This is a genomic window from Arenimonas terrae (genome assembly GCF_006265115.1).
In the GTDB taxonomy this organism is placed as follows: domain Bacteria; phylum Pseudomonadota; class Gammaproteobacteria; order Xanthomonadales; family Xanthomonadaceae; genus Arenimonas; species Arenimonas terrae.
Genome location: NZ_SMDR01000002.1, coordinates 228427 through 283627, shown reverse-complemented (window position 1 = coordinate 283627; position 55201 = coordinate 228427). Strand labels below are relative to the sequence as shown.

Sequence of the window (55201 nt, the reverse complement as noted above, 5' to 3'; positions counted from 1 at the left end):
GGCCCTGGGCGCCGACGAGGACGTGGTCGGCGTGGCGCGGCATCTGGTCGGACATCCGCTGCGGGCGGGGCTGGTGCGGAGCTTGGGCGACTACGCGTACTGGAATGCTGCCTGGCTGCCCGGCGACGCGGCGCCGGACTGATCCGTCGCCGCCGGACCCTGCGCTAGACTGCGCGGCATGATCCTGCCGCGTTATCACATCGCCCCCTCGCGCATTCCCGGCGCGGGCCAGGGCCTGTTCCTCGACGAGGCCGTCGCGCGCGGCCGCATCCTGGTCGCGCCCGACGCCATACCCGCGACCTATACCTGGGACCAGGTGCAGACGCAGCCCGACCCGGAGGCGGCGATGGCCGCGACGGTGCGCTGGTTCGAGGACCGCTACACGATCACGCCGGAGTGGCCGGACGAGTGTTACGTCAACCACAGCTTCGCGCCGAACGGGCTGTGGCACCTGGGTTTCATCTTCGCCGCGCGCGATCTCGCGGCGGGCGACGAACTGACCGTGGACTACCGCCACCTGCTGCCCGAAGGCGAGGAGGAGGTCTTCCGCGACGCGCAGAGCGGCCGCGCCATCGTCGGCTTTTCCTGGGCGGAGTCGCTGGCCCTGAGCACGCGCGAGCTCGCCTCGCTGCAGGTGGCCTGATGCGCCTGGTGCACCTGCCCGCGAATGAATACCGACGCGAGCGCTGGCGCAATCAACGCGGCTGGACCCGCGAGGTCTATCGCCATCCCGAAGGCGCCGCCGACTGGGCCTGGCGCGTGTCGATCGCCGAGATCGACCAGGACGCGCCGTTCTCCGCCTTCCCAGGCTGCGACCGCGAGCTGGTGCTGCTGGCGGGCGAGGGCATGGACCTGGTGTTCGACGACGGCGAGCGCGCCGAGCTGCGGCCGCCGCACGACCGCCTGCGTTTCGCCGGCGAGCGCGCCCTGCGCGCCGAACTGCTGTCGGGGCCGACCCACGACTTCAACCTGATGTGGCGCCGCGATGCGGTCGCGGCGACCCTGCTGCACCGGCCCCTGGTCGGGCCGATGGTGTTCTTCGCTGAACCGGGCGTCACCTGGCTGGTGTACCTGATGCAGGGCCAGGCGCAGTTCAAGGACCTGAGACGCCCGCTGCACCTGGCCCAGGGCGACAGCGTGATGCTGCTGCCGGATGCCGAGGGGCCGCCGCGGCTGATCCTCGACGGCGGCGGCGAGGCCCTGCTGGTGAAGATCGCGCCGCTGGCCTGAGGCCTAGCGGTCGTCGCGGGTCCAGACGGCGCCGTCTTCCACTTTCACCGGAAACTTGCGTACCGGCGCATAAGCCGGCGCGCACAGCGCCTCGCCGCTGCGCAGGTCGAAACGCGCGCCGTGCAGGGTGCATTCGACCTGGTCGCCGTCGATCGCGCCGGCGCTGAGTTCGTAGTCCTCGTGCGAGCACTTGTCCTCGAGCGCGTGGACGTCGCCGTCCAGGTTCACCACCAGGATCGGCGTGTCGCCGTCCCAGGCCACGCGCGACTCGCCCGGCAGCAGCTCGGCGGTCGAACACACGCGCACCCAGCCGCTCACAGCGCCTTCTCCAGCACCTCGAAGCGCAGGTCGTCGCGCCTGGGCAGGCCGAAGCGCGCGTCGCCGTAGGGGAAGGGCTTGAAGATGCCGGTGCGGTGGTAGCCGCGGCGCTCGTAGTAGGCGATCAGCTCGTCGCGGATGTCGATCACGGTCATGCGCATCGCGGCCTGGCCGAAGTCCTCGCGGGCGATGCGTTCGGCCTCGGCCAGCACCTGCTTGCCGATGCCGCCACCCTGCAGGCCCGGCACCACCGAGAACATGCCGAAATAGCCGGCGCCGTCCTCGACCGCGACGTGGGCGCAGGCCAGCAGTTCGCCCTCGCGGTCGGCCAGCAGCACGACGCTTTGCGGCCGCGCGATCTGCGCCAGCACATCGTCGCGGCCGGTGCGGCGGCCGTCCAGGAAGTCGGCTTCGGTGGTCCAGCCGGCGCGGCTGGCATCGCCGCGGTAGGCGGATTCGACCAGGGCGACGATCGGGTCGACGTCGGCGGGCGTGGCGGCGCGGAAGCTCAGCGGGGTCATCGGCAGGGTGGCGTGGCAGGCGGGAAGGCGCCCATCATCGCCGAAATCGCCGCGCCCGGCCTCAGCGGTCCACCACTTGGCGGACCAGCGCATAGGCCGCTTCCTGGGCCTCGGCGCGGGCGGTGCCGGTGCCGGAGTTGCTCATTACCGTGACCACGATGCCGTGTTCGGGAACGAGCATGAAAAACGCCGCCGCGCCCGGCTGGGTGCCGCCGTGGTGCAGCACACGGGTCGGGCGGGACGCGCCCAGCAGGCGGGTCGAGGTGTCGATGCGCCAGCCGACGCCGTAGTTCTCGGGATTCATGGTCCCGTCGGCCAGCGCCAGCGGCGTCCACAGCGCCTGCCTGCCCGCTTCCGACAGCAGGCGGTCGCCGAGCAGGCCCTGGCCCAGGCGCACCAGGTCGCTGGGCGTGGACACCAAGCCGCCGCCGGCGATCTTGTAGCTCGAGTCGATCGGATAGGACGGCGTGTAGCGCCCACCCTCGGCCTCGTAGAAGGCCACGCGTTCCGGCATGTCGCCGGCGCGGTCGACCGCCGTGGCGTTCATGCCGGCCGGCGCGAACACCTCGTCCTGCAGCAACTCCGGGAAGCTGCGCCCGCTGGCGGCCTCCATCTGCCGCGACAGCAGCGAATAGCCGAAGGTCGAGTAGAGGAAACCGGTGCCGGGCGCGAATTCCGGCGCGTCGTCAACGAACAGCTCCAGTCCGTCGGCGACCGTGACATAGGGCTTGCGCGAATAGCTCTCGTGCCAGCCCATCCACCAGGCCGGCAGACGGGAATAGTGGCGGATGCCGCCGCGGTGCGAGGCGAGCTGGCGCGCGGTGATCGGCTGCAGCGTGTCGGGCAGTTGCGGCAGGTAGGTCGAGAGCGGCGCATCCAGGTCGAGTTTGCCCGCCTCGACCAGCCGCATCAGCGCGACGGCGGTGATCGGCTTGGCCACGCTGCCGGTGCGGTAGCGCGACGCGACCGTGGCCGCGCGTCCTGCCTCGATGTCGGCCAGGCCGGTGGCGCCCGCCCATTGCAGTTGGCCGTCGAAGGCGATGGCCGCCGACAGCGAGGGCAGGCCGGCCCGGTCCCGGCTTTCGCGCAGCGTGGCGGCCAGGTCGGAGGCCAGCCCCGCCGGCAGGCCGGCGGCCGCGCGCTGGTCGTCCGGCGTCGCGGCGACCGCAGGAATCGGCTGCGTGGGCGCATGCCAGCGGCCGAAGAACACCAGGTTCGGTCCCAGCAGCACCGCGCTCAACAGCAGGAAACGCACCAGGTGGCGCAGCAGGCGCCGCGGCAGGCTGGGGCGGGCAACAGGAGTGGGCGAGGTCATGGGCGGCGCTCTGGGTCGTCGTTTGTCGACTATGGAGCGCGGCCGCGGCGGCCGATACCTGCCGGAAGTCAGAAAAAACGCGGCCGGAAGTCAGCCGCGACCGTCATGCCAGCAGCTTGCGGACCTTGCCGATGGCGGCGGCCAGCTGTTCGATTTCCACGTGCGTGTTGTAGAAGGCCAGCGAGGCGCGGCAGGTGGCCGGCACGCCGAAGTGCGCCATCAGCGGATGCGCGCAGTGGTGGCCCGAGCGCACGGCGATGCCCTCGAGGTCGAGCAGGGTGGCCAGGTCGTGGGCATGCGCGCCTTCGACCAGGAAGCTGATCACCGCCGCCTTGCCCGGCGCGCTGCCGAAAATTCGAAGGCCCTCGATGGCCGACAGCTCGCGGGTGGCGATCTCGAGCAGGGCCTGTTCCCGGGCCTCGATCTGGTCCATGCCGATGCCGCGAAGGTAGTCCACCGCCGCGCCCAGGCCGACGACGCCGGCGATGTTGGGCGTGCCGGCCTCGAACTTGTGCGGCGGGTCGTTGAACACGGTCTTCTCGAAGCGCACTTCCTTGATCATCTCGCCGCCGCCGATGAAGGGCGGCATCTCGCGCAGGTGCTGACGCCGCGCCCACAGCGCGCCGGTACCGGTCGGGCCCAGCATCTTGTGGCCGGTGAGGGCGTAGAAGTCGCAGCCCAGCGACGGGATGTCGACGGCGCGGTGCGGCATCGCCTGGGAACCGTCCACCAGGGTGACCACGCCGCGCCTGCGCGCCTCGCGGCAGATCTGCGCGACCGGGTTCACGGTGCCGAGCACGTTCGAGACGTGGGTGAAGGCCAGCAGCTTCACCTCGCCGGTGAGCTTGGCGCGCAGGTCGTCCAGGTCCAGTTCGCCGCTGGGCGTGATCTCGACCACGCGGATCTTCGCGCCGGTGCGTTCGGCCACCAGCTGCCAGGGCACGATGTTGGCGTGGTGCTCCATGCGCGTGAGCAGGATGACGTCGCCGGCCCTGAGCCGAGGCAGCGCCCAGCTGTAGGCGACCAGGTTGATGCCGAAGGTGGTGCCCGAGGTGAGCACCAGCTCGTCGGCCGGCACGTTGAGGAAGGCCGCCAGCTTCGAGCGTGCGCCCTCGTAGGCTTCGGTCGCCTCGCTGCCGAGCGCGTGCACCGCGCGCGAGACGTTGGCGTTGTGTTCGCGGTAGAACTCGTCCACCGCGCGGATCACCGACTGCGGCTTCTGCGAGGTGTTGGCCGAATCCAGATAGACCAGCGGCTTGCCGTGCACCTGCCGGGTCAGCACCGGGAAGTCGGCGCGGATGCGCAGCCAGTCGGGGCGGTCGCTGCGGGCGGTCATGCGGAAACATCCTTGCGGTCGAGGCGGTCGGTGATGCGGGCGCCGAGGGATTCCGCCAGCCCGGCATCGTCCAGCGCCGCCAGCGGCTCGCGCAGGAAGGCCTGGATCAGCAGTTGGCGCGCCTGCTCGCGGCCCAGGCCGCGGCTGCGCAGGTAGAACAGCGCGGTTTCGTCCAGCCGGCCGACGGTGGCGCCGTGCGCTGCCTTCACTTCGTCGGCGTGGATGACCAGCACCGGCTGGGTGTCGATCTCGGCGCTTTCCGACAGCAGCAGGTTCTTGTTCGACAGGTTCGCGTCGCTGCCGTCGGCGCCGGCCTGGATCAGGATGCCGCCGTGGAAGACCGCGCGGCCGCGCTGGTCGGCCAGGCCGCGCCAGGGCAGTTCGCAGCGGGTGTCGCGGGCCTGGTGTTCGATGCCCAGGCGGGTGTCGAGATGGCGGCGGCCGTCGGCCAGCAGCACGCCGCCGGCGATCGCCGCGGCGCCTTCACCCTGCAGGGCGATGTTGAGCTCATGGCGCGACAACGCCGCGCCGAGCTCGAGGTCGGCGCGGCGGTACTCGGCGCCGGAGCCGAGCACGGCGTCGGTGCGGGCGATCAGGCTGGCGCCGGCGTCCTCGTCCTGCACGCGGGCGTGTTTCAGCCGCGCGCCGCGGGCCAGGTGTATGTGGACCAGGTGGTTGGTCAGATGGCGGTGTGCGCCGGCGCCGAGGTGGTGTTCAACCACGGTCGCCGACGCGCCGGTGCGCAGCTCGACCAGATGGCGCAGGTGCGCCGCCTGGTCGCCGCCGCTGGGCGCGCCGAGGAAGACCAGGTGCAGCGGGGCCGCGACCGCGGTGTCGGCCGCGACGCTGAGGCGCACGCCTTCCACGGCCAGGGCCGCGTTGAGGCGAGCGAAGATCTCGTCCGCACGCTCGAAGCGGCGGCCAAACACCGCCACCGCGCGCGGGTCGTCGCCGTCCAGCGCTTCCGACATCGGCCGCAGCTCGACGCCGTCGGGCAGCTCGCTGCGGTCGGACAGGGCCGCGTCGAAACGGCCGTTGACGAAGACCAGGCGCGGCGCCGGGATGTCGGCGACCAGGGCCGTGTCCACCACGCCCGCCCGGGCCGGCGCGAAATCGCGCGCCGCCAGGGCGCGCAGCGAGGTGTATTTCCAGGCCTCCACGCGCGCGCCCGGCAGGCCGTCGGCGAGTGCGGACGCGAGCGCGGCCCGGCGCGACGCGCCCAGGCCCTGCGCCTCCACCAGCGGCGCGGGCAGGGCCTCGAAGCCGGCCTTCAGCGATTCCAGCAGACCGCCCATGGTCAGGCCTTCGCCCCGGGCGCGATGCGGTCCTTCACCCAGGCGTAGCCGTGCGCCTCGAGCTCGAGCGCCAGCTCCGGGCCGCCGCTCTCGACGATGCGGCCGTCGGCCAGCACGTGCACCAAGTCCGGCTTGATGTAGTCGAGCAGGCGCTGGTAGTGGGTGATGACGAGGAAGGCGCGCTTGGCCGAACGCATCAGGTTGACGCCGTCGGCGACGGCCTTGAGCGCGTCGATGTCCAGGCCCGAGTCGGTCTCGTCCAGGATCGCCAGCTTCGGTTCCAGCAGGGCCAGCTGGAAGATCTCGTTGCGCTTCTTCTCGCCGCCGCTGAAGCCCTCGTTGACGCCGCGGTGCAGCAGCTCGTCCTTGAGGTGCAGCACGGCCAGCTTCTCGCGCACGAGCTTGAGGAACTGCATCGAGTCGAGTTCGGCTTCGCCGCGCGCCTTGCGCTGGGCGTTGAGCGCGGCGCGCAGGAAGTAGGTGTTGTTCACGCCCGGGATCTCGACCGGGTACTGGAAGGCCAGGAAGACGCCGGCGGCGGCGCGTTCTTCCGGCTCCAGCGCCAGCAGGTCGAGGCCCTCGAGCGTGACCGAACCTTCGACCACCTCGTAGCCTTCGCGGCCGGCGAGGATGTTGCCCAGCGTCGATTTGCCGGCGCCGTTCGGACCCATGATGGCGTGCACTTCGCCCGCCTTCACCTCGAGCGAGAGGCCCTTGAGGATGTCCTTGCCGGCGACGCGGGCGTGGAGGTTTTCGATCTTCAGCATGGGGTGTCCAGGAGCGCGTGGAGCGGAGTGTTCGGGAAGGTGTTCAACGGCAGGCGCGGCGTCATGGGCAGCCCGCGTCCCAGGCCAGGTTCAGCGGTCGGCCGCCGGCATCCTGGGCGGCGTAACAGACCACCAGGGACATGTCCGGGAACGAAGGCAGGGTGTCCGGGCAGCTCATCAGCTCCGCGCGCTCCGACAGACCGGTGCTCAGCGGCGTCGCCAGCACCACCTCGCCCGCGGGCGAGGTGCGGAACGGGCCCTTGGCGCCGCCGGGACTGGCGCCGAAATACAGGTCGTCGCCCTGGATCGCCAGGATCTCGGCCGAATAGGGCTTGAGCCAGCGGCGCCGCTCGCTGCCGTCGTCGCCGAATTCGACGACGATGTCGGGTTTGAGCACGGCATCGTCGGCCGGCATGCGCGACACGCGCGCCAGCGCCACCTCGCTGCAGTCGCCGGCCACCCAGTCGATGATGCGCGGGTCGCGGCTGTCGGGATCGGCAGCGAAGAAGGCGAAGGTGTGCGCGACCGGCGCGGCGGCCGCGGCGTCGCCGGGAGCGGAGGCCGGCGAACAGGCGGCGGTGGCCGCGGCCAGCAGCAGGGGCAGGGCCAGGCGCATCATCCGACCGCACCTTCCAGCGACACTTCCAGCAGCTTCTTGGCTTCCACCGCGAACTCCATCGGCAGTTCCTTGAAGACCTGCTTGCAGAAGCCGTCGACGATCATCGACACCGCGTCCTCTTCGCCGATGCCGCGGCTGCGGCAATAGAACAGCTGGTCATCGCTGATCTTGGACGTGGTCGCCTCGTGCTCCACCGTCGCGGTCGGGTGCTTGACCTCGATGTAGGGGAAGGTGTGGGCGCCGCACTTCTTGCCGATCAGCAGGCTGTCGCACTGGGTGTAGTTTCGGGCGCCGGCGGCGGTCTTTTCCATCTTCACCAGGCCGCGGTAGGTGTTCTGGCCGCGGCCGGCGCTGATGCCCTTGCTGATGATCTTGGACTTGGTGCGTGCACCCAGGTGGATCATCTTGGTGCCGGTGTCGGCCTGCTGGCGGTGGTGGGTGAGCGCCACCGAGTAGAACTCGCCGACCGAATCGTCGCCCTTGAGCACGCAGCTCGGGTATTTCCAGGTGATGGCCGAACCGGTCTCGACCTGGGTCCAGCTGATCTTGGCGCGCGCGCCGCGGCATTCGCCGCGCTTGGTGACGAAGTTGTAGATGCCGCCGACACCGTTCTCGTCGCCGGGGTACCAGTTCTGCACGGTGCTGTACTTGATTTCGGCGTCGTCCAGCGCCACCAGCTCGACCACCGCCGCGTGCAGCTGGTTTTCGTCGCGCATCGGCGCGGTGCAGCCTTCCAGGTAGGAAACGTGGCTGCGCTCCTCGGCGATGATCAGGGTGCGCTCGAACTGGCCGGTGTCGCGGGCGTTGATGCGGAAGTAGGTGCTCAGCTCCATCGGGCAGCGCACGCCCTTGGGGATGAAGACGAAGCTGCCGTCGGAGAACACGGCCGAGTTCAGCGCCGCGAAATAGTTGTCGCCCACCGGCACCACGCTGCCCAAGTACTGGCGCACCAGGTCGGGGTAGTCGTGCACGGCTTCCGACAGCGAGCAGAAGATCACGCCCTTCTCGGCCAGTTCCTTGCGGAAGGTGGTGCCGACCGAGACCGAGTCGAACACCGCGTCCACCGCCACACCGGCCAGCTTGGCGCGTTCGTGCAGCGGCACACCCAACTTTTCGTAGGTGTCGAGCAGCTCCTTGGGCACGTCGTCGAGCGAGGCGTACTTCGGCCCCTTGGGCGCGGCGTAGTAGCTCACGGCCTGGAAATCGATCGGCGCGATGTCGAGCTTGGCCCAGTGCGGCGGCGTCATCGTCAGCCAGTGCCGGTAGGCCTTGAGCCGCCATTCGGTCAGCCACTCGGGCTCGTTCTTCTTGGCCGAGATGAAGCGGACCACGTCCTCGTTCAGGCCCGGCGGCAGCGTGTCGGACTCGATGTCGGTGACGAAGCCGGCGTCGTAGCGGCGGGCCAGGTGTTCGACGATTTCTGCATTATGGGTGGTCATGTCAGGCTCCTGCCCGCGACAGCTGCAGCGGGATGGCCTTGCGCGCCGCCGGCGGCGGCAGCATGTCGGCCAGGGTGATGCCGCCGAGCGCGTCGGCGATGACGTCGTTGATGCGGCGCCAGTGCGACTGCACGCCGCAGTGCGGCTCGTGTTCGCAGCTGGAGTGTTCGCCCGAACATTCGGTCATGCCCAGCGGGCCCTCGATCGCCTCGACGATGGCGATCAGCGCGATCTGGTCCGCGGGCCGGGCCAGCCGGTAGCCGCCGCTGGCTCCGCGGAAGCCTTCGACCAGGCCGGCGTGGGCCAGGGGCTTGAGCACCTTGGCCACGGTCGGCGGCTCCAGCCGGGCCCGTTCGGCCAGGTCGGCAGCCGACAGCACCCGGTCCGGCGCCGAGGCCAGGGCGGCCAGCACGACGGTGGCGTAGTCGGTCAGTTTGGTGACGCGGAGCATGGCGTCGGGCCGGAATCTCGGAATTCGGACCGAAATTGTACGGTTTAAGCCGGGCCGGCTCAATCCGGGAGGGAACGGCCGTTCAGGCCACGTCGACGCCGATCAGGCGGCCGATCGCGAACACCGTCGCCCCGGCCAGGGCGCCGATGCCCAGCATGCGTGCGCCGCCCGCCCAGGGATTGCGGCCGGTGAACAGGCTCATGGCCGCGCCGGTGCCGAACAGGCCCGCTGCCGCCAGGCCGGTGCCCAGGTAGGCCGCATTGGGCAGGGCGCTGCCAGCGAAGAAGGGGATCAGAGGGATCAGCGCGCCGACGGTGAAGGCGCTGAACGAAAACACCGCGGCGCCGATCGGCGAGCCCAGGTCGTCCGGGTTCAGCCCCAGCTCCTCGCGGGCCAGCACGTCCAGCGCCTGGCTGGGGTTCTTCACCAGCTTGTGGGCGAACTCGCGGGCCTGCTCCGCCGGCATGCCGCGGGCGATGTAGATCAGGGCCAACTCCTCCGCCTCGGCCTCCGGGTACTTCTTCAGCTCGTCCGACTCCAGCCCGATCTGATATTCGAACAGCTCGCGCTGCGAGCGCACCGATACGTATTCGCCGGCCGCCATCGACAGGGCGCCCGCCAGCAGGCCGGCGATGCCCGTGGCCAGCACGGTGCCGGTGGAGGCGCTGGCGCCGACCACGCCCAGGATCAGGCTGGCGTTGGACACCAGGCCGTCGTTCACCCCGAAGATGGCCGCGCGCAGATTGCCGCCGCCGACCGATCGGTGGCTGAGGCCGACCTGGGCCAGGTCGGTCGGCAGCAGGTGGCCGGTGAGCGCGGCGGTGTAGGCGGAGAGGCCGCGCACTTTCAGTGCTGCCAGCGCCGGCTTCATCCGGCGCGGTCCGAGCCGGCGCGCGAGGCCCGCCACCAGTCGGGCCCGGCGTTCGGGCACGAAGGGTTCGGGCAGGATTTCGCCGGCCTCCTGGGCGGCCGCGGCCCAGGTCTGCGCCTGCGATTCGGCCGCGTCGGCGAGGGAGCGGAACAGCGCCGCGATGCGGGCATCGGGCTCCGCGGCGGCCAGGGCGCGGTAGAGCCAGGCCGATTGTTTTTCCTCGCGCCAGCTGTTGCCAGGATCCATGTCCGAACTCCCGTGTGCCGACGCCAGCTTACGCCGGCGCGGGGCAGGGCTGCGCGGAAGGCCCGCATGCGGGACAATGGCGCCCCTTGCCGTTCCGGATCACCTGCAGATGCCCAAGAAGATCGAAGCCCGCCGCTCCGCCATCCACGGCAACGGCGTCTTCGCCACCGAGGCGATCGCCAAGGGCGAACGCGTGATCCGCTACAAGGGCCTGCTGCGCACGCACGAGGAAGTGGACCGGGTGTACGCCGACGACCTCGACACCGGCCACACCTTTCTGTTCACGCTCAACGACAAGTACGTCATCGACGCCAACGTCGACGGCAACGACGCGCGCTGGATCAACCACAGCTGCGACCCGAACTGCGAAGCCGCGCACCTGGAGTCCGACACCGGCAAGAAGCGCAAGGACCGCATCTACATCGAGGCCATGCGCGACATCGCCCCTGGCGAAGAGCTGACCTACAACTACGGCATCACCCTGGCCGAGCCGCACACCGCACGGCTCAAGAAGCTCTGGGCCTGCCGCTGCGGCTCGCCCAAATGCACCGGCACGATGCTGCAGCCCAAGCGCAAGCCGCGGGCCTGAACGGCGGGCCAGCATCATCGGATGCATGACCCGGCCGGAAGGTTGACATGACCTTTGGCCCTCGGCGCGCCGCCGGGGGATCACCAAGATGCGCGGGTCCCTGCCTCCGGCCCGCGCATGAAAATCTCCCGAATCCTTCCGGCGCTCTGCGCGCTGGCCGCCGCGCCCGTCGCCGCCGTCGAGGTCGACGGCCGCATCGATCCGCAGGAGTGGGCCGGCGCCCGCCACATCACCGACTTCGTGATGGTGCAGCCGCTCAGCGGTGAACCGGCGCGCTACCGCACCGAAGCCTGGGTGCTGGCGACCCCCGAGGGCCTGGCCGTGGCCTTCCGCAACCACCAGCCGGCCGACGTGCCGCGCACCACCCAGCGCACGCGCCGCGACGAGGGCGGCCAGCTCGACCGGGTGAACCTGATGGTCGATTTCGACGGCGACGGCCGCACCGGCTACGACTTCATGGTCACGATTGCCGATGGCATCAGCGACGAGGTGATCACCAGCGAGCGCAACTTCAATACCGACTGGGACGGCCACTGGCACCGCGCCGTCACCCAGGAGCCGGATTCGTGGTCGGTGGAGATGGTGATCCCCTGGCACGTCGCGCCCATGGCCAAGCCCGAGGGCGGCAAGCGCACGCTGGGCCTGTACCTGGACCGCGTGGTCGGCAGCACCGGCGAGCGTTTCGGCTGGCCCAACATCAGCTACCAGAAACCACGTTTCCTGTCCGAGTTCAGCAAGGTCGAAGTGCCGCTGTACGAGCAGGCGCTGCTGGCCGTGACCCCGTACGCGGTGGCCGTGCACGACCGGATCCGCGGCGAGACCGACTTCGACGCCGGTGCCGACCTGTTCTGGAAGCCCAACGGACAGTTCCAGCTCTCGGCCACGATCAATCCCGACTTCGGTCAGGTCGAGAGCGACGACCTGGTGGTGAACTTCGGCGCGGTGGAAACCTTCTTCGGCGACAAGCGGCCGTTCTTCACCGAGAACCAGGGCATGTTCGACGTGCCCTTCGGCGCCGGCAACAGTCGCCTGCTGTACACGCGCCGCATCGGCGGCACGGCCGACGACGGCAGCGGCGCCGGCGACGTGCACGCCGCGGTGAAGCTCAACGGCAGCCTGGGCCAGGTGCGCTACGGCCTGCTGGCCGCGACCGAGGGCGACGAGGTCGGCCGCGACTTCTTCGCCCTGCGTGCCACCCGCGACTTCGGCGCCCAGGACCTGGGCGGCATGCTGACCCACGTCGACCGCCCCTTCCTGGACCGCACCGCCACCGTCTACTCCGCCGATCACCTGTGGACGCCGAACGCCGCCTGGAGCATCCGCTCGCAGCTGGTCGCCTCGCACGTCGAGCAGGCCGGGCAGAGCAGCGACGACAGCGGCCTGCAGGTGCGCGCCGACTGGGAGATGGGTGCGGGCTGGCGCCAGCAGCTGTGGTTCCTGCACATCGGCGACGAGCTGCAGCTCAACGACATCGGCTACCTGGACCGCAACAACTTCAACTACCTGCGCTACGAACTGGCGCGGCGCTTTCCGGACCAGCCCGAGGATTCGGCGTATTCCTTCCACGAGTGGCGCTGGGCCGCGTCCACGCGGCGCAACGACCACGGCCTGAACATCGCCGAGGCGATCGCCACCAACCGCATCAGCGAGCGCCGCGACGGCGGCAGCGAGTTCCTCGAAGTGGCGATGTGGACCGACGGCCACGACGACCTGATCACCCGCGGCAATGGCGCGGTGCGCGTGCCGGAGAAGGTGTTCCTGTTCTGGGAACGCTCGCGCCCGCAGCGCGGACGCTGGTCCTGGTACGTGGGCGCGCGCGCGGCCGGCGAAGGCCTGGACGGCGCCGGCGGCATGGGCCTGGACCTGGACTTCGAGCCGACCCTGCACCTGAGCGACAGCCTGGCCCTGCAGGGCGTCTTCAGCCTGCAGCACAACCCGGACTGGCTGCTGTGGCGCGGCGGCGACCGGCTGGGCAGCTACCGCGCCGACATCGCCGCGGTCGGCGCCAACCTGCAGTGGCAGATCGGCACCCGCCAGGAGCTGCGCATCAAGCTTGAGACCATCGCGCTCGACGCCCGCCTGCGCCAGGCCTGGGTGGTCGGCCCCGGCGGCGAGCCGCAGCCGGTGGCCACGCCCGCCGATATCACCGACTTCAGCCTGGCGAACCTGGGTTTCCAGATCCGCTACCGCTACGAACTGGCGCCGCTGTCGGACCTGTACATCGTCTACGGCCGCGGCGGACTGGCCGACGACGACCAGAGCCGCTCGCTGGCCGACCTGCTGGGCGACACGACGTCCCTGCGCGACGCCGAGCAGATCCTGATCAAGCTCAGCTACCGCTTCGCCAACTGAGGGCGCGGGTCGACGGATGGCGCCCGGCCGCCTGGCCGGATCCGGCCGGGACCCGGCCGTCGGCCGTGAGCTTTCCCTGAACGCGCCGCGGCCGGCACTTGCCCAGGATTGAGCAAAGTCATTTAATGTTTCAGAAATTTCTGAAACTTCGGGTGACTCCATGGACCTGCCACCGCTCAGCCAGTCCTTCGTGCTGCATTTCGGCGAGATGGGCAGCCGCTGGGGCATCAACCGTACGGTTGGGCAGATCTACGCCCTGCTGTTCATTTCGGCCCAGCCGCTGACCGCCGACGACATCACCGAGCGGCTGGGGGTCAGCCGGTCCAATGTCAGCATGGGGCTGAAAGAGCTCTCCTCCTGGCGGCTGGTGCGGCTGAGCCACCAGCCCGGCGACCGCCGCGACTTCTACGCCGCGCCCGAGGACGTCTGGGCCATCTTCAAGACCCTGGCCGAAGAGCGCCAGCGGCGCGAGGTCGACCCGACCCTGTCGATGCTGCGCGACGCATTGCTGGAAGCGCCCGGCACGCCGGAGGAACAGCACGCCCAGGCGCGCATGCGCGAGATGCACGACCTGATCGAGCAGCTGACCGAGTGGTTCGCGGAAGTGCGCAAGCTGTCGCCGTCCACGCTGGAGAAGCTGATGTCGCTGGGCTCCGCCGCGACCAAGCTGCTGGACATCAAGGACCGGCTGCTGGGCGCCCCGGCGGCCCCGGCCCTGGCGGAGGAGACCAAGCCATGAGTCCCGATGGCGTGATGGATGCGGTGATGCTGGCCCGGGTGCAGTTCGCGGCCAACATCAGCTTCCACATCCTGTTCCCGACCATCACCATCGCACTGGGCTGGGTGCTGCTGTTCTTCAAGCTGCGCTATCTGAAGACCCGGGACGAAAAATGGCTGTCGGCCTACTTCTTCTGGGTGAAGGTGTTCGCGCTCAGCTTCGGCATGGGCGTGGTCAGCGGCGTGACGATGAGTTTCCAGTTCGGCACCAACTGGCCGGGCTACATGAACACCGTCGGCAACATCGCCGGGCCGCTGCTGGCCTACGAGGTGCTGACCGCGTTTTTCCTCGAGGCCAGCTTCCTCGGCATCATGCTGTTCGGGCGCAAGAAGGTCGGCGAGCGCATGCATACGCTGGCGACCGTGCTGGTCGCGGCCGGCACCACGCTGTCGGCGTTCTGGATCCTCGCGCTGAACTCGTGGATGCAGACGCCGGCGGGCTTCGAGATCATCGATGGCGTGGTGCACCCGACGGACTGGTGGGCGGTGATCTTCAACCCGTCCTTCCCGTACCGGCTCAGCCACAAGCTGCTGGCCTCGGGACTCACGGTCGCGTTCCTGATCGCCGGCCTGTCGGCCTTCCGCTGGCTGCGCGGCGACCGCGGCCCCGACGTCGCGGCGACCCTGCGCACGGGCGTGATGATGGCGGCGTTCCTGATCCCGGTGCAGATATTCGTCGGCGACCAGCATGGCCTGAACACGCTGGAGTACCAGCCGGCGAAGGTCGCCGCGATGGAAGGCATCTGGGGCGAGGGCGAAAAAGGCGCGCCGGCCCTGCTGTTCGCCTGGCCGAACGAGGCCGAGCGGCGCAACGACTACGCGATCGGCATCCCGGGCCTGGCGGCGCTGATCCTCACCCACGACCTGCAGGGCGAGCTCAAGGGCCTGGACAGCTTCGAGGACCACCCGCCGGTGCTGCCGGTGTTCTGGAGTTTCCGCGTGATGGTCGGCGTCGGCATGCTGATGCTGGGGGTGTCGTGGCTGGCGGCCTGGCAGCTGCGCCGTCGCGGCGAACCGGCGCGCTGGCTGCAGCGCGTGCTGGTGGGCATGACCTTCTCGGGCTGGGTGGCGACGCTGGCCGGCTGGTATGTCACCGAAATCGGGCGCCAGCCCTGGCTGGTCACCGGTGTGCTGCGCACCGCCGACGCGGCGTCGGCCACGCCGGCACCGATCATCGGCCTGAGCCTGAGCGCCTATCTGATCATCTACGTCGTGCTGCTGCTGGCCTACGTGTCGGTGCTGTTCCACTTGGCGCGCAAGAGCGGCGCCACCGTGGCGCCGCCGATCACCGCCGCGCGCGGCGAACCCGACGAAACCTGAGGACCTGACCATGGATGCCTGGCTGCCGCTGATCTTCATGGGCCTGATGGCCCTGGCGATGCTGATCTACGTGGTGCTCGACGGTTACGACCTCGGCGTCGGACTGCTGGTGCCGTTCGCCGACGGTCCGGGCAAGGACCGCATGGTCGCGTCGATCGGCCCGTTCTGGGATGCCAACGAAACCTGGCTGGTGCTGGGCGTCGGCCTGCTGCTGGTCGCGTTCCCGGTCGCGCACGGGGTGATCCTGGGCGCGCTGTACCTGCCGGTGGCGGTGATGCTGATCGGCCTGATCCTGCGCGGCGTCGCCTTCGACTTCCGCGCCAAGGCGCACGACGAACACCGCGGCCTGTGGAACGCGGCCTTCAGCATCGGTTCGCTGGTGGCGGCGCTGGCCCAGGGTTACATGATCGGCCGCTACATCCTGGGCTTCGAGCCGGGCGTGGTGCCGGCGCTGTTCGCGCTGTTCGTCGCGCTGTGCCTGGCCGGCGGTTACGCGCTGCTGGGCGCGACCTGGCTGCTGATGAAGATGGAAGGCGCGCTGGTGCGACAGGCCGCGGGCTGGGGCTGGTGGGCGCTGTGGGTCACCGGGCTGGGCATCGCCGCGGTGTCGATCGCCACGCCCTACGTGTCGCCGCGCATCTTCGAGAAGTGGTTCGCGCTGCCCAATCTGTTCCTGCTGATGCCGGTGCCCCTGCTCACCGCGGGCCTGTTCGCCGTCTGCGAGAACCACCTGCGCCGCATCCGTCGCGGCGATCCGGGCAAGGACTGGGTGCCGTTCGCGGCGGCGATCGGCATGTTCGTGCTGGCCTTCGCCGGGCTGGCCTACAGCCTGTATCCCTACCTGGTGATCGACCGCATCGAGTTCTGGGACGCGGCCGCGGCGCCGGGCTCGCTGAAGATCATCCTGGTCGGCGCGCTGGTGACCCTGCCGATGATCATCGGCTACACGATCTTCTCGTACAAAGTGTTCTGGGGCCGCAGCACCGAACTGAGCTACGAGTGATGGCTCAGCCCGCCGGGACGCCCGCCACCTCGACCACGAAGCGGCAGACCGTCGGCGGGTGTGCGCGCAGCACCGGAAGGTCGGAGCTGAACTCGCCGTCGCCGGTCGGGTAGCCGTCCGGCTCGGCGCCTTCGGCGAATACCGGTGCGCACAGGCCGGCCGGGGCGACCCGGTCGGCGCCGGGATCGAGCCGGCCGCCGCGCCAGTCGCTGATCGTGCCGCCGTAGTCCCAGCCGAAGCCGTAGAAGGCGAACGGCCCGCCGTTGAGCGTTTCCAGCTCCGTGCTGCTCAGGCCAAGGCGCACGCCGTCGGCGCGCACCCAGGCCGAGGTCGCGTCGGTCGCATCGTTCTCGACCACGATCGCGACCGGGTGTTCGCCGGCTTCGTCCAGAGAGGCGACGGCCTGGCGCTCCGGATCCTGCGGGTACAGCACCCAGGCTTCGTACTCTTCGCCTTCGGCGCCCGGCAGGATGCGCGTGGCCACCTGGTCGGCGCCCAGGCGCGCCTGCGCCGAGGCCAGTGTGTCGTCGGCACGCAGCAGATGTTCGATCGCAGGAAAGTCCGTCGCGGCCTCCGGTGCGGCAGCCGTCACGGCGGGCGCCGTCGCGTCCGCCGCTTCTGAGGCTGAAGCGGCTTCCGTGTTCGCGGCGGTGTCTGCCGTCGCTGCGGGCGGCGGCGCTTCGCCGCAGCCGGCGATCGAAACCAGGAGCGCGACAAGCAGGACGCGGCGGTGGGGCATGCGGGCTCTCCGGAAGCTCATGACGAGGCGAGGTGGCGCTTGCGTTCGGCGGTGTAATGCCACCACGGATGCGGCGGCGCGCCTTCCATGAAGCGCACCGCCGAAATGAAGCAGTCGATCAGGCAGGGGTCCTGGCGAACGCCGGCGATCCGGTTGCTGTGTTCGTACATCGCGTACGGGTCGCGGCCCACCAGCTGGCGCGGCTCGGTGATGCCGAGCGCGCGCAGGTCGCCGGCGATGGATGGGCCGATGTTCGGGATATCGACCAGGCGCCGGGCCTGGTCGGGGGTCTTGGCTTTCATCCGGCGAGTCTAGTCTTCCTCGTGCCTGGGTTTGAAGGCATCGACCAGCTGCTTCTGCACATTGCCCGGCACCGGTTCGTAGTGGCTGAACTCCAGGTCGTAGCGGCCGCGCCCGGCCGTGGCGCCCTTGAGCTCCGCCGCGTAGTCGGTGAGTTCGGACAGCGGCACCTGGGCCTTGACCACGATCTCGCCGCCGCGGCCCGAATCGGTCCCGTGGATGCGGGCGCGTTTGCCGGCGAGCTGGCCGGTGATGTCGCCCATGTGCGCTTCCGGCGCGGCCACGGTCAGGTCCACGATCGGTTCCAGCACCTGCGGCCGGGCCTTGAGCACGGCGTCGAGGAAGGCCTTCTTGCCCGCCGACACGAAGGCCACTTCCTTCGAGTCCACCGTGTGGTACTTGCCGTCGTACACGGTGACGCGCACGTCCTGCAGCGGATAACCGGCGATGGCGCCGCCGTGCAGCACCTGGCGCACGCCCTTTTCCACGGCCGGGATGAACTGGCCGGGGATGGTGCCGCCCTTGACCGCATCCACGAACTCGAAGCCCTTGCCGCGCTCCAGCGGCTCGATGCGCAGGAAGACCTCGCCGAACTGGCCGGCGCCGCCGGTCTGCTTCTTGTGCCGGTGGTGGCCTTCGGCGTGCGCGCCGATGGTCTCGCGGTAGGCGATGCGCGGCGGCCGCGACTTCACTTCCACGCCGTAGCGCTCGCGGATGCGCTCGAGCATCACCCGCAGGTGCAGCTCGCCCAGGCCGCGGATCACGGTTTCGTTGAGTTCAGCGTGGTGTTCGACGTGGAAACCCGGGTCCTCCTCGGCCAGCTTGTGCAGGGCGGTGGAGAGCTTTTGCTCCTGGCCACGGGTGGCGGCCTCGATCGCCAGGCCGAACATCGGCTTGGGGAACTCCAGCGGGTGAAGCCGGATGTTGTCTTCGTCGTGGCTGTCGTGCAGCACGGCGTCGAAATGGATCTCCTCGATCTTGGCCACGGCGGCGATGTCGCCGGGAATGGCCTGCTCGATCTCGATGTGGTCCTTGCCCTTGAGCTTGAACAGGTGCCCGACCTTGAAGGGCTTCTTGCCGTCGTCGATGAACAGCTGGCTGTCCTTGCGCACGGTTCCTTGGAACACGCGGAAGATGCTGAGCTTGCCGACGAAGGGATCGTTGACGATCTTGAACACGTCGGCGATGACGTGGGCCTTCGGGTCGGGCGTGGCGGTGATGGGCTCGCCGTTCTTCTCGAACGGCGGCGGGTTGCCCTCGAGCGGGTTGGGGAAGAGTTTTTCCGCGAGGTCCAGCAGCTCCTTCACGCCGGCGCCGGTCCGGGCCGAGACGAAACACACGGGCACCAGGTGGCCCTCGCGCAGGCACTGCTCGAAGGCGTCGTGCAGGGCCTGGCCGCTCAGGCCTTCCTCACCGACCTCGAGGTAGCGCTCCATCACCTGTTCGTTGATCTCCACAACCTGGTCGATGATGCGCTGGTGCGCGTCGGCGACCGGGCCCAGGTCGGAATCGCCGGCGGGGTTGAAGAAGCAGTCGACCACGCGCTTGCCGCCGTCGGCGGGCAGGTTGATGGGCAGGCATTCGGGGCCAAAGGTGTCGCGGATCTCGTCCACGAGTGCGGCGAGCTTCGTGGGTTCGGAATCAATCTTGTTGATCACAATCACCCGGCACAGGTTGCGCGCTTTGGCGTACTCCATCATGCGCCGCGTGCCGTATTCGATGCCCGCACCGGCATTGATGACGATGGCGACGGTTTCCACCGCCGAGAACGCCGTCAGGGTCGGGCCGCGGAAATCGGGGTAGCCCGGGGTGTCGATCAGGTTGACGTGCACGAGTTGTTGACCAGCCGCAGCGTGGTCGATGGACGCGATCGCGGTGTTCAGTGAGTGGCCGCGGCTTCGTTCCATGGGGTCGAAGTCGGACACCGTGGTGCCGCGTTCGAGGCTGCCTGCCGTCTGAATCGCGCCACCGGCATGCAGCAGGGCTTCGAAGAGGGTGGTTTTGCCGGCGCTGGAGTGGCCTGCCAGGGCCACGTTGCGGATGGTTTCTGTGCTGTACGACATGAGGCCGTCTCTCCCAAGTGATGGGTGGATAGGCCGTCATGGTCGGCGGCGCAGTGGCGCTGCCAGGTCGTTTTTCGCGCGACCGCGCGTCGGTCATGGCGGAACCCCGGCCGGAGCCGGGAGGGCTAGCCTTCCACCAGCGCCCCGCCGGGTCAACCCGGGGACTATCATGGCCCTCCCGGCCGCCCCCCGCGGCCCGCCACCGGAGAACCGCCATGGGATTCAAGCGCCACGCCACCGCCCACTGGGAGGGCGACCTCAAGTCCGGCCAGGGCCGCATGAGCACGCCGCAGAGCGGTCTGTTCGAGGGCACCCGCTATTCCTTCAACACCCGCTTCGGCGAGGAGAAGGGCACCAACCCCGAGGAGCTGCTTGCCGCCGCGCATGCCGGCTGCTACTCGATGGCGCTGAGCTTCATGCTGCAGAACGCCGGCTTCACTGCCAGCCGCATCGACACCAAGGCCGAAGTGCTGATGGAAACCTCGCCGGGCCCGCACGCGGTCGGCGTGCACTTGACGGTGACCGCGAGCATCCCCGGCATCGACGCCGCGGGCTTCGCCGACATCGCCACCAATGCCAAGGAGAACTGCGTGATCTCGCGCGCCCTCGGCATTCCGGTGACCATGGACGCCAAGCTTGTCTGAAGCGGCGCGCGCCGCCGTCTTCGTGCATGGCGCGGGCGGCGGCGGCTGGGAGTGGAACGTGTGGGCGCGCGTGTTCGCCGCCCACGGCTACGAGGTGCATGCGCCCGACCTGATGGCCGGGCCGCAGGGGCTGGCCGCGACCACGCTCGGCGACTACGCCGCGCAGGCCGGCGGCTGGCTGGGTGCGGCGCGCCGCGAGCAGCAAGGCGGCCGGCTGGTGCTGGTCGGCGCCAGCCTGGGCGGCCTGCTCGCCCTGATGAAGGCGGACGCCGCCGATGCCCTGGTGCTGGTCAATCCGCTGCCGCCGGACGGGCTGCCGTCGCCGCCACGGCCGGCCGTGGTGCCCTGGGGCCGCGAAGCCTCGCTGGCCGGCACCCGCCGGGCAATGCCGGACGCCGATGACGCCGCCGCACTGTATGCGTTCCGGCGCTGGCGCGACGAATCCGGCCGGGTCCTGGACCAGGCCTGCGCCGGCGTGGCCATCGCGCCGGTCCGCGCGCCCGTGCTCGTGCTGGCCTCGGACGGGGACGAGGACGTGCCGCCCGCCGCCTCCGAGGCCCTGGCGCGACAGCTGGGTGCCCGGCTGCACTGCTGGCCGGGAAGCCATGTCGGACCACTGCTCGGCCGGCGCGCCGCCGAAGCCGCGGAGCAGGCTGTCGAATGGCTGAACGGGATTGCCCTGCGGGCCTGAGTTCAGCGGCAGTTGGGCGCCCCGGCCCGAGCATGCCCTCGCGCCAATCCGGCGCCAGGAGTCGCCCATGAAAGCCCTTGCCGTCAGCTCCCTCGCCCTTGCCCTGGCCTTCGCGGCCGGCAGCGCGAACGCCAACGACTACTACGACGCCAACCGCGGTTACGACGACGATTACGGTTATGAGTCCGGCTATGCCGGCGACCAGGGTCCGGCCTATGACCTGGCGCGCGTGGTGAGCGTGGATCCGATCGTCGAGCCGGGCCAGCCCGTCAACCGCCAGGAATGCTGGCGCGAGCCGGCGCCTTCCTACGCCCGCGACTACCGCCAGGATCCGCGCTACGACCGCTACCAGCGTCGCCCGAGCGGCGGCGGTGCGGTGCTCGGCGCCATCGTCGGCGGCGTGCTCGGCAACAGTGTCGGCAATGGCGACGGCCGCCAGGCCGCGACGGTCGCCGGTGCCGTGATCGGCGGCGCCATCGGCCACAACATCGAGCGCAACGGCCAGCGCCGCGATGCCTACGGTTATCGCGACGACCGCTACTACGGCCACAACGCCGGTTACGGTCAGGCCGAAGTGCAGCGCTGCCGCGTGGTCACCGACTACCGCCGCGAAGAGCGTGTGGTCGGCTACCGCGTCGCCTACGAATACGCCGGTCGCACCTACCAGACCGTCACCGATTACCACCCGGGCAGCGAAATCCGCGTCCGCGTGGACGTCACGCCGGAAGGCTGAGCACTCTCTCCCTCAGTTGACCGCACAGAAGGGGCCCTCGGGCCCCTTCGCTTTTTCAGCGCGGCGGCACCGCGAACGTCATGGCCAGTCGAGCTGGCCGCGCACGACCGTCTGCACCATGCCGCCGGACCAGACTTCGCCCTCGGCGTCCACGCGCAGCTCCAGGCGCGCGTCGTGGCCGACTTCGCGGCCCTGGCTGACGACATAGCGGCCGTCGGGGTGGGGCAGGGCGTTGCTGGCGTGCAGATACGCGGCCAGCGTTGCGTTGGCCGCGCCGGAGGCGGCGTCCTCGACCTGCGCGGGCTGACCCACCAGGGCGCGCACCACCAGGTCATAGTCGCGCCCGATGCAGCGAGCGAACACGCACAGGCCCATCGCATCGTGGCCGCGCGCCAGCGCCGACACCGCATCCCAGCGCGGCACCAGGCTGCGCACCGAGGCTTCGTCCACGAGTTCGGCCAGCCACCAGCGGCGGCCGCCGTCCATCAGCACCGGCGGCAGGGCGCCCGGCACGTAGCCCTTGAGCGCGGCCCCGAGGCGCCGGTCGTCGGGCTGCCCGACCTCCAGCACCCGCGCCCGCGGCGCCCGCACCGACAGCCGGCGCTCGCGGCCTTCGCCGCGCACCTCGATCGGCAGCAGGCCGACCGCGCATTCCTGCACCAGCTGGCCGTCGCGCACCTGGGCCAGGCCGGCCTCGAGCACCGCATGCGCGCTGCCGATGCTCGGGTGCCCGGCGAAGGGCACTTCGCGGCGCGGGCTGAAGATGCGCAGGCGGTAGCTGGCCTCCGGCGTGCTCGGCGGCAGCACGAAGGTGGTTTCCGGCAGGCGCGTCCAGCGGGCGATCGCCTGCATGGTGGTGTCGTCCAGGCCCTTGGCGTCGAGCACCACGGCCAGCGGGTTGCCGTCGCCCGGACGGGCGGCGAAGACATCGAGTTGCACGAAGGCACGGGACATCGGGGCTTCCTGCCCGGTGGGGGAAGCGAAGGTTACCAGTCCAGCGTGCCGCGGATGACGGTCTGGGTGCAGCCGCCGATCCAGACTTCGCCATCGGCATCCACGCGCACCTCGACCCGGCCGTCGCGTCCGATCTCGCGGCCCTGGCTGGCGACGTAGGGATTGCCGACCGCGGCCAGCGCCTGGTTCTCGTGCAGCCAGGCGGCGATGGCGGCGTTGGCGCTGCCGGTCACCGGGTCTTCGGGAATGCCGTCGGCCGGGCAGTAGGCGCGCACGGCCAGCGCGTGGTCGGTGCCGGCGGCACGCCCGAACACCGCCAGACCGACCGCGCCGGAGGCCTCGGTCAGGGCGGCGATCTCGCGCAGCCGCGGCACCATGGCGCGCACCTGGTGGGCATCGGCCAGTTCGACCACCCACCAGGCCGGTCCGTTGTCGATGAGGGCCGGCGCCAGGTCGCCGCGCACCAGTCCGGCCAAGGCGGCTTCCAGCAGCGCGTCGGGCCGCGCCCGCAGCGGCCGGATCCGACCGCGGGGAGCCCGCACCGACACCCGCCGGGCCGCGCCTTCCCCCGCCACCTGCACGGGCAGCAGGCCGGCGGCGCATTCCTGCACCAGCTGGCCGGCGCGGGCGCTGACCAGGCCGGCCTCGAGCAGGGCGTGGGCGGTGCCGACGCTGGGATGGCCGGCGAAGGGCAGTTCCTGGCGCGGGGTGAAGATGCGCACGCGGTAGCTGGCCGCGGCCTCGACCGGCGGCAGCACGAAGGTGGTTTCCGAGAGGTTGGTCCAGGCGGCGAAGGCCTGCATGGCGCCGGTGTCCAGGTCGCGGGCGTCGAGCACCACGGCCAGCGGGTTGCCGGCGCCGGGGCGGTCGGCGAAGACGTCGAGCTGGAGGAAATCCCTGCGGCGCATGCGTGGCTCCCGTTCGGTGCTCATGACGGATCGTTCGCGGGCTGGCGGGTCGGGTGGCGGCGCCTTCGTTTACACTGCGGGACGCCGCGCCGCACGCGCCGGCGCCCGTCCATCATAAGCCCTGACCATGAGCCCAGCCCCGCCTGTCGCCGGTGCCGACGCACCGGATTGGATCGTCCTCAAGTTCGGAGGCACCTCGGTGTCCCGGCGCCACCGTTGGGACACGATCGGCCGGCTGATGAAACGGCGCGCGGACGAGGAACACGTCCGCGTGCTGGTGGTGGTGTCGGCGCTGTCGGGCGTCACCAACGAACTGCAGGCCATCTGCGACGGCCACGCCGATCCGGCGGGCACGCATGCGCGCATCGGCGCGCTGGTGCACCGGCACGAGGACTTCGCCGGCGAGCTCGGCGTCGACCCCGGCGCGCTCACCGAGCGCCTGGCCGCGCTGATCATGCTCGGCGACGACCCGCGCGCCGCCGCGGGCACGCTCGACTGGCAGGCCGAGGTGATGGCGCAGGGCGAACTGCTGTCGTCCACGCTCGGCGTCGCCTACCTGCGCACGCAGGGGCTGGACGTGGGCTGGACCGATTCGCGCGAGTGGATCCACGCCCGGCCGATGCCCAACCAGAACGAGTGGAGCAAGCGCCTCTCGGCCTCCTGCGACTACACCGGCGACGCCGGCCTGCGCAGGCGTTTCGACGCCGCCGGCCCGGCGCTGCGCATCGCCCAGGGTTTCATCGCGCGCGCGCCCGATGGCGGCACGGCCATCCTGGGCCGCGGCGGCTCCGACACCTCGGCGGCGTATTTCGGCGCCCTGATCGGCGCGCGCCGCGTCGAAATATGGACCGACGTGCCCGGCATGTTCAGCGCCAACCCGCGCGCCGTGCCCGACGCGCGCCTGCTCAGCCGCCTTGACTACGAGGAAGCGCAGGAAATCGCCACCACCGGCGCCAAGGTGCTGCATCCGCGCTGCATCCATCCCTGCCGCGAGGCGCGCGTGCCGATCTGGATCCGAGACACCGAACGGCCGGACATGGCGGGCACGGTGATCGATTCCTCCGCGGCCACGCTGCCGGGCGTCAAGGCGATCAGCTCGCGCCGCGGCATCGTGCTGGTGTCGATGGAGACCATCGGCATGTGGCAGCAGGTGGGCTTCCTGTCGGACGTGTTCGAACGCTTCAAGGCCCACGGTCTGTCCATCGACCTGATCGGTTCGTCCGAGGCCAATGTCACCGTGTCCCTGGACCCCAGCGACAACCTGGTGAACACCAACGTGCTGGACGCGCTGTGCGCCGACCTGGCCCAGGTCTGCCGCGTGAAGGTGATCGCGCCCTGCGCGGCGATCACCCTGGTCGGCCGCGGCATGCGTTCGCTGCTGCACAAGCTGTCGGACGTCTGGGCCGAGTTCGGCCGCGAGCGCGTGCACCTGATCTCGCAGTCGTCCAACGACCTCAACCTCACCTTCGTGGTGGACGAAGGCCTGGCCGAAGGCATGCTGCCGCGCCTGCACGCGCTGCTGGCGCACTCGGGCGCGATGCCGGTGACCGAGGCGGCGGTGTTCGGCCCGAGCTGGCGCCGCATCGACCGCCCCGACAGCCGGCGCGCGCCGCTGTGGTGGGAATCCGACCGTGCGCGCGTACTGAAGGCCGCCGCAGCGGGAACGCCGCGCTACCTCTACCACCTGCCGACGGTGCGGGCCCGCGCCCGCGAGATCGCCGGCCTGTCGGCCGTCGACCGGCGCTTCTACGCGCTCAAGGCCAATGCCCACCCCGCCGTGCTGCGCACGCTGGAGGCCGAGGGGTTCGGCTTCGAGTGTGTGTCGAAGGCCGAGCTCGAACACCTGTACACCGTGCTGCCGGCGCTGGCGCCTGACCGCGTGCTGTTCACGCCCAGCTTCGCGCCGCGCGCGGAACTGGCCGCGGCGATGGCGCGCGGCGTGCACGTCACGCTCGACAGCACCTATCCGCTGGCGCGCTGGCCGGAGCTGTTCCGCGGCCGCGAGGTCGTGCTGCGCGTGGACCCGGGCTTCGGCCAGGGCCATCACGAGAAGGTCCGCACCGGCGGCAAGACCGCCAAGTTCGGCCTGGCCGAATCGGCGGTGCCGGACTTCGTCGCCGCGGCGCGCGCGGCCGGCGCCCGCATCGCCGGGCTGCACGCGCACATCGGCAGCGGCATCCACGACGCCGGCCACTGGCGCACCGTCTACGCGCAGCTGGCCTCGCTGGCCGAAGGCATCGGCAGCATCGGTTTCATCGATGTCGGCGGCGGCCTGGGCGTGAGCTACGACCCGGACGCCGAACCCTTCGACATGGCGGCCTACGGCGCCGCGCTGGCGGAAGTGAAAGCCGCCTGGCCGCAGTACGCGCTCTGGGTCGAGCCCGGCCGCTACCTGGTCGCCGAAGCCGGCGCGCTGCTGCTCACGGTCACCCAGGCCGTGGACAAGCAGGGCCTGCGCCGCATCGGCGCCGACGGCGGCATGAACGCGCTGATGCGCCCGGCGCTGTACAACGCCTGGCACGAGATCGTGAACCTGACGCGCCTGGACGATCCGCCCGGCGAGCCCGCGGAGGTGGTTGGCCCGGTCTGCGAATCCAGCGACGTGCTCGGCCGCCAGCGCCGTCTGCCCGACGCCACCGCCGAGGGCGACGTGCTCCTGGTCGGCCACGCCGGCGCCTACGGCGCGGTGATGGCCAACCGCTACAACCTGCGCGAGCTGCCGCAGGAGGACGTGATCGATGACTGAGTTCAAACGCGAATCCATCCGCGCCTTCCGCTTCCTCGACTGCGGCTTCGACGCCGCCACCGGCGAAGCGCGCCTGGCCTATGCCTTCGACGACGGCCCGGCCCTGGTCGAGACCGTGCGTTTCCCCGGCGCGCCGTTCGCGCTCGACGGCGCGCGCGCCGGCGCCGTGCAGCGGGCGCTGCGCCTGCTGCACCTGTTCGCCGGCATCAGCTACTACAAGGCCGCCGTGCCGCCGGAGATCCGGATCGAAGGCGAGGGCATCGACGCCGCCACCGCCGCACTGCTGACCTCGCTGTACGAAAACGGGCTGGGCGAGTTCGCCTACCGCAACGGGCTGTCGCTGCGCGGCAGGATCGTCTTTCCGGCGACGGCGGCTGCGATGCCGGCCGCGACGGACGCCGGCCTGCGCCGCCACGCCGTCGTGGCGATCGGCGGCGGCAAGGACTCGCTGGTCTCGATCGAAGCCCTGCGTGCGCTGGGCATCGAACAGACCGTGTCCTGGGTCGGCAGCGCGCCGCTGATCAAGGCCTGCGCCGAACGCACCGGCCTGCCCACGCTCAACATCACCCGCACGCTGTCGCCGCTGCTGTTTGACTACAACAAGCAGGGCGCGCTCAATGGCCACATCCCGGTGACGGCGGTGAACTCCGCCATCCTGGCGGTGGCGGCGCTGCTGCAGGGCCACGACCAGGTGGTGTTCTCGAACGAACGTTCGGCCAGCTACGGCAGCCTGATCCCTGGCACGGGCGAAGTGAACCACCAGTGGTCCAAGGGCTGGGCCTTCGAGCAGGCCTTCGCCGCGCACCTGCGTTCGCACGTGGCGGCGGACCTGGCCTACTACTCGCTGCTGCGGCCGTTCTCGGAGCTGGCGGTGGCGCGGCAGTTCGCGCGCCTGGACCGCTACGACCAGCACTTCTCCAGCTGCAACCGCAATTTCCACCTGCTGGGCGAGCGCCCGGCGCAGCGCTGGTGCGGCGTCTGCCCCAAATGCCATTTCGTGTTCCTGGCCCTGGCGCCGTTCATGCCGAAACCGCGGCTGATGGGCATCTTCGGGCGCAACCTGCTCGACGAGCCGGAGCAGGCGCCGGGTTTCGATGCGCTGCTGGAATACCGCGACCACAAACCCTTCGAGTGCGTGGGCGAGGGCCGCGAATCCCGCGCCGCGCTCGATGCCCTGGCCGACAGCCCGGCCTGGCGCGAGGACGCCTTGGTCAAGCGCTACCTCCGCGAGATCCGGCCCCAGCTGAGCCCGGAGGACCGGGGGCTGGCGCCGCTGCTCGAAGCCTCGGATGATCACGGCATTCCGGCCGGGCTATGGGGACCGCTGCGTGCGCATTTCGGAGCTTGAGGGCAGGAAGGTCGCGATCTGGGGTTACGGCCGGGAAGGCCGCTCGGCGCTGGCGGCGCTGCGCTGGCGGCTGCCGAGCCAGCCGATCACCGTGTTCTGTTCGCACGACGAGGCCGAACCGCTGCGCGAGATGCAGGACCCGGCGCTGCGCATCGAGACGGCCGTGAACGCGGATGCACTGGCCGCGCATGAAGTCGTCATCAAATCCCCCGGCATCAGCCCTTACACCTCGCCGGCCGCCGATGCCGCGCTGGCGGGCGTGCGCTACATCGGCGCCAGCGGCCTGTGGTTCGCCGAGCCGCCGACCGGCAAGCGCATCGCCGTCACCGGCACCAAGGGAAAGTCCACGACCACGGCGATGGTCGCGCACCTGCTGCGCGCCGCCGGCAAGCGCACCGCGCTGGCCGGCAACATCGGCCTGCCGCTGCTGGAGCTGATCGACGTGCAGCCGCCGCCGGACGTCTGGGCGATCGAGCTGTCAAGCTACCAGACCGCCGAGGCGCAGAACGTCGACGTGGCGGTGGTGCTCAATCTTTTTCCCGAGCACCTGGACTGGCACGGCAGCGAAGCCCGCTACTACGAAGACAAGCTCGCCCTGGTGACGCGCGGCGCGCCGCGCCTCGCCGTGCTCAACGCCGCCGACCCGCACCTGGTCGAACTTGACGTGCCGCCGGCGACGCGCGTGCTGTGGTTCAACCATGCCGACGGCTGGCACCTGCGCGACAGCGTGGTCCACCGCGGCGAACGGGCCGTGCTCGACACCCGCAGCCTGCCGCTGCCGGGCCGCCACAACCGCCTGAACCTGTGCGCAGCGCTCGCCGCGATCGAAGCCCTGGGCCTGGATGCCGCGGCGCTGGCGCCGGCCATCGCCAGCTTCCGCCCGCTGCCGCACCGCCTGCAGTCGCTGGGAACGCGCCAGGGCATCGAATCGGTGAACGATTCGATCTCGACCACGCCGCACGCCAGCATCGCCGCGCTCGACTGTTTCCGCGGCCGGCGCGTCGCGATCCTGGTCGGCGGTTACGACCGCGGCCTGGACTGGGGCATCTTCGCCGAGCGCCTGGCCGCCGAGCCGGTGACCGCCGTGATCACGATGGGACAGAACGGGCCGCGTGTGCACGAGAAACTGAAACCCTTGTCATTGGGCGACCGTTTCATCCTGGCCGAGGCCGGCGACATGGACGAAGCGGTCAAACTCGGCCTGCAGGCCCTGGGCCAGAACGGCGTGCTGCTGCTGTCGCCGGGCGCGCCCAGTTTCCCGCGCTACAAGGACTACGTCGAACGCGGCCGGCACTTCGCCAAGGTCGCCGGGTTCGACCCCGAACAGATCAGCGCCATCCCCGGCCTGGGCGTGGCCTGAGCTTCACCCCGCGTTTGCGCCGGCCCGCCGCGCAGCGCATAAACTCGCCGCAACATTTCCGGAGGATCCCGCCATGCGTGCCCCGATCGCCTGCACCCTTGCCCTCGCGCTCTGCAGCCTCAGCCTTTCCGCCGCCGCCAAGCCGGTGGCCGAACCCATCAGCTGGAACCACGGCGGCACCGATTTCGACGGGGTGCTGGTCTACGACGACGGCAGCAAGGAAAAGCGCCCGGGCCTGGTGATGGTGCCCAACTGGTACGGCGTCAACGACGAGGCCATCGCCAAGGCCCAGCAGATCGCCGGCGACGACTACGTCATCCTGGTGGTGGACATGTACGGCCGCGGCGTGCGCCCGGCCAATGCCGATGAGGCCGGCAAGGCATCGGGCGCGGTGTACGCCGATCCCGACGCGCTGCGCGGCCGCATCAAGCGGGCGCTGGGCGTGCTCGAGGCCACGGCCGCCAGGGCGCCGCTCGACGTCGAGCGCCTGGGCGGCATCGGCTTCTGCTTCGGCGGCGCGATCGTGCTGGACCTGGCGCGCAGCGGCGCCAACGTGGACGGCGTGGTCGCCTTCCACTCCAATCTCGCCACCCAGCGTCCGGCCGAAGCCGGCGCGGTGAAGGCCGCGGTGCTGGCGCTCAACGGCGCCGACGACTATTTCGTTTCGGCCGAGCAGCGCGCCGGTTTCGAGAAGGAGATGCGCGACGCCGGTGCCGACTGGCAGTCGGTCGATTTCGGCGGGGCGCTGCACTGCTTCACCGAAGCCAGCGAGGACGGCATCAAGCTGCCCGGCTGCAAGTACGACGAGCGCGCGGCCAAGCGCAGCTTCGTGATGATGGAGTCGTTCTTCGACGAGCGCTTCGGCGACTGATTCATCCCGTCGGTTTCGCGGAAAGGCCCGCTTTTGCGGGCCTTTCTCGTTTGGCGGCTCTTGGTGCCGGGCTCGTTCTTTCTTTGCAATAGGCAGCCGTACGTGAGGTCTCTTGGTGCCGGGATCGTTCCTGGCGATAGGCCGCCGTACGTGAGGGCTCTTTCCGCGGACGCCGTGAATCCATCCATGGAGGCTCTTCGAAAACGTCCATGTTTTCGAAGCCGCGGAAAGAGCCCTCACGCACGACGGCCTGCGGACCTTTCGGGCCGGGCTATCTAACTAGAGACGCTCGCATTGGAGACGCCTTCGGCATCTCCGCCGTTGACTTGCGACTCGCCCGGACCTGCCCTCGCCACCGAGGCGGGCCAATCTGCGAGCTTCCGTGCCTTCAGGGGCACGCGTTTATCCCTTCGGCTCGCGAAGATGCTCCGTGGCGACGGCCTGCACACCTAGGGTCCCCTGAAGCGAAGGCAGGATGCCGTAGCGGCCGCGAATCGGTGGGCAGGACGCCGCGCCGATTGAGCGGGCAGGGGACCCTAGGTGTGCGGGACGGCGCACGCCAGATCAACCGCCCGCGAGAACGGGACCTGCTTGCGCCAAAGGCGCAAGTCAGTGGTTGCGGGCGACGGAGTAGTGGGCGAGGCCGCGCAGGGCCTGCAGCCACTCGTTGTCCGGCAGACCGTCGAGCGCCTGTTCGGCGAGCGCCGCATAGTGCGCCGCGCGCTGCTGGCTGTAGCCGATGCCGCCGGTCTGGCCGATCGCGGCCAGCACTTCCGGCATCGCCGACGCGTCGCCGGCTTCGACAATCTCGCGCAGGCGGTTGCGCACCGCGTCGCTGCTGTGCGCCATCGCGTGGATCAGCGGCAGCGTGGCCTTGCCCTCGGCCAGGTCGTCGCCGAGGTTCTTGCCCAGGTCGGCGGCGTCGGCCGTGTAGTCGAGCACGTCGTCGGCGATCTGGAAGGCCAGGCCCAGGTTCATGCCGAAATCGTGCAGGCGCTGCTGCACCTCTTCCGAGGCCCCGGCCTGCAATGCGCCCAAGCGCGTCGCCGCCGCGAACAGCACCGCCGTCTTGCGCTCGATCACCCGCAGGTAGGCGGCCTCGTCGGTGTCGGGGTTGTGCACGTGCAGCAGCTGCAGCACCTCGCCCTCGGCGATCAGGTTGGTGGTGTCGGCCAGCACCCGCATGATCGGCATCGAATCGAGCTCGACCATCAGCTGGAAACTGCGCGAGTACAGGAAATCGCCGACCAGCACGCTGGGCGCGTTGCCCCACAGCGCGTTCGCGGTCTTGCGGCCGCGGCGCAGGTCCGATTCGTCCACCACGTCGTCGTGCAGCAGGGTCGAGGTGTGGATGAACTCGATGATCGCCGCCAGCTGGTGCGCATTGGCGCCGCCGTGCCCCAGGGCCTTGGCCGCCAGCACCACCAGCATCGGCCGCAGGCGCTTGCCGCCGGCGGCGATGATGTGTTCGGAGATCTGGTTGATCAGCGTCACGTCCGAAGCCAGGCGGCTGCGGATCAGCGTGTTCACGGCGGCCATCTCGCCGGCGGCCAGGGCCTGGATGGCGGCGATGCCGGGCAGGGCGGCGGTGTGGGGGAGGGCGGACATGCGGCGATTATACGGGCTTGCCCCGCGGGCCCGCCCGCATCGAAGCGTTCCGCACCGGCGCGCCGGGCCCCGGCGTCCGGGCCGGCGCGCTCAGGCCGACGCGGACGGGAACACCCGGTAGCGGCGCAGCGCCAGCCCGATGCGCTCGCCGCGCTGCGGTGCGGGCCGGTCCGCGTAGGGCAGGTCCACCTCGACCGGCCGCGCCTGCCCGTCCACCGCCGCCTCCAGGATCAGCCGTCCGGCCAGCGACCGCACCTCGCTGACGGTGGCCGGCAGGCCCGCCTCCGGCGCCACCACGTCGATGTCGTGCGGCCGCGCGAACAGGGTCGCGGGGCCCGAGACGAAATCGCGCGCAGGCACCGCCGAGCCGCCCTCGCCGGCGCGGAAGTCGCCGCCCAGCACCTTGCCCGCGATCTGGTTGCTGCGGCCGAGGAAGTCGTACACGAAGGGCGTGGCCGGTTCGGCGTAGACGGCGTCGGGGCTGCCGTCCTGTTCGATGCGGCCCTGGCTCATGACGACCACGCGGTCGGCCAGCTCCAGCGCCTCTTCCTGGTCGTGGGTGACGAACAGGGTGGTGATGCCGGTCTCGTCGTGGAAACGCCGCAGCCAGCGGCGCAGCTCGACGCGCACCTTGGCGTCGAGCGCGCCGAAGGGTTCGTCCAGCAGCAGCACGGTCGGGTCGATGGCCATGGCGCGGGCCAGGGCCACGCGCTGCTTCTGGCCGCCGGAGAGCTGGTCGGGCAGGCGGTCGCGCAGGCCGGCCATCTGCACCAGTCCCAGCAATTCGTCCACCTTGCGGGTGATCGTGGCCTTGTCCGGCCGCGACGCGCGCGGCCGGCAGCGCAGGCCGAAGGCGACGTTCTCGAACACGCTCAGGTGCGGGAACAGCGCGTAGTGCTGGAACACGAAGCCGACCCGGCGCTCGCGCAGCGACAGCCGCGTGGCGTCGTGATTGCCGAACAGGATGCGGCCGCCGTCCACCGGCAGCAGGCCCGCGATCAGGCGCAGCAGGGTCGTCTTGCCCGAGCCCGACGGCCCCAGCAGCGCCACCAGTTGCCCGGAGGGGATGACCAGGTCCACGGGATGCAGGGCGGCGGTTTCGCCGAACTGCTTGCCCACGCCTTCGATGCGGATGTCCATGTGTCTTCCTTCAGTGTCCGCGCGCACGGCGCGCGAGCGCGTCGCCGTGGCGCCATTCCAGCCAGAGTTTCAGCCCGAGCGTGACCAGGGCCAGCCCCGCCAGCAGCGAGGCCACCGCGAACGCGGCGGCGTAGTTGAACTCGTTGTAGAGGATCTCGACCTGCAGCGGCAGCGTGTTGGTGAGGCCGCGGATGTGCCCCGACACCACCGATACCGCACCGAATTCGCCCATCGCGCGGGCATTGCACAGCAACACGCCGTACAGCAGCGCCCACTTGGTATTGGGCAGGGTGACGCGCCAGAACACCGTCCAACCGCCGGCGCCGAGCGAGGCCGCGGCTTCCTCCTGGTCGCGGCCCTGCTGCTGCATCAGCGGGATCAGCTCGCGCGCGACGAAGGGGAAGGTGATGAAGATCGTCGCCAGCACGATGCCCGGCACCGCGAAGATCACCTTGATCTCGTGCTCGCGCAGCCAGCCGCCGAACCAGCCCTGGGCGCCGAACAGCAGCACGAACACCAGGCCCGCCACCACTGGCGACACCGAAAACGGCAGGTCGATGAAGGTCAGCAGCAGGCGTTTGCCCGGGAAAGTGAATTTGGTGATCGCCCAGGCCGCGGCGATGCCGAAGACCGCATTGGCCGGCACGCTGATCGCGGCCACCAGCAGGGTGAGCTTGATGGCGGCCAGGGTGTCGGGTTCGATCACGGCCGCCACGTAGGCCTGCCAGCCCAGGCGCAGCGCTTCGACCATCACCACGACCAGCGGCAGCACCACCAGCCCGCCGAGCAGCAGCAGGGCCAGCGCGACCAGGCCGCGGCGCACCCAGGCCGGCTCGGAGGTCGGATCGCGGAAGGACTCAGCGCGCCTGGCCACGGGCAAGCCTCCGTTCCAGCAGGTTGATCGCGAACAGCAGCACGAAGGACACCGCCAGCATCAGGGTCGCCACCGCGGTGGCGCCGTCGTAGTTGAACTCCTCGAGCCGGATCACGATCAGCAGCGGCGCGATCTCGGACACGTAGGGCAGGTTGCCGGCGATGAAGATCACCGACCCGTACTCGCCGACGCCGCGGGCGAAGGCCAAAGAGAACCCCGTCACCATCGCGGGCAGAAGTTGCGGCAACAAAACCCTGATGAACGTCGTCACCCGCCCGGCCCCAAGCGAAGCCGACGCCTCCTCATGCTCCCGATGCAAGGCTTCCAACACCGGCTGCACCGTCCGCACCGTGAACGGCAGCCCGATGAACACCAGCGCCACCACGATGCCCAGCGGCGCATAAGCCACCTTCAGGCCCAGCGGCTCCAGGTACTGCCCGATCCAGCCGTTTCCGGCGTACAGCGCGGTGAGCGCGATACCCGCGACGGCGGTCGGCAGCGCGAAGGGCAGGTCCACCACCGCGTCGGCGATGCCGCGCCCCGGGAAGCGGTAGCGCACCAGCACCCAGGCGATCAGCGTGCCGGCGAAGCTGTTGAACAGCGCCGCCGCCAGCGCCGTGCCGAAGCTCAGTTTCAGCGCCAGCAGCACGCGTTCGTCAGACAGCACCAGCCACCAGCCGTCCAGACCCAGGCCGGCGGCGCGCCAGACCAGGGCCGCCAGCGGCAGCAGCACGATCAGGCCCAGCCAGGCCAGGCTAAGGCCCAGCGTCAGTCCGAACCCCGGCAGGGGTCCGGACTGGCGCAGGGCGGTGGAGATCGTTTTCGCCATCGATCAGCGTCCGCGGCGGTAGATCTGGTCGAAGGTGCCGCCATCGTCGAAGTGCGTGGCTTGCGCCTTCTTCCAGCCGCCGAAGGCGCTGTCGATGGTCACCAGCGGGACCCGGGGGAACACCGCCAGCGCGGTCGGATCCACCTTGTCCGGCAGGGCCGGGCGGTAGAAGTGCTTGGCCGCGAGCTGCTGGCCGCGGTCGGTGAACAGGAAGTCGAGGTAGGCCTGCGCCACGCCGCGCGTGCCGCGGCGGTCGACCACCTTGTCGACGATCGCCACCGGCGGCTCGGCCAGGATGCTGAGGCTCGGCACCACGATCTCGAAGCCGTCGCCGCCGGCTTCCTTCAGCGACAGGTGCGCCTCGTTCTCCCAGGCCAGCAGCACGTCGCCGATGCCGCGGTTGACGAAGGTGGTGGTGGAGCCGCGCGCGCCGGTGTCGAGCACCGGCACGTTGGCGAAGAGCTTGCCGAGGTAGTCGAGCACCCTGGCGCCGTCGCGGTATTCCTTGCTGGCCCAGGCCCAGGCGGCCAGGTAGTTCCAGCGCGCGCCGCCCGAGGTTTTCGGATTCGGTGTGATCACCGCGACGCCGGGCCTGGCGAGGTCGCCCCAGTCGCGGATGCCCTTGGGATTGCCCTTGCGCACCAGGAACACGATGGTCGAGGTGTAGGGCGCGCTGTTGTGCGGCAGCCGCGTCTGCCAGTCGGGCGGCAGCAGCCTGGCCTTGTCGGCGATGGCGTCGATGTCGAAGGCCAGGGCCAGCGTGACGACGTCGGCTTCCAGGCCGTCGATCACCGACCGCGCCTGCTTGCCCGAGCCGCCGTGCGAGGCCTGCACGGTGAGGGTGTCACCGGTTTTCGCCTGCCAGGCGGCGGCGAACTCGGCGTTCACTTCGGAATAGAACTCGCGGGTCGGGTCGTAGGAGACGTTCAGCAGGGTGATGTCCTTGGCGCTGGCGAGGCCGGTGCCGAGGGCGAAGGCGGCGAAGAGCAGGGTTTTCGCGAAACGGTTCATGGTCGGTGCTCCGGAAGGTGGGGGTCAGAACGCGAGCTGCAGGCGCGAGAACACGGTGCTTTCGTCCTCGCGGTCGCGGCCGCCGGTGGCGCCGCCGTCGAAACCCGCACGGGTGTGGTTGAGGACCAGTTTCAGGTTGCTGGTGAGGTACCAGTTCAGGCCCAGGCCCCAGGCGCGTGAACGGCTCGCGGAAAGGTTCGGGTCGGCATAAAGGCCGAAGGCGTCGTCGTCGACGTCGAGCTCGCCGTAACGTGCGACCAGCTCGAACGCGCCCCAGCCTTCACCGCCGCCGGTGAACGGGCGGTTGGGCTTGACCACGCCGCGGTAACCCGCGTCCTCGCCGGTCAACACCCAGCTGGTGGTGAGCTGCCAGGCATCGTGCGCCAGGTCGCTGCGCACACCGCCGATGCTGACTTCCTGTTCCGAACGGATCGCCTCGGCCTGCAGGCCGAAGGCATTGCGGTAAAACCAGGCCTGCGGCGAGATCCGCGTATGCCGGCCGTCGGCCAGCACGGCGGCGCGGTAGTTGAAGAACACGTTCTGGCCGGGCGTGCGATAACGCGGCAGGAAGCTGTTGCCGCCGCCGTCCTTGTCGCCGACGCTGCCGGCCAGGCCGAAGCCCAGGCCCGACAGTGCGTTCGCTTCGTTCTTCCAGGGTTCGAAGAACAGCCGGCCGGCGAATTCCAGCTCGCCGTCGGGGTCGGTGGTGGGCGCGTCGCGGCCATCGGGCGCGCCGTTGAAGACGCCGGCGGCGTAGGTGACGGTGCCGCGCGCCAGCTCGCCCTGCAGCTGCACGCCCAGGTCGCGGTTGGGCGCGAGCTCGGTCGGGAAGCCGCGCTCGATCAGCGCGGTGGCGCCGCCCGACTGCAGCCGCTCCAGGCCGACCGGGCCCTTGAGCTTGCCGACGCGCAGCGTGTAGCGCGGGTCGAACTTCACGTCCACGTAGGCGTCGACGAGGGTGGCGCTGTCGCCGGCGAGTTCCGGCGTCAGACGGAAAGCGATCAGCGGGCCGAGGTTGCCCTCGAGGGTCGGGCGGATGCGCCGGAACAGGAAGCCGTCGTTGAAGGCCGGCGACTCGTTGCCGAGGAAGGCGCGATGGTCGGCCTGGACCAGGCCGCGCAGGCGGATCTCGTAGTCGCCCTTGGGCGTCTTCACCGACAGGCCCTTGTCGCCGACGGCGACCACGGGCGCGGTGGTGGCGCGCACCGCGGCTTCCTCCTGCTGGATCTCGAGCTGGCGTTCGAGGATGCGCAGGCGCTGGTCGAGCGCCGCGACCGGGTCGGCGCCGGTCTCGGCCGGGGTTGCGGTGCCCAGGCGCTGTTCGAGCAGGCGCAGGCGTTCGGCCAGGTCTTCGACGGTGAGGGGTTCGGCGGCCTGGGCCGGTGCGGCAATGGCGGCGAGCAGGGCGAGGGAAAGCAGGGTGTGGCGTGGCATGGGGCCTCCAGAGGGATGCGTGTTCATGGCGGCCTCCAGCGGTCTGGTCGGCGGAAACGGATCCGGTGCGTCGCTCAGGGCGGCGCGACCGGCGCGGTGTCGGAATCGAGCTTCACTTTTTCGGTCTTTACGACCTGGACGATGCGCGACTGGTGCAGCACCACTTCGACGCTGCCGTAGGGCGTGGCGCGCAGTGTTTCGAGCACGGCCAGCTCCTGCGGGCTGATCGATGGCGCGGCGGTCACGGGCTTGCGGGGATCCATGGGGCCTCCTCGGCGGGTCCGGCGGGGGAAAGGGGAGCGGCCAGGCGGGCGCTGTCGCGCGCGAACTGGGCCAGGCTGCGGTGGTCGACCACGGCGGACATGGCGGTGCGCACCTCGCCCATCAGCAGGCGGACGGCGCAGCGGCCCGGGTCGGGGCAGTCTTCGCAGGGGCGGTAGGCGGTGATGCTGGCGCAGCGGATGGGCGCGATCGGGCCGTCCACGACCCGGACCACCTCGCCCAGGGTGATGGACTCGGGGTCGCGGGCCAGGCGGTGCCCGCCCTGGGTGCCGCGCCGGCTCTCGACCAGGCCGGCGTTGCGCAGGTCCACCAGGATGGCCTCGAGGAACTTGCCGGGCACGCCGGCGTCCTGGGCGATCCGGCGCGCCTGCAGCTGGCCGGGCCCGTGGAGGGCCAGGGTGGCGAGGGCCCGGAGGGCATATTTGGCTTTCATGGAGAGCATAATTCAGAGCGAACCTATGGGGATTGCCGGCCGGGCACTACTGAAGCCTTGCAATCAGGTGATGCCCCATCGGAATGAGCCGGTCTCCGACCCGGGGCCCAGGCCTTTCCCGATGGCCCGGGGCGGCCGGGCCGGGGCAGGGTGGGCCGGCTATAATCCGGGGCTGGAACCGCCCCACCCCTCTCAAGGAAGCCCCATGGCCCGCGGCATCAACAAAGTCATCCTGGTCGGCAACCTCGGCAACGATCCCGAGGTCCGCTACAGCCAGTCCGGCAGCGCCATCACCACCATCTCCGTCGCCACCACCGAGGCGTGGAAGGACAAGAACGGCGAGCAGCAGGAGCGCACCGAGTGGCACCGGGTGAAGTTCTTCGGCCGCCTGGCCGAGATCGCCGGCGAGTACCTGAAGAAGGGCCGCCAGGTCTACATCGAAGGCTCCCTGCGCACCGAGAAGTACACCGACAAGTCCGGCGTCGAGAAATACGCCACCGACATCGTCGCCAACGAGATGCAGATGCTCGGCGGCATGCCGGGCGAGGGCGGCGGCCAGCGCGGCGGCGGCGAACGCGCCGAACGCCCGGCCCGTGCGGCCGGCGGCGCTGACCGCGGCGGCCCGCGCGGCGGTGGCGGCGACTACGGCGGCGGCCGCTCCGGCGGCGACTACGGCTCGCGTTCGGGCGGCGGCTCGGCGCCGGCGTCGCGCAACGACGACCCGTTCCCGGACGACGACATCCCGTTCTGATCCGGCGGGGCGCGCACCCGGCGCGCCCCTTCCCCCGCAGCACCCGTCCGGAGTGGAAATGCAGACTTGGCTTGTGACCGGCGGCGCCGGTTTCATCGGCGGCAACTTCGTGCTCGAGGCGGTGGCCTCGGGCGTGCGCGTGGTCAACCTCGACGCCCTGACCTACGCCGGCAACCTCGACACCTTGTCCTCGCTCGAAGGCAACCCGCAACACCACTTCGTGCAGGGCGACATCGGCGACCGCGCCCTGGTGGCGCGCCTGCTTGCCGAGTTCCGGCCTTCGGCCCTGGTCAATTTCGCGGCCGAAAGCCACGTGGACCGCTCGATCGACGGCCCCGCCGCCTTCGTGCAGACCAATGTGGTCGGCACCCTGGCCCTGCTCGAAGCCGCGCGCGACTACTGGAAGTCGCTCGAGGGCGAGGCCAGGCAGGGCTTCCGCTTCCTGCACGTCTCCACCGACGAGGTCTACGGTTCGCTGGGCGACACCGGAAAGTTCACCGAAACCACGCCCTACGCCCCGAACTCGCCGTACTCGGCGTCGAAGGCCGCGTCCGACCATCTGGTGCGCGCCTTCCACCACACCTACGGCCTGCCGGTGCTGACCACGAACTGCTCGAACAACTACGGGCCGTTCCAGTTCCCGGAAAAACTCATCCCGCTGGTCATCCAGAAGGCGCTGGCCGGCGAGCCGCTGCCGGTCTACGGCGATGGCCGCAACGTGCGCGACTGGCTGTTCGTGCAGGACCACTGCGCGGCGATCCGGCGCGTGCTCGAGGCCGGCCGCGTCGGCGAGACCTACAACGTCGGCGGCGATGCCGAGCGCGAGAACATCCACGTGGTGAAGACGCTCTGCGCCCTGCTCGACGAGCGCCGCCCGCGCGCCGACGGCCGCCCGCGCGAGTCGCAGATCACCTACGTCAAGGACCGCCCCGGCCACGACCGCCGCTACGCCATCGACGCCGGCAAGATCCAGGGCGAACTGGGCTGGAAGCCGGCGGTGAGCTTCGAACAGGGCATCGCCGCGACGGTGGACTGGTACCTGGCGAACGGCGACTGGGTGAAGCGGGTGCTGGACGGCAGCTACCGCCTCGAACGCATCGGCACGGAGGCCTGACATGGCGCGCAAGGGAATCATCCTGGCCGGCGGCTCCGGCACCCGGCTGTATCCGATCACGCAGGCCATCAGCAAGCAGCTGCTGCCGGTGTACGACAAGCCGATGATCTACTACCCGCTCAGCGTGCTGATGCTGGCGGGCATCCGCGAAGTGCTGATCATCAACACGCCGCACGAGCAGGAACTCTTCAAGCGCCTGCTGGGCGACGGTTCGCAATGGGGCATGGACATCCAGTACGCCGTGCAGCCGAGCCCCGACGGCCTGGCGCAGGCATTCCTGATCGGCCGCGACTTCCTGGCCGGCCAGCCCAGCTGCCTGGTGCTGGGCGACAACATCTTCCATGGCACCGGCCTGACCGACCTGCTCGCCCGCGCCGACGCGCGCGACCACGGCGCGACGGTGTTCGGCTACTGGGTGCGCGATCCGGAGCGTTACGGCGTGGCCGAGTTCGACGCCGGCGGACGGGTCGTGGGCCTGGAAGAAAAGCCCGCCAGGCCCAAGTCCAGCTACGCGGTGACCGGCCTGTACTTCTACGATGGCCGCGCCAGCGACTTCGCCGCCGGGCTCAAGCCCTCGCAGCGCGGCGAACTCGAGATCACCGACCTCAACCGCTGCTACCTCGACGAAGGCGCCCTGCACCTGGAGCAGCTCGGCCGCGGGTATGCCTGGCTCGACACCGGCACCCACCAGTCGCTGCTCGAGGCCTCGAACTTCATCGAGACGATCGAGGCGCGCCAGGGCCTGCGGGTCTGCTGCCCCGAGGAAATCGCCTGGGGCAACGGCTGGATCGACAACGCGCAGCTGCTGGCGCTGGCCGAACCGCTGGCCAAGAACAGCTACGGCCAGTACCTGCAGTCGCTGGTGCAGCGCGGAGTGGTCAAGTGAAAGTGATCGAGACCGGGCTGCCGGGCTGCCTGGTGATCGAGCCGGCGGTGTTCGGCGATGCACGCGGTTATTTCTACGAAAGCTGGAACCAGGCGCGGTTCCTGCAGAACGGCCTGGCGCCGCAGTTCGTCCAGAGCAACGTCTCCTCGTCCACGCGCGGCGTGCTGCGCGGCCTGCATTACCAGTGGCCCAATCCGCAGGGCAAGTACGTCAGCGTGCTCGAAGGCGAGGTCTACGACGTCGCCGTGGACATCCGCCGCGGCTCGCCGACGTTCGGGCAGTCCACCGCCGTCCTGCTGTCGGCCGACAACCGGCGCCATCTCTGGATCCCCGAAGGCTTCGCTCACGGTTTCGCGGTGCTGTCCGAGCGCGCCCTGTTCAGCTACCTGGTCACCGCGCACTACGACCGCACGGCCGACGCCACCATCCGCTGGAACGACGCGAGCCTGGGCATTGATTGGCCGGTGAGCGACCCGCTGCTGTCGGAGAAGGACGCCGTCGCGCCCTTCCTGGCCGAAATCGCCGAAGAACGGCTGCCGGTCTACACCCCGTGAAGATCCTGCTGGTCGGCGGCAACGGCCAGGTCGGTTCCGAACTGCGGCGCAGCCTGGCGCCGCTGGGCGAGGTGGTTCCGACCACGCGCAGCGGGCAGCTGCCAGACGGCGACGCCTGCGAGGCCGCGGACCTGGCCGACCCGGCGACCCTGCCGGCCCTGGTCGCGCGGGTCGCGCCCGACCTGGTGGTCAACGCCGGCGCCTACACCGCGGTCGACCGCGCCGAGGACGAACCCGAGCTGGCGATGCGCGTGAACGCGCAGGCGCCCGCCGCCCTGGCCCGCGCCTGCGCGCAGGCCAGCCTGCCGATCGTGCATTTCTCCACCGACTACGTGTTCGATGGCCGCGCCCGCCGCCCCTATCGCGAAGACGACGCCACCGCGCCGCTGGGCGTGTACGGCGCCAGCAAATGGGCGGGCGAACAGGCGGTCCGCGAGAGCGGCGCCGCGCACAAGATCTTCCGCCTGTGCTGGGTCTACGGCCCGCGCGGCGGCAACTTCCTGCTGACGATGCTGCGCCTGGCGCGCGAGCGCGAACTGCTGCGCGTGGTCGCCGACCAGCACGGCACGCCGACGCCCGCCGCCTGGATCGCCGACGCGACGGCGCAGGCGCTGCGCGCGCGCCCCGACGCCACCGGCACCTGGCATCTCGCCGCCGGCGGCCAGGCCTCGTGGTTCGACTTCGCCAGCGAGATCGTCGCCCGGGCCGCGGCGATGGGCGTCATCGCCCGGGCGCCGCGGGTCGAGGCCATCACCACGGCAGAGTTCCCGACCCGGGCCCGGCGCCCCGCCTGGTCGGTGCTCGACACCTCGGCGCTGGCCGCCGACTTTGGCCTGAAACTGCCGGATTGGCGGACCGGGGTCACACAAACCCTGGAAGTTCTGCGGCAGAATTGAGCGGCCGCGTCCCTGCGGTTCGCCGGAAAACCGAGCATGCGTGCTTCGATGATGATCCTGCTGGCCCTGGCGGCCGGCGCTGTTCCGGTGGCCGCCACCGCCGCCAATCCGCCCCCGATCGAGCAGTTCGTCAAGCACGATCCGATCACCGAGATCGAACTTTCGCCCACCGGCGAGTACCTGGCCTTCACCCGGCGCAACAAGGACCGCACGGCCCTGATCGTCGTGCGCCTGTCCGATCGCACCCCGGCCGGCGGCATCAACCACGGCAGGGACACTGTCATCACGTCCCTGACCTGGGCGAACGACGAGCGCATCACCTACTCGGTGGCCAAGCAGGTGGGCGCGCTCAGCGAGCCACGCAGCCGGGGCGAAGTCTTCGCGATGAACGCCGACGGATCCCATTCGGAGGTGTTGCTGAGCCAGCTCGGTGCCCAGGCGACCCGCGCCGGAAAGCGCCAGGCGGGCCTGGTGTTCGCCCGCGTGGTCGACCGCTTCGAGTCGTCGCCGAAGGAAGTGCTGATCCAGACCTCGCCCTACCTGTACGACGATGCCTCCGGACGCAAGACGCTTCCCGAGACCAAGCTCGAGCGGCTGAACGTCATGGACGGCTACCGCCGCGTCGTCGCGAAGGCGCCGGTGTCGCAGGCCGACTTCTACCTCGACAGCAAGGACGAGGCCCGCTTCGCGCTGGGCATGGACGCCAACGGCGACGCCAAGCTCTACTACCGCGATGGCGCCGAGGCGGAATGGAAGCTCGTCAACGACCAGGCCAAGACCAGCCTCAACGTGCGTCCGATCGGTTTCGCGCCGGGCGACAAGATCGCCTACCTGCAGTCCGAGCGCGACGACAAGCCGGATGCGATCTACAGCTATGACACCGCCACGGGCCAGCGGGCCCTGGTGGCGGAAGACGACAACAGCGATCCGTGGATGATCCTGTATTCGCCCTTCGACGAGACGCCGTTCGGCGTGGTCTACATGGACGGCCTGCCGCGAACGCAGTACTTCGATCCCACCAGTGCGCCGGCCAAGCTGCACCGCAGCCTGCAGGCCAGCTTCCCGGGGCTTCTGGTCACCCTGGGCCGCGCCACCGACGACGGCAGCAAGGGCCTGTTCATCGTGCGCGGCGACCGCATTCCCGGTGACGTCTACCTGTTCGACTACAAGGCCAAGCGCGCCGATTTCCTGATGGCCTACAACGTCGACATCGATCCGACGCAGATGGCCGCGCGCAAGCCGGTCTCGCTCAAGGCGCGCGACGGCACGCCGCTGCAGGGCTACCTCACGGTGCCCAACAATGTCGACGCCAAGAACCTGCCGCTGGTGGTCCTCCCCCATGGCGGGCCGATGGGCATCTACGACACCTGGCTGTTCGACGCCGACGCGCAGCTGCTGGCCTCGCGCGGCTACGCCACGCTGCAGGTGAACTACCGCGGCTCGGGCAACCACGGCCGCGACTTCGTGGTGGCGGGTTACCATGAGTGGGGCAAGGCCATGCAGGACGACCTGACCGACTCGACGCGCTGGGCGATCGAGCAGGGTATCGCCGACCCGCGCCGCATCTGCATCTACGGCGCCAGCTACGGCGGATACGCGGCGCTGATGGGCGCCGTGCGCGAACCGGACCTTTACCGGTGCGCCGTCGGCAACGTCGGCGTGTACGACCTGGCGCAGCGCTACAAGCAGGACTCCCTGGATCACAACATCACCCAGGGCCTGCTGGAGATGACCATGGGCCGCGAAGGACTGGAGGCGGTGTCGCCCAACCTGCTGGCCGACCGGATCCGCATCCCGGTGATGCTGGCCGCGGGCGAGAAGGACGAGACCGCGCCGCCCATCCACACCCGGCGAATGCGCGACGCTCTGGAGGCGGCCGGACGGCCGGTGGAAGCGACGTTCTACAAGGGCGAAGGCCACGGCTATTACGAGCCGGAGAACCGCATGGACTTCTACGCCCGCCTGCTGGGCTTCCTGGACCGGCACATCGGCGCCAAGGCTGCACCGGCCGCGCCCTGATCCGTTCAGGGAATGCAGAAGAACGGCGCCGCGAGGCGCCGTTTTTCCGTGCGGTGCCGCGCCATTCGACCATTTTCCCGGCGGATGGCTTTGCGTTGCCCCGACGGCCTGCCTACCATGGCGGACCGTTTCCGGAGACCGAACGATGTCCCGACGTCCGCTGCTGCTGTCCCTGCTGGTGCCCGCGCTGCTGGCCGGCCCGGCCCAGGCCGCCAAACCCTTCGACGTGCGCGACCTGGTCACGCTCGACCGCGTGTCGGCGCCGGTGCTCTCGCCCGATGGCCGCAAGCTGGTGGTGGCCGTGCGCGAAGTCGATTTCGCCGCCAACAAGGCCAGCACCGGACTGTGGATCGAAGACCTGTTCGCGCGCGACGCGGCGCCGCCGGTGCGTTTCACCGCCGAAGGCTTCAGCGTCAACAGCGCGGCGTTTTCGCCCGACGGCGCCAGCGTCTATTTCCTCAGCGCCAAGTCCGGCTCGCAGCAGCTCTGGCGCCAGGCCGTGGCCGGCGGCGAGGCCGTGCAGGTCACGGACTATCCGCTCGACGTCGGCAGCTACAAACTCTCGCCCGATGGCCGCTCGGTGGCGCTGAGCTTCGAGGTTTTCCCCGACTGCGCCGACCTGGCCTGCACCAAGAAGAAGCTCGACGGCAAGCCGCTGGCCAGCGGCCAGCTCTACGACAAGTTGTTCGTGCGGCACTGGGATACCTGGGCCGACGGCCGCCGCAACCAGCTGTACGTCGCGCCCCTGGGCGCCGACGGCAAGGCCGGCGCCGAGCCCGTGCGCATCAGCACCGGCATCGACGGCGACGTGCCGTCCAAGCCCTTCGGCGACGCCGGCGAATACGCCTGGGCGCCGGACGGCCAGTCGCTGGTGTTCAGCGTGCGCATCGCCGGCAGGACCGAAGCCTGGTCCACCAACTTCGACCTCTACCGCGCCTGGGTGCGCGCGCGTCGCGCGCCGCAGAACCTGACCGAAGCCAACCCGGCGATGGATACCGGCCCGGTGTTCAGCGCCGACGGCAAGACGCTCTACTACCGCGCGATGAAGCGCCCTGGTTTCGAAGCCGACCGCCTGGCGCTGATGGCGATGGACCTGGGCAGCGGCAAGACCCGTGAGATCGCGCCGGACTGGGACCGCTCCGCGGACGGCATCGCGCTCTCTGCCGACGGCAAGGCGATCTACACGCAGGCCTACGACATCGGCACGCACCCGCTGTTCCGTATCGACATCGCCAGCGGCAAGGCCGACAAGGTCATCGCCGGCGGCACGGTCGGCGCCTTCGACCTGCGCGGCGACACGCTGGCCTACACCCGCGACAACCTCAAGTCGCCGGCCCAGGCCTTTGTCGCCCGCGCCGACGGCAGCGGCGAACGCCAGATCACCCGGGCGAACGCCGACGTGCTGCCCAACCTCGCGTTCGGCGACTACGAGCAGTTCAGCTTCAAGGGCTGGAACGACGAGACCGTGCACGGTTATGTCGTGAAGCCGGTCGGTTACGAGGAAGGAAAGAAGTATCCGGTCGCCTTCCTGATCCACGGCGGCCCGCAGGGCAGCTTCGGCGACAACTTCCACTACCGCTGGAACCCGCAGACCTATGCCGGCCAGGGCTTCGCGGTGGTGATGATCGACTTCCACGGCTCCACCGGCTACGGCCAGGCCTTCACCGACTCGATCTCGCAGCACTGGGGCGACCGCCCGCTGGAGGATCTGAAGAAGGGCTTCGCCGCGGCGCAGGAAAAGTACGCCTTCCTCGACGGCCAGCGCGCCTGCGCGCTCGGCGGCAGCTACGGCGGCTACATGGTGGCCTGGATCGCCGGCAACTGGCCGGACGGCTTCAAGTGCCTGGTCAACCACGCCGGCGTGTTCGACACCCGCATCATGGGCATCAACACCGAAGAGCTGTGGTTCAGCGAGTGGGAGAACGGCGGCAGCGCCATCGACGTGCCGCAGAACTACGAACAGTTCAACCCGCGCAACCACATCGACAAGTGGACGTCGCCGATGCTGGTGATCCACGGCCAGCTCGACTACCGCGTGCTGGTCGAGCAGGGCCTGGCCTCGTTCTCGGCGGCGCAGCGCCAGGGCGTCGAAAGCCAGCTGCTGTATTTCCCCGACGAGAACCACTGGATCCTCAAGCCGCACAACAGTGTGCTCTGGCACGACACCGTCAACGCCTGGCTCAAGCGCTGGACGGCGGAGTAGGCGCGGACATGGCCGCCGACGGGCTCGACCTCGAAGGCCTGCGCCGCAGCTGCGCGCAGTGTTCGCTGCAGGTGCTGTGCCTTCCGGCCGGCATCGGCGGTGACGACCTGCACCGGCTGGACGACATCGTCCGCAACCGGCGTCCGCTGGAGCAGGGCGAAACCCTGTTCCGCGCCGGCCAGGCGCTGGCCTCGCTGTACGTCGCGCGCGAAGGCGCGTTTAAGACCGTCGCCACCAACCAGGACGGCGATCAGCAGGTCATCGGTTTCCACCTGCCGGGCGAGCTGATGGGCCTGGATGCGCTGGGCCGCGGCGAACACGCCTGCGAGGCCGAGGCCCTGACCCGCGCCACCGTCTGCGAGATCCCGCTGGGCCAGCTCGAGCACATCTGCTCGCAGGTGCCCGGCCTGCAGCACCAGCTGCTGCGCATCATCGGCCAGGGCATCAACCGCGACCAGGGCCACATGGAGATGCTGGGACGGCGCCACGCCAACGAGCGCATGGCGCTGTTCCTGCACGGCCTGTCGGAACGCTACAAGCTGCTCGGCCGCCCGGCCGACATGTTCATGCTGCCGATGAGCCGCGAGGACATCGCCAGCTACCTGGGCATGGTGATCGAAACCGTCAGCCGCACCCTGACCAAGCTGCAGGACGACGGCATCATCGCCGTGCGCGGCCGCCAGCTGAAGATCCTCGATGCGGTGCGGCTCGAAGCCCTGGTGCATCCGGTCGCCGCCAGGGATTGACCGAGGCGTCGACCTTCAGGGCAGGGACCGGCAGCCCAACGCCTCGAGCACCGAATGCAGGGCCGGCTGCGCCGCCAGCCAGGGTCCCAGCATCGTCAGCAGGCCGGCCGCGGCCACCAGCGCCGCGGCGGCCACGCGCCAGCCGCGCCGCGCCAACAAACTGCCGAGGCGTGCGCCGCTCCAGGTGAGCGGGATCATCGTCGCGGTGGTGCCGAGGCCGAAGGCCAGCATCAGCAGCGCGGCGTGCAGCGCGTCCGCTTCCAGCCAGGCCGCCGCCAGCACCGTCGTGGACAGGCCACAGGGCAGCCAGCCCCAGAACAGACCCTGCACCCACGGACGCAGCGGCCCGGACGACGGCAGCACCCGCGCCTGCACCGGCTGCAGTTTCCGCCACAGCCAGGCGCCGGCCTTGCCGAGTGCTCCCAGCCGCTGCGGCCAGAGCAGCCGCGCCGCGACCAGCAGCAGCACCGCGCCCATCGCCACCCGCAGCGCCACCGCCAGCCCGTCGGAACGGGCGAGCGCCAGCAGACCGCCGCCGAAGCCGCCGACGATGGCGCCGGCCAGCGTGTAGCCGAGGATGCGCCCGCCGTTGAGCGCGACCGCCGTGGCCAGGCCGCCGCGCGGATGCTGCGCCGCCAGGCCGGTGGCGATGCCGCCGCACATCGCCGCGCAGTGCAGGCCGCCCATCAGCCCGGTCAGCAGCGCGGCCGTGAGGGTGAGCAGGTCGACCGGCATCAGGTCCGGTCTTCGGCGTCGGGCGCGGGCGCAGGACGTTCGTCGTCGCCGAGCATGTCCAGCGCCGGCGTGTCGAGGTCGTCGAACTGGCCGCGGCGTACCGCCCACAGGAAGGCCAGGATCGCCGCGAGCAGCAGCAGCAGCGAGATCGGCACCAGGGCGAGCAGGATGTTCATTCGACGGTCTTGGGCTCCCGGCCCAGGCGCAGCGCGTTGGCGGTGACCCCCAGGGACGACGCGGCCATGCCCAGCGCGGCCAGCCCCGGCGTCACCCCGCCCATCGCCGCGAACGGCAGGGCGAGCAGATTGTAGGCCAGGGCCCAGCCCAGGTTCTGGCGGATGATCGTGCGGGTGCGACGGGCCAGCACGATGGCTTCGGGAATGCGCCCCAGCGAGGCGCCGGTCAGCACCAGGTCGGCGGCGCGCTGGGCCAGCGGCGCACCGGCAGCCATCGCCACCGACACATCGGCGCCGGCCAGCAGCGGGCCGTCGTTGATGCCGTCGCCCACCGCCAGGACGCGGTGGCCCGCGGCCTGCAGCGCGCGCACCGCGGCCAGCTTGTCCTCCGGCGACTGGCGCGCGCGGGCGTCGTCGACGCCCAGCGCCGCGGCGATGTCCGCCACGGCGGCGGCGCCGTCGCCGCTGACGATGCGCGGCGTGATGCCGAGCGATTTCAGCGTGGCGATGACGGCGACGGCCTCGGGGCGCAGCGGATCGGCGAGCACGAAGCGGGCCGCGGCGCGCTGGCCGTCGCCGAGCCAGAGCGCGCCGTCGTCGTCGCGGCCGGCGGCAAAGCCGGCCTGGCCGAGCCGCCAGGTGGTTCCGTCGATCTGGCCTTCGATGCCCTGGCCCGGCACCGTGCGCACGCCCTCGGCGGGAGCGACACCGGCCACGTCGAAGGCCGCGGCGAACGGGTGCCGCGCGCCGTGTTCGAGCGCCGCGGCGATGCGGCGCCAGGGTTCGGCGTCGCCGCCGTCGAGTGCGGTCGCCGCCAGCAGCCGCGGCTGGCCCAGGCTCAGGGTGCCGGTCTTGTCGAGCAGGGCGGTGTCCACGTCGGCCAGGCTGTCGAGCGCGTCCGCGCCCAGCACCAGCACGCCTCGACGCGACAGGGCGCCGTGCGCGCTGGCCAGCGCCGCCGGCACCGCCAGCGCCAGCGCACAGGGGCAGCTGACGATCAGCACTGCCAGCGCGATCTCGAAGGCGCGCTCGGGTGCGGCGCCGTACCAGTAGGCGAACACGCCGACCGCCACCACGAACAGCGCGCTCACGAACCGCGTCGCCACCGCATCGGCCAGCCGCGCGACGCGCGGGCGCTGCGCCTGCGCGCGTTCTACCGTGCGCGCCAGCTGCGACAGTCGGGTGCGGCTGCCGGTGTGCTGCACGCGCAGGGTCGCCGGGCATTCGCGGCACAGGCTGCCGGCATAAAGGGCGTCGCCCGGGGCTTTCGGCACCGGCACCGATTCGCCGGTGAGCAGCGACTCGTCCACCTGGGTCGGCGCGTCCAGGAGTTCGCCGTCGGCCGGCACCACATCGCCGGCGCTGATATGTACGCGGTCGCCGGGCATCAGCGCGGTGACCGGCACCTGTTCGCGTCCCGCGGCCGTCAGGCGCCAGGCCAGCGCGGGCTGCGCGCGCGCCAGCGTGTCCAGGCGCGCGCTGGCCTGGCGCCGCGCCATCAGCTCGAGGAAGCGCGCCGCGAGCAGGAACAGCACGAACATCACCGCCGCGTCGAACCAGACCTGGGCGCCCCCGCGCAGCGTCTCGACCAGGCTGGCGACGTAGGCCAACAGCACCGAACTGCCCACCAGCGTATCCATGCCGGGGCGGCGGTGCTTCAGCTCCACCCACATGCCCGCCAGGAAGGGCCAGCCCGAATAGAACACCACCGGCGTCGCGACCAGGAAGGTGATCCAGCGGAAGAAGTCGCGCGTGGCCAGCGACATCTCGCCGGCGGTGTCCAGGTACAGCGCTTCGGCGAACATCATCGCCTGCGTCGCGCCGAGCGCGGCCACGCCCAGGCGGGCGATCAAGCGGTTGCGTTCGCGCCGGCGCTCGCGCTCGGCGGCGTCGCCGCGGGCCAGGTGCGGGCGGTAGCCCAGGGCGGACAGGCGCGAAAGCACCGTAGAGAGAAGGGTCCGCGTCGGGTCCCAGCCGATGCGCACACGACCGGTGACGGCATTGGCCACCACCGAGCGCACGCCGGGCTCGCGGCTGAGCGCGCGGTCCACCAGCCAGGCGCAGGCGGCGCAGCGCAGGCCTTCGACCACGACGGTGATCTCGCGGCCCTCGGGCAGGGTGACGGCATGGCCGGCCAGCACGTCCTCGCGGTCCCAGGCGGCGAAGTCCACGGCATCGGCCGCCACGCGCGGGCCCTGCGTCTGGCGCAGCCGGTAGTAGTCGCCCAGGCCGGCGTCGCGGATCCAGGCGGCCGCCGCGGCGCAGCCTTCGCAGCAGACCGACTGCACCGCGCCGTCCAGGGTCACGCGCACCGGTGCCGTCGGCAGCGCTTCGCCGCAGTGGAAGCAGCCGGTGTCGAGCGCGCGGTTCATGGCGGCGCCAGCGCCGGGCGCAGCACCAGCTCGGTATCGCCCGGGCGATAGCGCCCGACCAGGCGCCAGCGGCCGTCGGCCGCCACCAGCTGCAGCTGCCAGCCGTGCGCCGCGGCCAGGCTTTCGCCGGAACGCCAGCCGCCGGGATTCGGCGACAGCGCCAGCGCGCGGTCGAGGCTGGATTCGATCGGATGGCGCAGCATCAAGACCGGCGCGCGGGTGCCGGCGGTGGGCAGCACGCTGACCAGCACCTGGTCACGGCCGATCCGGACCCGGGCGGTCAGGCCTTCGCGGGCCGCGGTCTCGTCGGCGTCGGTGGACGCCTGCTGCACCTGGGCCATGCGCCGCACGGCGTCGGGATGGGCGTCGGTGGCGCTGTCGCCAGCGGCCAGCATCAGGGTCCAGATGCCGGCGACGACGGTGGCGACCGGAATGCCGACCACCAGCCAGACGACCGGGTTGAACCTGCGTTCGGTTCGCGGGTCCGGCATCAGAACGGCCCGAAGAAGCGGGTTTCCTCGACCGCCTTCACGCCGGCGTCCGATTCCACGATCACGCGCAGGTCGATGCGACCCTTCGCGACGCCTGCCGGCGCGCGCAGGGTCACCGGCACCGTCAGCACTTCTTCGGCCGCGGCGGGATGGGTGGCGCCGGCCTCGACCAGCACGATGCCGTCCGGGCCTTCGATACGAACGGTGAACACGCGCGGCGCGACGTCCTTGTTGACGATGCGCAGCGTGTAGCCGTTTTCGATGCTGCCGTCGGCGGCGGTGCGGTAGAGCGCGTTGCGGTCGCGCATCACGTCCAGGATCAGCGGCGTGCGGTTGAGGATGCCGAACACGAAGCCGGCGAACACCGCCAGCAGTAGCGCGCCGTAGATCAGCACGCGCGGCCGGATCACCCGCGAGCGTTTGCCTTCCAGCGCGTTCTGGGTGGTGTTGCGGATCAGCCCACGCGGATAGCCCATCTTGTCCATGATCGAATCGCAGGCGTCCACGCAGGCGCCGCAGGCGATGCACTCGTACTGCAGGCCATTGCGGATGTCGATGCCGGTGGGGCAGACCTGCACGCACAGGGTGCAGTCGATGCAGTCGCCGAGGTCTTCCGGTGAAGCCACCACCGGCGCAGCCACCAGGCCGCTGGGCGCGTCCACCACCAGGCCGGTGGTGGCGCGCGCGCCGGCCTGCAGGTCGGCAGCGCTGCGGTGCTGGGCGGCGGCGACCACCGCGCTGGTGGCGACGTCCACCGGCAGCAGCCCGCGGGCGCGCTCGAGCACGCTGGCCAGGCTGCCCTTGCGGCGGGCGCCGCGCGATTCGCCGCGGCGCAGGTCGTAGGCCACGATCAGCGTGTTGCGGTCGAACATCGCGCTCTGGAAGCGCGCATAGGGGCACATGTACTTGCAGACCTGCTCGCGCAGGAAACCGGCATTGCCCCAGGTCGCCAGCGCGTAGAACAGCACCCAGAAGGTTTCCCAGCCGCCCCAGGCGAAGGGCCAGGCGCGTTCGGCCAGGTCGCGGATGGGGGTGAAGTAGCCGACGAAGGTGAAGCCGGTCCACAGCGCGAACACCAGCCACATCGTGTGCTTGGCGCTCTTGCGCAGCCATTTGTTGCGGGTCCAGGGGCCGGCGTCGAGCTTCATCTGCCTGTTGCGGTCGCCTTCCGCCCAGCGCTCCATCCACAGGAAAACTTCGGTCCACACCGTCTGCGGACAGGCGTAGCCGCACCACAGTCGCCCGGCAATCGCGGTGAAGAAGAACAGCGACAGGCCCGCCATGATCAGCAGCAGGGCCAGGTAGAAGAAGTCCTGCGGCCAGAACACCAGGCCGAACACGTAGAACTTGCGCGCCGGCAGGTCCCACAGCACCGCCTGGCGGTCGTCCCACTGCAGCCACGCGAAGCCGTAGTACATGCCCAGCAGCCAGATCACCGCAGCCTTGCGCAGCCGCTGGAAACGGCCGTCCTGCTCGCGCGGGTAGACCTTCTTCTCGGAAACGTAGAGCGAGACCTCGTCCACGACCTGCAGCGGGATTTTTCCGGCCATCGGCTCAGTCCTCCGGCAGCGGGCGGTTGAACCGGCTCGCCGGGCGCAGCAGGATCCAGGTGAACAGGCTGGCGCTGGCGGTGCAGGCCCAGAACATGAAGAAGCCGATCGTGTAGCCGACGCCGCGGGTGATCTCGAACTGCGGGAAGGTCATCGCCGCCAGGTCGACCGGGTCGACGAAGGCGAAGAACACCATGGTCGCGACGCCGGCCGCGAAGAAGCTCGGCCAAAGGATCGCCCCGAGCCGCTGCGCGAGCGGTCGGGGCGGGTGGTCGAACGCCGCGCTGGCGCGTTCGGTCATGGCGAATCGTCCTGGCCGGCGGCCGGGTGCGACAGCGACCAGACATAGGCCGCGGCCAGGCGCGAACGGGTCTCGCCGATGATCGGTTCGTGCGCCGGCATCATGCCGGCGCGGCCGAGCGTCACCGCTTCGCGGATCGTGGCGAAATCGCTGCCGTACAGCCACGTCCGGTCGGTGAGGTTGGGCGCGCCGAGCGCCGGATTGCCCTTGCCGTCCACGCCGTGGCAGGCCGCGCAGACGCCGCCGAAGCGCGTCTTGCCCGCGGCCGCTAGCGCCGGGTCGGCCTTGATGCCGGACAGGCTCTGCACGTAGGCCGCCACTTCGGTCACGCCGACATCGCCGCCGATCGCCGCCGCCAGCGGCGGCATCGCCGCCTGCCGGCCCTGCAGCACGGTGGTCAGGATCTGGTCGGGCGTGCCGCCCCACAGCCAGTCGGCGTCGGTGAGGTTGGGATACCCCTTGGCGCCGCGCGCGTCCGAGCCGTGGCACATCGCGCAGTTGTTGGCGAAGATCGCCGCGCCGAAGGCGACCGCCTTCGGATCCTGCGCGATCCGGTCGATCGGCTGGCCCTCGTAGGCGCGGAAGGCTTCGGCCAGCTTCGCGTCGGCCGCGGCCTTGTCCTGGTCATGCTCGCCGGCCGAGGTCCAGCCCGACCAGCCCGCCAGGTTGCCCATGCCCGGGTACCAGGCCAGGTAGCCGATCGAGAAGACGATGGTGATGTAGAACAGGTTGATCCACCACTTGGGCAGCGGCTTGTTGTACTCGGTCAGGTCGCCGTCCCAGACGTGGCCGGTGGTGGACGAAGGATCCGGGCCACCCTTCGGGCGGCGCGACGTCCACCACAGCAGCCACACCGTGGCGACGATGTTCAGGACGACCAGGGCGATGACATAGATGGACCAGCCGCGGCTCATGGGAGGTTCTCGTTCTGGTCTTCGAGGGGAAGGCGGGCGGCGGCGTCGAACTCGGGCTTGCGCTTGGCGCTGAAGGCCCAGGCGGTGCCGCCGAGGAAGGCGAGCAGCAGGATGACGGTGACGATTCCGGCGATCATGGGTCAGCCTTTGGGAGCCTGTTTGCCCAGGCCCTGCAGGTAGTGGACGAGGGCGTCGAGTTCGGACTTGCCGGCGACCGCGGCGGCGGCGCCTTCGATCTCTTCGTCGGTGTAGGGGTCGCCGATGCGCTGCAGCGCGCGCATGTTGCGCTGGACGACCTTGGCGCTTACCGGCGCCTCGGCCAGCCAGGGATAGGCCGGCATGTTCGACACCGGCACCAGGTCGCGCGGATTCATCAGGTGCACGCGGTGCCAGTCGTCGGAATAACGCCCGCCGATACGCGCCAGGTCCGGGCCGGTGCGCTTGCTGCCCCACTGGAACGGCCGGTCGTACACCGATTCGCCGGCCAGCGAATAGTGGCCGTAGCGCTCGGTCTCGTGGCGCAGCGTGCGCACCATCTGCGAGTGGCAGTTGTAGCAGCCCTCGCGCACGTAGATGTCGCGGCCGGCCAGGGCCAGGGCGTCGTAGGGCTTGACGCCGGGCAGGGGCTTGATCGCCTCGGCCTGGTACATCAGCGGCACGATCTCGGCCAGGCCGCCGAAGGAGATGACGACGGCGATCAGGATCGCCATCCAGCCGATGTTTGTCTCGATTTTTTCGTGGCTCATGTCGGGGTCCTCAGGCGTGGCCGGCTTCAGCCGCCGGTTTCAGGACCGGCGTTTCCACCAGGCCGCGCGCCTGCTTGAAGGTGCGCACCACGTTCGCCACCATGATCAGCATGCCGGCCACCACCAGGGCGCCGCCCAGGAAGCGGATCAGGTAGTAGGGATAGTTGAACTTGACGATCTCGACGAAGGCATAGGTCAGCGTGCCGTCCGGGTTGCTGGCGCGGGCCATCAGGCCCTGGCCGATGCCGGCGATCCACATGGAGACGGTGTAGAGCACCACGCCGATCGTGTGCACCCAGAAGTGCTGGTCGATCATCTTCAGCGAGGCCATTTCCTTCAGGCCCAGGCAGCGCGGGATGACCATGTAGATCGAGCCGATCGAGATCATCGCCACCCAGCCCAGCGCGCCGGAGTGCACGTGGCCGATGGTCCAGTCGGTGTAGTGGCTCAGGGCGTTGACGGTCTTGATCGACATCATCGGCCCCTCGAAGGTGCTCATCATGTAGAACGAGATGGCGACGATCAGGAACTTCAGGATCGGGTCGGTACGCAGCTTGTGCCAGGCGCCCGAAAGCGTCATCACGCCGTTGATCGCGCCGCCCCAGCTGGGAGCCAGCAGGATCAGCGAGAACACCATGCCCACGCTCTGCACCCAGTCGGGCAGGGCGGTGTAGTGCAGGTGGTGCGGGCCGGCCCACATGTAGATGGCGATCAGGGCCCAGAAGTGCACGATCGACAGGCGGTAGCTGTAGATCGGCCGCTCGACCCGGCGCGGCACGAAGTAATACATCATTCCCAGGAAACCCGCGGTCAGGAAGAAGCCGACCGCGTTGTGCCCGTACCACCACTGCACCATCGCATCCACCGCGCCCGAGTAGACCGGGTAGCTGTGCATCGGGCCGGCCGGGATCGCCAGCGAGTTCACCACGTGCAGCAGGGCGACCGCGATGATGAAGGCGCCGTAGAACCAGTTGGCGACGAAGATGTGCTTCACGCGCCGCTTCATGATGGTGCCGACGAACAGCCACAGGTAGGCCACCCAGACCAGGGTGATCAGCACGTCGATCGGCCAGGCCAGCTCGGCGTATTCCTTGCCCTGCGTGTAACCCAGCGGCAGGGTGACGGCCGCGGCCACGATCACCGCCTGCCAGCCCCAGAACACGAAGGCCGCGAGCCGGTCCGAGATCAGCCGCACATGGCAGGTGCGCTGGACCACGTACAGGCTGGTCGAGAACAGCGCGCAGCCGCCGAAGGCGAAGATCACCGCATTGGTGTGCAGCGGCCGCAGCCGGCCGAAGCTCAGCCAGGCGGTGTCGAAGTTCAGGGCCGG

56 protein-coding genes (2 of these 56 running past the window's edge) are annotated in these 55201 nt (G+C 70.4%); 23 read left to right on the top strand and 33 right to left on the bottom strand.

Annotated features, from left to right (window positions below):
* The 3 genes in view from E1B00_RS10125 to E1B00_RS10115 are tightly spaced (at most 36 nt apart) and all read left to right on the top strand, a layout consistent with a single transcriptional unit that may run on beyond the window.
* A protein-coding gene (locus E1B00_RS10125; RefSeq protein ID WP_139448353.1) for an REP-associated tyrosine transposase crosses the window boundary here: on the top strand, nt 1–142 show its final stretch. The gene continues 293 nt to the left of window position 1, outside the view; the window shows 142 of its 435 coding nt (coding positions 294–435); the start codon falls outside the window, past its left edge; the stop codon is at nt 140–142.
* A gap of 36 nt (nt 143–178) precedes the next feature.
* The gene (locus E1B00_RS10120) at nt 179–643 is read left to right on the top strand and encodes an SET domain-containing protein-lysine N-methyltransferase (protein WP_139448351.1); all 465 of its coding nucleotides are present in this window, start codon (nt 179–181) and stop codon (nt 641–643) included.
* Nucleotides 643–1230, top strand: coding sequence for a HutD/Ves family protein (locus tag E1B00_RS10115; protein WP_139448349.1), 588 nt, complete (start codon nt 643–645; stop codon nt 1228–1230). The genes E1B00_RS10120 and E1B00_RS10115 overlap by 1 nt, the downstream gene beginning before the upstream one ends.
* A 3-nt stretch (nt 1231–1233) precedes the next feature.
* Here E1B00_RS10115 and E1B00_RS10110 read toward each other — a convergent pair whose 3' ends face one another.
* The 10 genes from E1B00_RS10110 to E1B00_RS10065 form a co-directional block, all read right to left on the bottom strand.
* Complete coding sequence (locus tag E1B00_RS10110) at nt 1234–1548, bottom strand: non-heme iron oxygenase ferredoxin subunit (protein WP_139448347.1); 315 nt, start codon at nt 1546–1548, stop codon at nt 1234–1236.
* A complete protein-coding gene (locus E1B00_RS10105) occupies nt 1545–2069 on the bottom strand; it encodes a GNAT family N-acetyltransferase (RefSeq protein WP_139448958.1) in 525 nt (174 codons plus the stop codon). The genes E1B00_RS10110 and E1B00_RS10105 overlap by 4 nt, the downstream gene beginning before the upstream one ends.
* Nucleotides 2070–2130: 61 nt before the next feature.
* Nucleotides 2131–3384: a serine hydrolase domain-containing protein gene (locus E1B00_RS10100; RefSeq protein ID WP_139448345.1), complete on the bottom strand. Its 1254-nt coding sequence runs from the start codon at nt 3382–3384 to the stop codon at nt 2131–2133.
* 103 nt (nt 3385–3487) lie between these two features.
* A complete protein-coding gene (locus E1B00_RS10095; protein WP_139448343.1) occupies nt 3488–4720 on the bottom strand; it encodes a cysteine desulfurase in 1233 nt (410 codons plus the stop codon).
* Nucleotides 4717–6015 carry a Fe-S cluster assembly protein SufD gene (gene sufD, locus E1B00_RS10090; RefSeq protein WP_139448341.1) on the bottom strand — a complete coding sequence of 433 codons (1299 nt, stop codon included), beginning with the start codon at nt 6013–6015 and terminating at the stop codon, nt 4717–4719. Before sufD ends, E1B00_RS10095 begins: the two co-directional genes overlap by 4 nt.
* A 2-nt stretch (nt 6016–6017) precedes the next feature.
* A complete protein-coding gene (sufC, locus tag E1B00_RS10085) occupies nt 6018–6782 on the bottom strand; it encodes a Fe-S cluster assembly ATPase SufC (protein WP_139448339.1) in 765 nt (254 codons plus the stop codon).
* Between the two features lie 61 nt (nt 6783–6843).
* Nucleotides 6844–7401, bottom strand: coding sequence for a hypothetical protein (locus tag E1B00_RS10080; RefSeq protein ID WP_139448337.1), 558 nt, complete (start codon nt 7399–7401; stop codon nt 6844–6846).
* Nucleotides 7398–8840, bottom strand: a complete 1443-nt coding sequence (gene sufB / locus E1B00_RS10075; protein ID WP_139448335.1) for a Fe-S cluster assembly protein SufB — start codon at nt 8838–8840, stop codon at nt 7398–7400. Before sufB ends, E1B00_RS10080 begins: the two co-directional genes overlap by 4 nt.
* A 1-nt stretch (nt 8841) precedes the next feature.
* Complete coding sequence (locus E1B00_RS10070; RefSeq protein ID WP_139448333.1) at nt 8842–9291, bottom strand: SUF system Fe-S cluster assembly regulator; 450 nt, start codon at nt 9289–9291, stop codon at nt 8842–8844.
* A gap of 82 nt (nt 9292–9373) precedes the next feature.
* On the bottom strand, nt 9374–10408 hold the full coding sequence (locus E1B00_RS10065; protein WP_139448331.1) for a VIT1/CCC1 transporter family protein: 1035 nt from the start codon (nt 10406–10408) through the stop codon (nt 9374–9376).
* 109 nt (nt 10409–10517) lie between these two features.
* On the opposite strand from E1B00_RS10065, the gene E1B00_RS10060 reads away from it, so the two are divergent.
* The 5 genes from E1B00_RS10060 to E1B00_RS10040 all read left to right on the top strand — a co-directional run bounded on the left by E1B00_RS10060 (nt 10518) and on the right by E1B00_RS10040 (nt 16449).
* Nucleotides 10518–10997, top strand: coding sequence for an SET domain-containing protein (locus tag E1B00_RS10060; RefSeq protein ID WP_139448329.1), 480 nt, complete (start codon nt 10518–10520; stop codon nt 10995–10997).
* Nucleotides 10998–11114: 117 nt separating this feature from the next.
* A complete protein-coding gene (locus tag E1B00_RS10055; protein ID WP_139448327.1) occupies nt 11115–13349 on the top strand; it encodes a DUF5916 domain-containing protein in 2235 nt (744 codons plus the stop codon).
* Between the two features lie 160 nt (nt 13350–13509).
* Nucleotides 13510–14088 carry a GbsR/MarR family transcriptional regulator gene (locus E1B00_RS10050; protein ID WP_139448325.1) on the top strand — a complete coding sequence of 193 codons (579 nt, stop codon included), beginning with the start codon at nt 13510–13512 and terminating at the stop codon, nt 14086–14088.
* On the top strand, nt 14085–15446 hold the full coding sequence (locus E1B00_RS10045) for a cytochrome ubiquinol oxidase subunit I (RefSeq protein WP_139448323.1): 1362 nt from the start codon (nt 14085–14087) through the stop codon (nt 15444–15446). Before E1B00_RS10050 ends, E1B00_RS10045 begins: the two co-directional genes overlap by 4 nt.
* Before the next feature lie 10 nt (nt 15447–15456).
* The gene (locus E1B00_RS10040) at nt 15457–16449 is read left to right on the top strand and encodes a cytochrome d ubiquinol oxidase subunit II (RefSeq protein ID WP_139448321.1); all 993 of its coding nucleotides are present in this window, start codon (nt 15457–15459) and stop codon (nt 16447–16449) included.
* Nucleotides 16450–16453: 4 nt separating this feature from the next.
* Here E1B00_RS10040 and E1B00_RS10035 read toward each other — a convergent pair whose 3' ends face one another.
* The 3 genes from E1B00_RS10035 to fusA form a co-directional block, all read right to left on the bottom strand.
* A complete protein-coding gene (locus tag E1B00_RS10035; protein ID WP_139448319.1) occupies nt 16454–17041 on the bottom strand; it encodes a hypothetical protein in 588 nt (195 codons plus the stop codon).
* 164 nt (nt 17042–17205) lie between these two features.
* Entirely contained in the window at nt 17206–17490 is a 285-nt protein-coding gene (locus tag E1B00_RS10030) for a helix-hairpin-helix domain-containing protein (protein WP_139448317.1), read from the bottom strand.
* Nucleotides 17491–17499: 9 nt separating this feature from the next.
* Nucleotides 17500–19551 (bottom strand): elongation factor G, encoded by a 2052-nt coding sequence (gene fusA / locus E1B00_RS10025; protein ID WP_139448315.1) that lies wholly within the window; start codon nt 19549–19551, stop codon nt 17500–17502.
* A 215-nt stretch (nt 19552–19766) separates the two neighbouring features.
* Here fusA and E1B00_RS10020 point away from each other — a divergent pair, with 215 nt between their 5' ends.
* The 3 genes from E1B00_RS10020 to E1B00_RS15885 all read left to right on the top strand — a co-directional run bounded on the left by E1B00_RS10020 (nt 19767) and on the right by E1B00_RS15885 (nt 21619).
* On the top strand, nt 19767–20195 hold the full coding sequence (locus E1B00_RS10020) for an OsmC family protein (protein ID WP_139448313.1): 429 nt from the start codon (nt 19767–19769) through the stop codon (nt 20193–20195).
* A complete protein-coding gene (locus E1B00_RS10015; protein WP_139448311.1) occupies nt 20188–20886 on the top strand; it encodes an alpha/beta hydrolase in 699 nt (232 codons plus the stop codon). Before E1B00_RS10020 ends, E1B00_RS10015 begins: the two co-directional genes overlap by 8 nt.
* Before the next feature lie 67 nt (nt 20887–20953).
* Entirely contained in the window at nt 20954–21619 is a 666-nt protein-coding gene (locus E1B00_RS15885; RefSeq protein ID WP_139448309.1) for a glycine zipper 2TM domain-containing protein, read from the top strand.
* Nucleotides 21620–21697: 78 nt separating this feature from the next.
* Here E1B00_RS15885 and E1B00_RS10005 read toward each other — a convergent pair whose 3' ends face one another.
* Both E1B00_RS10005 and E1B00_RS10000 read right to left on the bottom strand, forming a co-directional pair.
* A complete protein-coding gene (locus E1B00_RS10005) occupies nt 21698–22573 on the bottom strand; it encodes a PhzF family phenazine biosynthesis protein (protein ID WP_139448307.1) in 876 nt (291 codons plus the stop codon).
* A gap of 32 nt (nt 22574–22605) precedes the next feature.
* Nucleotides 22606–23481 (bottom strand): PhzF family phenazine biosynthesis protein, encoded by an 876-nt coding sequence (locus tag E1B00_RS10000; protein WP_139448956.1) that lies wholly within the window; start codon nt 23479–23481, stop codon nt 22606–22608.
* 127 nt (nt 23482–23608) lie between these two features.
* Here E1B00_RS10000 and E1B00_RS09995 point away from each other — a divergent pair, with 127 nt between their 5' ends.
* From E1B00_RS09995 to E1B00_RS09980, 4 genes are all read left to right on the top strand, one after another.
* On the top strand, nt 23609–26227 hold the full coding sequence (locus E1B00_RS09995; RefSeq protein WP_139448305.1) for a bifunctional aspartate kinase/diaminopimelate decarboxylase: 2619 nt from the start codon (nt 23609–23611) through the stop codon (nt 26225–26227).
* Complete coding sequence (gene murL / locus E1B00_RS09990; RefSeq protein WP_139448303.1) at nt 26220–27575, top strand: UDP-N-acetyl-alpha-D-muramoyl-L-alanyl-L-glutamate epimerase; 1356 nt, start codon at nt 26220–26222, stop codon at nt 27573–27575. The genes E1B00_RS09995 and murL overlap by 8 nt, the downstream gene beginning before the upstream one ends.
* Nucleotides 27556–28935 (top strand): UDP-N-acetylmuramoyl-L-alanine--D-glutamate ligase, encoded by a 1380-nt coding sequence (murD, locus tag E1B00_RS09985; RefSeq protein ID WP_139448954.1) that lies wholly within the window; start codon nt 27556–27558, stop codon nt 28933–28935. Before murL ends, murD begins: the two co-directional genes overlap by 20 nt.
* A 73-nt stretch (nt 28936–29008) precedes the next feature.
* Nucleotides 29009–29806 (top strand): dienelactone hydrolase family protein, encoded by a 798-nt coding sequence (locus tag E1B00_RS09980; RefSeq protein WP_139448300.1) that lies wholly within the window; start codon nt 29009–29011, stop codon nt 29804–29806.
* A gap of 609 nt (nt 29807–30415) precedes the next feature.
* On the opposite strand, the gene E1B00_RS09975 is transcribed toward E1B00_RS09980, so the two are convergent.
* The 8 genes from E1B00_RS09975 to E1B00_RS09940 all read right to left on the bottom strand — a co-directional run bounded on the left by E1B00_RS09975 (nt 30416) and on the right by E1B00_RS09940 (nt 37417).
* Nucleotides 30416–31414, bottom strand: coding sequence for a polyprenyl synthetase family protein (locus E1B00_RS09975; RefSeq protein WP_139448298.1), 999 nt, complete (start codon nt 31412–31414; stop codon nt 30416–30418).
* Between the two features lie 90 nt (nt 31415–31504).
* Nucleotides 31505–32554, bottom strand: a complete 1050-nt coding sequence (locus E1B00_RS09970) for a sulfate/molybdate ABC transporter ATP-binding protein (RefSeq protein ID WP_139448296.1) — start codon at nt 32552–32554, stop codon at nt 31505–31507.
* Nucleotides 32555–32564: 10 nt separating this feature from the next.
* On the bottom strand, nt 32565–33434 hold the full coding sequence (gene cysW, locus E1B00_RS09965) for a sulfate ABC transporter permease subunit CysW (protein ID WP_139448294.1): 870 nt from the start codon (nt 33432–33434) through the stop codon (nt 32565–32567).
* Nucleotides 33412–34257 (bottom strand): sulfate ABC transporter permease subunit CysT, encoded by an 846-nt coding sequence (gene cysT, locus E1B00_RS09960; protein WP_139448291.1) that lies wholly within the window; start codon nt 34255–34257, stop codon nt 33412–33414. The genes cysW and cysT overlap by 23 nt, the downstream gene beginning before the upstream one ends.
* Nucleotides 34258–34260: 3 nt before the next feature.
* Complete coding sequence (locus E1B00_RS09955) at nt 34261–35268, bottom strand: sulfate ABC transporter substrate-binding protein (RefSeq protein ID WP_139448289.1); 1008 nt, start codon at nt 35266–35268, stop codon at nt 34261–34263.
* Between the two features lie 24 nt (nt 35269–35292).
* Nucleotides 35293–36702 (bottom strand): OprO/OprP family phosphate-selective porin, encoded by a 1410-nt coding sequence (locus E1B00_RS09950; protein ID WP_246048649.1) that lies wholly within the window; start codon nt 36700–36702, stop codon nt 35293–35295.
* A gap of 74 nt (nt 36703–36776) precedes the next feature.
* Complete coding sequence (locus E1B00_RS09945) at nt 36777–36965, bottom strand: YezD family protein (protein ID WP_139448284.1); 189 nt, start codon at nt 36963–36965, stop codon at nt 36777–36779.
* On the bottom strand, nt 36944–37417 hold the full coding sequence (locus E1B00_RS09940) for an RrF2 family transcriptional regulator (RefSeq protein WP_220396268.1): 474 nt from the start codon (nt 37415–37417) through the stop codon (nt 36944–36946). Before E1B00_RS09940 ends, E1B00_RS09945 begins: the two co-directional genes overlap by 22 nt.
* Before the next feature lie 205 nt (nt 37418–37622).
* Here E1B00_RS09940 and ssb point away from each other — a divergent pair, with 205 nt between their 5' ends.
* The 8 genes from ssb (at nt 37623) to E1B00_RS09900 (ending at nt 46586) form a co-directional block, all read left to right on the top strand.
* A complete protein-coding gene (gene ssb / locus E1B00_RS09935; RefSeq protein WP_139448280.1) occupies nt 37623–38168 on the top strand; it encodes a single-stranded DNA-binding protein in 546 nt (181 codons plus the stop codon).
* Between the two features lie 58 nt (nt 38169–38226).
* Nucleotides 38227–39282: a dTDP-glucose 4,6-dehydratase gene (rfbB, locus tag E1B00_RS09930; RefSeq protein WP_139448278.1), complete on the top strand. Its 1056-nt coding sequence runs from the start codon at nt 38227–38229 to the stop codon at nt 39280–39282.
* Nucleotide 39283: 1 nt separating this feature from the next.
* Nucleotides 39284–40168, top strand: a complete 885-nt coding sequence (gene rfbA, locus E1B00_RS09925) for a glucose-1-phosphate thymidylyltransferase RfbA (RefSeq protein ID WP_139448275.1) — start codon at nt 39284–39286, stop codon at nt 40166–40168.
* On the top strand, nt 40165–40722 hold the full coding sequence (gene rfbC, locus E1B00_RS09920; protein ID WP_139448273.1) for a dTDP-4-dehydrorhamnose 3,5-epimerase: 558 nt from the start codon (nt 40165–40167) through the stop codon (nt 40720–40722). The genes rfbA and rfbC overlap by 4 nt, the downstream gene beginning before the upstream one ends.
* Nucleotides 40719–41618: a dTDP-4-dehydrorhamnose reductase gene (gene rfbD, locus E1B00_RS09915; protein ID WP_139448271.1), complete on the top strand. Its 900-nt coding sequence runs from the start codon at nt 40719–40721 to the stop codon at nt 41616–41618. The genes rfbC and rfbD overlap by 4 nt, the downstream gene beginning before the upstream one ends.
* Before the next feature lie 36 nt (nt 41619–41654).
* Entirely contained in the window at nt 41655–43637 is a 1983-nt protein-coding gene (locus E1B00_RS09910; RefSeq protein WP_139448269.1) for an alpha/beta hydrolase family protein, read from the top strand.
* Nucleotides 43638–43782: 145 nt separating this feature from the next.
* Entirely contained in the window at nt 43783–45840 is a 2058-nt protein-coding gene (locus tag E1B00_RS09905) for a S9 family peptidase (RefSeq protein WP_139448267.1), read from the top strand.
* A gap of 8 nt (nt 45841–45848) precedes the next feature.
* Complete coding sequence (locus E1B00_RS09900) at nt 45849–46586, top strand: helix-turn-helix domain-containing protein (protein ID WP_139448265.1); 738 nt, start codon at nt 45849–45851, stop codon at nt 46584–46586.
* A gap of 15 nt (nt 46587–46601) precedes the next feature.
* On the opposite strand, the gene E1B00_RS09895 is transcribed toward E1B00_RS09900, so the two are convergent.
* The 10 genes in view from E1B00_RS09895 to ccoN are tightly spaced (at most 10 nt apart) and all read right to left on the bottom strand, a layout consistent with a single transcriptional unit that may run on beyond the window.
* The gene (locus tag E1B00_RS09895; protein ID WP_139448263.1) at nt 46602–47321 is read right to left on the bottom strand and encodes a sulfite exporter TauE/SafE family protein; all 720 of its coding nucleotides are present in this window, start codon (nt 47319–47321) and stop codon (nt 46602–46604) included.
* A complete protein-coding gene (gene ccoS / locus E1B00_RS09890; RefSeq protein ID WP_139448261.1) occupies nt 47321–47497 on the bottom strand; it encodes a cbb3-type cytochrome oxidase assembly protein CcoS in 177 nt (58 codons plus the stop codon). Before ccoS ends, E1B00_RS09895 begins: the two co-directional genes overlap by 1 nt.
* Nucleotides 47494–49869 carry a heavy metal translocating P-type ATPase gene (locus tag E1B00_RS09885; protein WP_139448259.1) on the bottom strand — a complete coding sequence of 792 codons (2376 nt, stop codon included), beginning with the start codon at nt 49867–49869 and terminating at the stop codon, nt 47494–47496. Before E1B00_RS09885 ends, ccoS begins: the two co-directional genes overlap by 4 nt.
* Complete coding sequence (locus E1B00_RS09880; RefSeq protein WP_139448257.1) at nt 49866–50360, bottom strand: FixH family protein; 495 nt, start codon at nt 50358–50360, stop codon at nt 49866–49868. Before E1B00_RS09880 ends, E1B00_RS09885 begins: the two co-directional genes overlap by 4 nt.
* Nucleotides 50360–51910 (bottom strand): 4Fe-4S dicluster domain-containing protein, encoded by a 1551-nt coding sequence (locus E1B00_RS09875; RefSeq protein WP_139448255.1) that lies wholly within the window; start codon nt 51908–51910, stop codon nt 50360–50362. Before E1B00_RS09875 ends, E1B00_RS09880 begins: the two co-directional genes overlap by 1 nt.
* 4 nt (nt 51911–51914) lie before the next feature.
* Nucleotides 51915–52211, bottom strand: coding sequence for a hypothetical protein (locus E1B00_RS09870; protein ID WP_139448253.1), 297 nt, complete (start codon nt 52209–52211; stop codon nt 51915–51917).
* A complete protein-coding gene (gene ccoP, locus E1B00_RS09865) occupies nt 52208–53125 on the bottom strand; it encodes a cytochrome-c oxidase, cbb3-type subunit III (RefSeq protein ID WP_139448251.1) in 918 nt (305 codons plus the stop codon). Before ccoP ends, E1B00_RS09870 begins: the two co-directional genes overlap by 4 nt.
* The gene (locus E1B00_RS09860; protein WP_139448249.1) at nt 53122–53262 is read right to left on the bottom strand and encodes a cbb3-type cytochrome oxidase subunit 3; all 141 of its coding nucleotides are present in this window, start codon (nt 53260–53262) and stop codon (nt 53122–53124) included. The genes ccoP and E1B00_RS09860 overlap by 4 nt, the downstream gene beginning before the upstream one ends.
* A 3-nt stretch (nt 53263–53265) precedes the next feature.
* Nucleotides 53266–53871 carry a cytochrome-c oxidase, cbb3-type subunit II gene (gene ccoO / locus E1B00_RS09855; protein ID WP_139448247.1) on the bottom strand — a complete coding sequence of 202 codons (606 nt, stop codon included), beginning with the start codon at nt 53869–53871 and terminating at the stop codon, nt 53266–53268.
* A gap of 10 nt (nt 53872–53881) precedes the next feature.
* Nucleotides 53882–55201, bottom strand: partial view of a cytochrome-c oxidase, cbb3-type subunit I gene (gene ccoN, locus E1B00_RS09850; protein WP_139448245.1) — the 3' portion only. Its footprint extends 126 nt past the window's final position; only the last 1320 of its 1446 coding nucleotides appear in the window; the start codon falls outside the window, past its right edge; the stop codon is at nt 53882–53884.

Bases quoted from the DNA above. Each gene is read 5' to 3' on its own strand.
- E1B00_RS10120 (WP_139448351.1), top strand. From the start codon at position 179: ATGATCCTGCCGCGTTATCACATCGCCCCCTCGCGCATTCCCGGCGCG.
- E1B00_RS10115 (WP_139448349.1), top strand. From the start codon at position 643: ATGCGCCTGGTGCACCTGCCCGCGAATGAATACCGACGCGAGCGCTGG.
- E1B00_RS10105 (WP_139448958.1), bottom strand. From the start codon at position 2,069: ATGACCCCGCTGAGCTTCCGCGCCGCCACGCCCGCCGACGTCGACCCG.
- E1B00_RS10100 (WP_139448345.1), bottom strand. From the start codon at position 3,384: ATGACCTCGCCCACTCCTGTTGCCCGCCCCAGCCTGCCGCGGCGCCTG.
- E1B00_RS10095 (WP_139448343.1), bottom strand. From the start codon at position 4,720: ATGACCGCCCGCAGCGACCGCCCCGACTGGCTGCGCATCCGCGCCGAC.
- sufD (WP_139448341.1), bottom strand. From the start codon at position 6,015: ATGGGCGGTCTGCTGGAATCGCTGAAGGCCGGCTTCGAGGCCCTGCCC.
- sufC (WP_139448339.1), bottom strand. From the start codon at position 6,782: ATGCTGAAGATCGAAAACCTCCACGCCCGCGTCGCCGGCAAGGACATC.
- E1B00_RS10080 (WP_139448337.1), bottom strand. From the start codon at position 7,401: ATGATGCGCCTGGCCCTGCCCCTGCTGCTGGCCGCGGCCACCGCCGCC.
- sufB (WP_139448335.1), bottom strand. From the start codon at position 8,840: ATGACCACCCATAATGCAGAAATCGTCGAACACCTGGCCCGCCGCTAC.
- E1B00_RS10070 (WP_139448333.1), bottom strand. From the start codon at position 9,291: ATGCTCCGCGTCACCAAACTGACCGACTACGCCACCGTCGTGCTGGCC.
- E1B00_RS10065 (WP_139448331.1), bottom strand. From the start codon at position 10,408: ATGGATCCTGGCAACAGCTGGCGCGAGGAAAAACAATCGGCCTGGCTC.
- E1B00_RS10060 (WP_139448329.1), top strand. From the start codon at position 10,518: ATGCCCAAGAAGATCGAAGCCCGCCGCTCCGCCATCCACGGCAACGGC.
- E1B00_RS10055 (WP_139448327.1), top strand. From the start codon at position 11,115: ATGAAAATCTCCCGAATCCTTCCGGCGCTCTGCGCGCTGGCCGCCGCG.
- E1B00_RS10050 (WP_139448325.1), top strand. From the start codon at position 13,510: ATGGACCTGCCACCGCTCAGCCAGTCCTTCGTGCTGCATTTCGGCGAG.
- E1B00_RS10045 (WP_139448323.1), top strand. From the start codon at position 14,085: ATGAGTCCCGATGGCGTGATGGATGCGGTGATGCTGGCCCGGGTGCAG.
- E1B00_RS10040 (WP_139448321.1), top strand. From the start codon at position 15,457: ATGGATGCCTGGCTGCCGCTGATCTTCATGGGCCTGATGGCCCTGGCG.
- E1B00_RS10030 (WP_139448317.1), bottom strand. From the start codon at position 17,490: ATGAAAGCCAAGACCCCCGACCAGGCCCGGCGCCTGGTCGATATCCCG.
- fusA (WP_139448315.1), bottom strand. From the start codon at position 19,551: ATGTCGTACAGCACAGAAACCATCCGCAACGTGGCCCTGGCAGGCCAC.
- E1B00_RS10020 (WP_139448313.1), top strand. From the start codon at position 19,767: ATGGGATTCAAGCGCCACGCCACCGCCCACTGGGAGGGCGACCTCAAG.
- E1B00_RS15885 (WP_139448309.1), top strand. From the start codon at position 20,954: ATGAAAGCCCTTGCCGTCAGCTCCCTCGCCCTTGCCCTGGCCTTCGCG.
- E1B00_RS10005 (WP_139448307.1), bottom strand. From the start codon at position 22,573: ATGTCCCGTGCCTTCGTGCAACTCGATGTCTTCGCCGCCCGTCCGGGC.
- E1B00_RS10000 (WP_139448956.1), bottom strand. From the start codon at position 23,481: ATGCGCCGCAGGGATTTCCTCCAGCTCGACGTCTTCGCCGACCGCCCC.
- E1B00_RS09995 (WP_139448305.1), top strand. From the start codon at position 23,609: ATGAGCCCAGCCCCGCCTGTCGCCGGTGCCGACGCACCGGATTGGATC.
- murL (WP_139448303.1), top strand. From the start codon at position 26,220: ATGACTGAGTTCAAACGCGAATCCATCCGCGCCTTCCGCTTCCTCGAC.
- E1B00_RS09980 (WP_139448300.1), top strand. From the start codon at position 29,009: ATGCGTGCCCCGATCGCCTGCACCCTTGCCCTCGCGCTCTGCAGCCTC.
- E1B00_RS09975 (WP_139448298.1), bottom strand. From the start codon at position 31,414: ATGTCCGCCCTCCCCCACACCGCCGCCCTGCCCGGCATCGCCGCCATC.
- E1B00_RS09970 (WP_139448296.1), bottom strand. From the start codon at position 32,554: ATGGACATCCGCATCGAAGGCGTGGGCAAGCAGTTCGGCGAAACCGCC.
- cysT (WP_139448291.1), bottom strand. From the start codon at position 34,257: ATGGCGAAAACGATCTCCACCGCCCTGCGCCAGTCCGGACCCCTGCCG.
- E1B00_RS09955 (WP_139448289.1), bottom strand. From the start codon at position 35,268: ATGAACCGTTTCGCGAAAACCCTGCTCTTCGCCGCCTTCGCCCTCGGC.
- E1B00_RS09950 (WP_246048649.1), bottom strand. From the start codon at position 36,702: ATGCCACGCCACACCCTGCTTTCCCTCGCCCTGCTCGCCGCCATTGCC.
- E1B00_RS09945 (WP_139448284.1), bottom strand. From the start codon at position 36,965: ATGGATCCCCGCAAGCCCGTGACCGCCGCGCCATCGATCAGCCCGCAG.
- E1B00_RS09940 (WP_220396268.1), bottom strand. From the start codon at position 37,417: ATGAAAGCCAAATATGCCCTCCGGGCCCTCGCCACCCTGGCCCTCCAC.
- ssb (WP_139448280.1), top strand. From the start codon at position 37,623: ATGGCCCGCGGCATCAACAAAGTCATCCTGGTCGGCAACCTCGGCAAC.
- rfbB (WP_139448278.1), top strand. From the start codon at position 38,227: ATGCAGACTTGGCTTGTGACCGGCGGCGCCGGTTTCATCGGCGGCAAC.
- rfbA (WP_139448275.1), top strand. From the start codon at position 39,284: ATGGCGCGCAAGGGAATCATCCTGGCCGGCGGCTCCGGCACCCGGCTG.
- E1B00_RS09910 (WP_139448269.1), top strand. From the start codon at position 41,655: ATGCGTGCTTCGATGATGATCCTGCTGGCCCTGGCGGCCGGCGCTGTT.
- E1B00_RS09905 (WP_139448267.1), top strand. From the start codon at position 43,783: ATGTCCCGACGTCCGCTGCTGCTGTCCCTGCTGGTGCCCGCGCTGCTG.
- E1B00_RS09900 (WP_139448265.1), top strand. From the start codon at position 45,849: ATGGCCGCCGACGGGCTCGACCTCGAAGGCCTGCGCCGCAGCTGCGCG.
- E1B00_RS09895 (WP_139448263.1), bottom strand. From the start codon at position 47,321: ATGCCGGTCGACCTGCTCACCCTCACGGCCGCGCTGCTGACCGGGCTG.
- ccoS (WP_139448261.1), bottom strand. From the start codon at position 47,497: ATGAACATCCTGCTCGCCCTGGTGCCGATCTCGCTGCTGCTGCTGCTC.
- E1B00_RS09885 (WP_139448259.1), bottom strand. From the start codon at position 49,869: ATGAACCGCGCGCTCGACACCGGCTGCTTCCACTGCGGCGAAGCGCTG.
- E1B00_RS09880 (WP_139448257.1), bottom strand. From the start codon at position 50,360: ATGCCGGACCCGCGAACCGAACGCAGGTTCAACCCGGTCGTCTGGCTG.
- E1B00_RS09875 (WP_139448255.1), bottom strand. From the start codon at position 51,910: ATGGCCGGAAAAATCCCGCTGCAGGTCGTGGACGAGGTCTCGCTCTAC.
- E1B00_RS09870 (WP_139448253.1), bottom strand. From the start codon at position 52,211: ATGACCGAACGCGCCAGCGCGGCGTTCGACCACCCGCCCCGACCGCTC.
- ccoP (WP_139448251.1), bottom strand. From the start codon at position 53,125: ATGAGCCGCGGCTGGTCCATCTATGTCATCGCCCTGGTCGTCCTGAAC.
- E1B00_RS09860 (WP_139448249.1), bottom strand. From the start codon at position 53,262: ATGATCGCCGGAATCGTCACCGTCATCCTGCTGCTCGCCTTCCTCGGC.
- ccoO (WP_139448247.1), bottom strand. From the start codon at position 53,871: ATGAGCCACGAAAAAATCGAGACAAACATCGGCTGGATGGCGATCCTG.